63 protein-coding genes, 5 pseudogenes and 1 riboswitch (1 of these 69 only partly in view) are annotated in these 57,331 nt (G+C 41.3%); of the genes and pseudogenes, 30 read left to right on the plus strand and 38 right to left on the minus strand.

The annotated features are described in order from the left end of the window. On the minus strand, positions 1-436 hold the beginning of the coding sequence (locus tag M5V91_RS08900; protein ID WP_251175503.1) for a glycosyl hydrolase family 18 protein. 728 nt of this gene lie to the left of the window's left edge; 436 of the gene's 1,164 nt are visible here — the first part of the coding sequence; the start codon lies at positions 434-436; its stop codon lies beyond the left edge, outside the window. 209 nt (positions 437-645) lie between these two features. Here M5V91_RS08900 and M5V91_RS08905 point away from each other — a divergent pair, with 209 nt between their 5' ends. Beyond that, on the plus strand, positions 646-1,677 hold the full coding sequence (locus M5V91_RS08905) for a DUF438 domain-containing protein (protein WP_009334635.1): 1,032 nt from the start codon (positions 646-648) through the stop codon (positions 1,675-1,677). 27 nt (positions 1,678-1,704) lie between these two features. Here the strand turns inward: M5V91_RS08905 and M5V91_RS08910 are convergent, their stop codons facing one another. After that, a complete protein-coding gene (locus tag M5V91_RS08910; protein WP_019379952.1) occupies positions 1,705-2,502 on the minus strand; it encodes a hypothetical protein in 798 nt (265 codons plus the stop codon). Positions 2,503-2,634: 132 nt separating this feature from the next. Between M5V91_RS08910 and pepF the strand changes: the two genes are divergently transcribed. The 11 genes and pseudogenes from pepF (at position 2,635) to htpG (ending at position 13,165) form a co-directional block, all read left to right on the plus strand. Beyond that, entirely contained in the window at positions 2,635-4,422 is a 1,788-nt protein-coding gene (gene pepF, locus M5V91_RS08915) for an oligoendopeptidase F (protein ID WP_009334637.1), read from the plus strand. 169 nt (positions 4,423-4,591) lie between these two features. Further along, entirely contained in the window at positions 4,592-5,005 is a 414-nt protein-coding gene (locus M5V91_RS08920; protein ID WP_284522016.1) for a hypothetical protein, read from the plus strand. A gap of 77 nt (positions 5,006-5,082) precedes the next feature. Further along, a pseudogene (locus M5V91_RS08925) lies at positions 5,083-5,496 on the plus strand (glycosyltransferase); the annotation flags it as partial. Between the two features lie 126 nt (positions 5,497-5,622). Continuing rightward, positions 5,623-6,672: a selenide, water dikinase SelD gene (gene selD / locus M5V91_RS08930; RefSeq protein ID WP_226280773.1), complete on the plus strand. Its 1,050-nt coding sequence runs from the start codon at positions 5,623-5,625 to the stop codon at positions 6,670-6,672. A gap of 344 nt (positions 6,673-7,016) precedes the next feature. Then, entirely contained in the window at positions 7,017-7,919 is a 903-nt protein-coding gene (gene phnD / locus M5V91_RS08935; RefSeq protein ID WP_009334640.1) for a phosphate/phosphite/phosphonate ABC transporter substrate-binding protein, read from the plus strand. An 11-nt stretch (positions 7,920-7,930) separates the two neighbouring features. Then, the gene (phnE, locus tag M5V91_RS08940) at positions 7,931-8,686 is read left to right on the plus strand and encodes a phosphonate ABC transporter, permease protein PhnE (RefSeq protein WP_019379953.1); all 756 of its coding nucleotides are present in this window, start codon (positions 7,931-7,933) and stop codon (positions 8,684-8,686) included. 12 nt (positions 8,687-8,698) lie between these two features. Beyond that, entirely contained in the window at positions 8,699-9,472 is a 774-nt protein-coding gene (gene phnC, locus M5V91_RS08945; protein WP_009334642.1) for a phosphonate ABC transporter ATP-binding protein, read from the plus strand. Between the two features lie 38 nt (positions 9,473-9,510). Next, complete coding sequence (locus M5V91_RS08950) at positions 9,511-10,122, plus strand: polysaccharide deacetylase family protein (protein WP_019379954.1); 612 nt, start codon at positions 9,511-9,513, stop codon at positions 10,120-10,122. A gap of 112 nt (positions 10,123-10,234) precedes the next feature. Beyond that, positions 10,235-10,861: a hypothetical protein gene (locus tag M5V91_RS08955; protein WP_284522017.1), complete on the plus strand. Its 627-nt coding sequence runs from the start codon at positions 10,235-10,237 to the stop codon at positions 10,859-10,861. Beyond that, positions 10,858-11,169: a hypothetical protein gene (locus M5V91_RS08960; RefSeq protein WP_284522018.1), complete on the plus strand. Its 312-nt coding sequence runs from the start codon at positions 10,858-10,860 to the stop codon at positions 11,167-11,169. Before M5V91_RS08955 ends, M5V91_RS08960 begins: the two co-directional genes overlap by 4 nt. A 118-nt stretch (positions 11,170-11,287) precedes the next feature. Next, positions 11,288-13,165, plus strand: a complete 1,878-nt coding sequence (htpG, locus tag M5V91_RS08965; protein WP_251175505.1) for a molecular chaperone HtpG — start codon at positions 11,288-11,290, stop codon at positions 13,163-13,165. Between the two features lie 49 nt (positions 13,166-13,214). Here htpG and M5V91_RS08970 read toward each other — a convergent pair whose 3' ends face one another. Beyond that, positions 13,215-13,595, minus strand: coding sequence for a hypothetical protein (locus M5V91_RS08970; protein WP_019379956.1), 381 nt, complete (start codon positions 13,593-13,595; stop codon positions 13,215-13,217). Between the two features lie 184 nt (positions 13,596-13,779). Here M5V91_RS08970 and M5V91_RS08975 point away from each other — a divergent pair, with 184 nt between their 5' ends. The 3 genes from M5V91_RS08975 (at position 13,780) to M5V91_RS08985 (ending at position 16,177) form a co-directional block, all read left to right on the plus strand. Then, positions 13,780-14,232, plus strand: a complete 453-nt coding sequence (locus tag M5V91_RS08975) for a YndM family protein (RefSeq protein WP_251175506.1) — start codon at positions 13,780-13,782, stop codon at positions 14,230-14,232. Positions 14,233-14,265: 33 nt separating this feature from the next. Beyond that, the gene (locus M5V91_RS08980; RefSeq protein ID WP_009334648.1) at positions 14,266-14,607 is read left to right on the plus strand and encodes a hypothetical protein; all 342 of its coding nucleotides are present in this window, start codon (positions 14,266-14,268) and stop codon (positions 14,605-14,607) included. Between the two features lie 199 nt (positions 14,608-14,806). Beyond that, positions 14,807-16,177, plus strand: coding sequence for an amino acid permease (locus tag M5V91_RS08985; RefSeq protein WP_284522265.1), 1,371 nt, complete (start codon positions 14,807-14,809; stop codon positions 16,175-16,177). A gap of 133 nt (positions 16,178-16,310) precedes the next feature. Here M5V91_RS08985 and M5V91_RS08990 read toward each other — a convergent pair. The 3 genes and pseudogenes from M5V91_RS08990 to M5V91_RS09000 form a co-directional block, all read right to left on the minus strand. Further along, a pseudogene (locus tag M5V91_RS08990) lies at positions 16,311-17,167 on the minus strand (DUF421 domain-containing protein). Between the two features lie 20 nt (positions 17,168-17,187). Then, complete coding sequence (locus M5V91_RS08995) at positions 17,188-17,394, minus strand: DUF1657 domain-containing protein (RefSeq protein ID WP_009334652.1); 207 nt, start codon at positions 17,392-17,394, stop codon at positions 17,188-17,190. A 68-nt stretch (positions 17,395-17,462) separates the two neighbouring features. Beyond that, entirely contained in the window at positions 17,463-17,666 is a 204-nt protein-coding gene (locus M5V91_RS09000; RefSeq protein WP_009334653.1) for a DUF1657 domain-containing protein, read from the minus strand. A 252-nt stretch (positions 17,667-17,918) separates the two neighbouring features. On the opposite strand from M5V91_RS09000, the gene M5V91_RS09005 reads away from it, so the two are divergent. The 3 genes from M5V91_RS09005 (at position 17,919) to M5V91_RS09015 (ending at position 19,983) form a co-directional block, all read left to right on the plus strand. Then, the gene (locus tag M5V91_RS09005; protein WP_009334654.1) at positions 17,919-18,476 is read left to right on the plus strand and encodes a YkoP family protein; all 558 of its coding nucleotides are present in this window, start codon (positions 17,919-17,921) and stop codon (positions 18,474-18,476) included. Between the two features lie 77 nt (positions 18,477-18,553). Next, positions 18,554-19,375, plus strand: a complete 822-nt coding sequence (locus tag M5V91_RS09010; RefSeq protein ID WP_009334655.1) for a metallophosphoesterase — start codon at positions 18,554-18,556, stop codon at positions 19,373-19,375. Between the two features lie 206 nt (positions 19,376-19,581). Further along, positions 19,582-19,983, plus strand: coding sequence for a hypothetical protein (locus M5V91_RS09015; protein ID WP_009334656.1), 402 nt, complete (start codon positions 19,582-19,584; stop codon positions 19,981-19,983). A gap of 69 nt (positions 19,984-20,052) precedes the next feature. Here M5V91_RS09015 and M5V91_RS09020 read toward each other — a convergent pair whose 3' ends face one another. Together M5V91_RS09020 and M5V91_RS09025 are read right to left on the minus strand one after the other, a co-directional pair. Beyond that, positions 20,053-20,385: a VTT domain-containing protein gene (locus M5V91_RS09020; protein WP_284522019.1), complete on the minus strand. Its 333-nt coding sequence runs from the start codon at positions 20,383-20,385 to the stop codon at positions 20,053-20,055. After that, on the minus strand, positions 20,372-20,683 hold the full coding sequence (locus M5V91_RS09025; RefSeq protein ID WP_284522020.1) for a TVP38/TMEM64 family protein: 312 nt from the start codon (positions 20,681-20,683) through the stop codon (positions 20,372-20,374). Before M5V91_RS09025 ends, M5V91_RS09020 begins: the two co-directional genes overlap by 14 nt. A 160-nt stretch (positions 20,684-20,843) precedes the next feature. Between M5V91_RS09025 and M5V91_RS09030 the strand changes: the two genes are divergently transcribed. Next, positions 20,844-21,071, plus strand: coding sequence for a hypothetical protein (locus M5V91_RS09030; RefSeq protein ID WP_034297074.1), 228 nt, complete (start codon positions 20,844-20,846; stop codon positions 21,069-21,071). A gap of 93 nt (positions 21,072-21,164) precedes the next feature. On the opposite strand, the gene M5V91_RS09035 is transcribed toward M5V91_RS09030, so the two are convergent. The 30 genes and pseudogenes from M5V91_RS09035 to M5V91_RS09180 all read right to left on the minus strand — a co-directional run bounded on the left by M5V91_RS09035 (position 21,165) and on the right by M5V91_RS09180 (position 47,830). Next, positions 21,165-21,671, minus strand: coding sequence for a hypothetical protein (locus M5V91_RS09035; RefSeq protein WP_284522021.1), 507 nt, complete (start codon positions 21,669-21,671; stop codon positions 21,165-21,167). 95 nt (positions 21,672-21,766) lie between these two features. Then, positions 21,767-22,729, minus strand: coding sequence for an alkaline phosphatase family protein (locus M5V91_RS09040; protein WP_284522022.1), 963 nt, complete (start codon positions 22,727-22,729; stop codon positions 21,767-21,769). Between the two features lie 741 nt (positions 22,730-23,470). Next, positions 23,471-23,608: a hypothetical protein gene (locus M5V91_RS09045; RefSeq protein WP_019379966.1), complete on the minus strand. Its 138-nt coding sequence runs from the start codon at positions 23,606-23,608 to the stop codon at positions 23,471-23,473. Between the two features lie 111 nt (positions 23,609-23,719). After that, positions 23,720-24,193: a staygreen family protein gene (locus M5V91_RS09050; RefSeq protein ID WP_019379967.1), complete on the minus strand. Its 474-nt coding sequence runs from the start codon at positions 24,191-24,193 to the stop codon at positions 23,720-23,722. A 78-nt stretch (positions 24,194-24,271) separates the two neighbouring features. Next, the gene (locus tag M5V91_RS09055) at positions 24,272-24,649 is read right to left on the minus strand and encodes a YybI family spore inner coat protein (RefSeq protein ID WP_284522023.1); all 378 of its coding nucleotides are present in this window, start codon (positions 24,647-24,649) and stop codon (positions 24,272-24,274) included. Positions 24,650-24,657: 8 nt separating this feature from the next. Further along, positions 24,658-25,032, minus strand: a complete 375-nt coding sequence (locus M5V91_RS09060) for a hypothetical protein (RefSeq protein WP_284522024.1) — start codon at positions 25,030-25,032, stop codon at positions 24,658-24,660. A 106-nt stretch (positions 25,033-25,138) separates the two neighbouring features. Beyond that, positions 25,139-26,584 carry an alanine/glycine:cation symporter family protein gene (locus tag M5V91_RS09065; protein ID WP_251175509.1) on the minus strand — a complete coding sequence of 482 codons (1,446 nt, stop codon included), beginning with the start codon at positions 26,582-26,584 and terminating at the stop codon, positions 25,139-25,141. Between the two features lie 270 nt (positions 26,585-26,854). After that, positions 26,855-29,305 (minus strand): DNA topoisomerase IV subunit A, encoded by a 2,451-nt coding sequence (parC, locus tag M5V91_RS09070; protein ID WP_284522025.1) that lies wholly within the window; start codon positions 29,303-29,305, stop codon positions 26,855-26,857. Beyond that, positions 29,302-31,284 (minus strand): DNA topoisomerase IV subunit B, encoded by a 1,983-nt coding sequence (gene parE / locus M5V91_RS09075; protein WP_009334671.1) that lies wholly within the window; start codon positions 31,282-31,284, stop codon positions 29,302-29,304. Before parE ends, parC begins: the two co-directional genes overlap by 4 nt. A 314-nt stretch (positions 31,285-31,598) precedes the next feature. Beyond that, a complete protein-coding gene (locus M5V91_RS09080) occupies positions 31,599-32,012 on the minus strand; it encodes a CoA-binding protein (protein ID WP_009334673.1) in 414 nt (137 codons plus the stop codon). 71 nt (positions 32,013-32,083) lie between these two features. Beyond that, positions 32,084-32,944, minus strand: a complete 861-nt coding sequence (locus M5V91_RS09085) for a GNAT family N-acetyltransferase (protein ID WP_009334675.1) — start codon at positions 32,942-32,944, stop codon at positions 32,084-32,086. Between the two features lie 70 nt (positions 32,945-33,014). Beyond that, the gene (locus M5V91_RS09090; RefSeq protein ID WP_009334677.1) at positions 33,015-34,352 is read right to left on the minus strand and encodes a 5'-deoxyadenosine deaminase; all 1,338 of its coding nucleotides are present in this window, start codon (positions 34,350-34,352) and stop codon (positions 33,015-33,017) included. Further along, positions 34,324-35,520, minus strand: coding sequence for a M20 family metallopeptidase (locus M5V91_RS09095; RefSeq protein ID WP_284522026.1), 1,197 nt, complete (start codon positions 35,518-35,520; stop codon positions 34,324-34,326). The genes M5V91_RS09090 and M5V91_RS09095 overlap by 29 nt, the downstream gene beginning before the upstream one ends. Beyond that, positions 35,520-35,708, minus strand: a complete 189-nt coding sequence (locus M5V91_RS09100; RefSeq protein WP_284522027.1) for a hypothetical protein — start codon at positions 35,706-35,708, stop codon at positions 35,520-35,522. Before M5V91_RS09100 ends, M5V91_RS09095 begins: the two co-directional genes overlap by 1 nt. After that, positions 35,705-36,034: an urea carboxylase-associated family protein gene (locus M5V91_RS09105; protein WP_284522028.1), complete on the minus strand. Its 330-nt coding sequence runs from the start codon at positions 36,032-36,034 to the stop codon at positions 35,705-35,707. Before M5V91_RS09105 ends, M5V91_RS09100 begins: the two co-directional genes overlap by 4 nt. Positions 36,035-36,161: 127 nt before the next feature. After that, positions 36,162-36,845 carry a cyclase family protein gene (locus tag M5V91_RS09110; RefSeq protein WP_217024997.1) on the minus strand — a complete coding sequence of 228 codons (684 nt, stop codon included), beginning with the start codon at positions 36,843-36,845 and terminating at the stop codon, positions 36,162-36,164. A gap of 66 nt (positions 36,846-36,911) precedes the next feature. Further along, positions 36,912-37,538, minus strand: coding sequence for an adenine deaminase C-terminal domain-containing protein (locus M5V91_RS09115; RefSeq protein WP_284522029.1), 627 nt, complete (start codon positions 37,536-37,538; stop codon positions 36,912-36,914). Positions 37,539-37,585: 47 nt separating this feature from the next. After that, the gene (locus M5V91_RS09120) at positions 37,586-38,722 is read right to left on the minus strand and encodes an amidohydrolase family protein (RefSeq protein WP_284522030.1); all 1,137 of its coding nucleotides are present in this window, start codon (positions 38,720-38,722) and stop codon (positions 37,586-37,588) included. A 3-nt stretch (positions 38,723-38,725) separates the two neighbouring features. Next, positions 38,726-39,001 (minus strand): EutN/CcmL family microcompartment protein, encoded by a 276-nt coding sequence (locus M5V91_RS09125; RefSeq protein ID WP_019379976.1) that lies wholly within the window; start codon positions 38,999-39,001, stop codon positions 38,726-38,728. Between the two features lie 36 nt (positions 39,002-39,037). After that, positions 39,038-39,721 carry a hypothetical protein gene (locus M5V91_RS09130; RefSeq protein ID WP_284522031.1) on the minus strand — a complete coding sequence of 228 codons (684 nt, stop codon included), beginning with the start codon at positions 39,719-39,721 and terminating at the stop codon, positions 39,038-39,040. A 26-nt stretch (positions 39,722-39,747) separates the two neighbouring features. Beyond that, complete coding sequence (locus M5V91_RS09135; RefSeq protein WP_009334686.1) at positions 39,748-40,032, minus strand: BMC domain-containing protein; 285 nt, start codon at positions 40,030-40,032, stop codon at positions 39,748-39,750. A gap of 23 nt (positions 40,033-40,055) precedes the next feature. Next, positions 40,056-40,469, minus strand: a complete 414-nt coding sequence (locus tag M5V91_RS09140; protein WP_217025002.1) for a BMC domain-containing protein — start codon at positions 40,467-40,469, stop codon at positions 40,056-40,058. Between the two features lie 102 nt (positions 40,470-40,571). Further along, complete coding sequence (locus tag M5V91_RS09145) at positions 40,572-41,531, minus strand: hypothetical protein (RefSeq protein WP_217025004.1); 960 nt, start codon at positions 41,529-41,531, stop codon at positions 40,572-40,574. A gap of 16 nt (positions 41,532-41,547) precedes the next feature. Beyond that, positions 41,548-41,811 carry a BMC domain-containing protein gene (locus tag M5V91_RS09150; RefSeq protein WP_009334689.1) on the minus strand — a complete coding sequence of 88 codons (264 nt, stop codon included), beginning with the start codon at positions 41,809-41,811 and terminating at the stop codon, positions 41,548-41,550. Between the two features lie 25 nt (positions 41,812-41,836). Beyond that, a complete protein-coding gene (locus M5V91_RS09155) occupies positions 41,837-43,174 on the minus strand; it encodes a UbiD family decarboxylase (protein ID WP_192908567.1) in 1,338 nt (445 codons plus the stop codon). After that, positions 43,140-43,715: a UbiX family flavin prenyltransferase gene (locus tag M5V91_RS09160; RefSeq protein ID WP_284522032.1), complete on the minus strand. Its 576-nt coding sequence runs from the start codon at positions 43,713-43,715 to the stop codon at positions 43,140-43,142. The genes M5V91_RS09155 and M5V91_RS09160 overlap by 35 nt, the downstream gene beginning before the upstream one ends. A gap of 34 nt (positions 43,716-43,749) precedes the next feature. Then, the gene (locus M5V91_RS09165) at positions 43,750-44,340 is read right to left on the minus strand and encodes a cysteine hydrolase family protein (RefSeq protein ID WP_019379980.1); all 591 of its coding nucleotides are present in this window, start codon (positions 44,338-44,340) and stop codon (positions 43,750-43,752) included. Between the two features lie 27 nt (positions 44,341-44,367). Continuing rightward, positions 44,368-45,828: a dihydroorotase gene (locus M5V91_RS09170; RefSeq protein WP_071159024.1), complete on the minus strand. Its 1,461-nt coding sequence runs from the start codon at positions 45,826-45,828 to the stop codon at positions 44,368-44,370. 71 nt (positions 45,829-45,899) lie between these two features. Next, positions 45,900-47,169 (minus strand): annotated as a pseudogene (locus M5V91_RS09175) (nucleobase:cation symporter-2 family protein). A 310-nt stretch (positions 47,170-47,479) separates the two neighbouring features. Beyond that, positions 47,480-47,830 carry a Na-translocating system protein MpsC family protein gene (locus M5V91_RS09180; protein ID WP_009334695.1) on the minus strand — a complete coding sequence of 117 codons (351 nt, stop codon included), beginning with the start codon at positions 47,828-47,830 and terminating at the stop codon, positions 47,480-47,482. A gap of 164 nt (positions 47,831-47,994) precedes the next feature. Then, positions 47,995-48,092: riboswitch (purine riboswitch) on the plus strand. Between the two features lie 179 nt (positions 48,093-48,271). On the opposite strand from M5V91_RS09180, the gene M5V91_RS09185 reads away from it, so the two are divergent. The 11 genes and pseudogenes from M5V91_RS09185 to ade all read left to right on the plus strand — a co-directional run bounded on the left by M5V91_RS09185 (position 48,272) and on the right by ade (position 56,890). Next, positions 48,272-48,760 carry a (2Fe-2S)-binding protein gene (locus tag M5V91_RS09185; protein WP_071159021.1) on the plus strand — a complete coding sequence of 163 codons (489 nt, stop codon included), beginning with the start codon at positions 48,272-48,274 and terminating at the stop codon, positions 48,758-48,760. A 3-nt stretch (positions 48,761-48,763) separates the two neighbouring features. Continuing rightward, positions 48,764-49,348, plus strand: a complete 585-nt coding sequence (locus tag M5V91_RS09190) for a nucleotidyltransferase family protein (protein ID WP_009334697.1) — start codon at positions 48,764-48,766, stop codon at positions 49,346-49,348. A 16-nt stretch (positions 49,349-49,364) separates the two neighbouring features. Then, entirely contained in the window at positions 49,365-50,240 is an 876-nt protein-coding gene (locus M5V91_RS09195) for an FAD binding domain-containing protein (protein WP_009334698.1), read from the plus strand. Between the two features lie 95 nt (positions 50,241-50,335). After that, positions 50,336-50,554 (plus strand): annotated as a pseudogene (locus M5V91_RS09200) (hypothetical protein); the annotation flags it as partial. Positions 50,555-50,811: 257 nt separating this feature from the next. Next, positions 50,812-51,639 (plus strand): xanthine dehydrogenase family protein molybdopterin-binding subunit, encoded by an 828-nt coding sequence (locus M5V91_RS09205; RefSeq protein ID WP_369425947.1) that lies wholly within the window; start codon positions 50,812-50,814, stop codon positions 51,637-51,639. Beyond that, positions 51,570-52,070 (plus strand): molybdopterin cofactor-binding domain-containing protein, encoded by a 501-nt coding sequence (locus tag M5V91_RS30390; RefSeq protein ID WP_369425948.1) that lies wholly within the window; start codon positions 51,570-51,572, stop codon positions 52,068-52,070. The genes M5V91_RS09205 and M5V91_RS30390 overlap by 70 nt, the downstream gene beginning before the upstream one ends. Positions 52,071-52,081: 11 nt before the next feature. Continuing rightward, positions 52,082-52,522, plus strand: coding sequence for a molybdopterin cofactor-binding domain-containing protein (locus tag M5V91_RS09210; protein WP_284522266.1), 441 nt, complete (start codon positions 52,082-52,084; stop codon positions 52,520-52,522). A gap of 8 nt (positions 52,523-52,530) precedes the next feature. Then, entirely contained in the window at positions 52,531-53,364 is an 834-nt protein-coding gene (locus M5V91_RS09215) for an XdhC family protein (RefSeq protein ID WP_009334700.1), read from the plus strand. After that, positions 53,343-53,657 carry an XdhC family protein gene (locus M5V91_RS09220; protein ID WP_009334701.1) on the plus strand — a complete coding sequence of 105 codons (315 nt, stop codon included), beginning with the start codon at positions 53,343-53,345 and terminating at the stop codon, positions 53,655-53,657. Before M5V91_RS09215 ends, M5V91_RS09220 begins: the two co-directional genes overlap by 22 nt. 90 nt (positions 53,658-53,747) lie before the next feature. After that, positions 53,748-55,115, plus strand: coding sequence for an NCS2 family permease (locus M5V91_RS09225; RefSeq protein ID WP_192908565.1), 1,368 nt, complete (start codon positions 53,748-53,750; stop codon positions 55,113-55,115). A gap of 39 nt (positions 55,116-55,154) precedes the next feature. Then, positions 55,155-56,890: pseudogene (ade, locus tag M5V91_RS09230) on the plus strand (adenine deaminase). Positions 56,891-57,331 lie beyond the last annotated feature (441 nt).

Genomic DNA, 57,331 nt, shown 5'->3' on the forward strand with positions numbered 1-57,331 from the left:
TGGCTTGTTTAAAATAATCATAAGATTCCCCGCCATTGATATGAAACCATCCCCCTACGGCAAGTATAGCCTTTACATCTTGCCGGTGTGCATTTCTTACCACACTTCTCAGATTTTTCAGGGCTGAATCACCATTTAAAGAAATGCTGCCGTCCTTCTCAGGATGAGCGAAAGAAAATAGGATATGTGTCAGATTTGAATAATCGATCGATTTTGGATCACGGTAATCCTGGATATAACCCATCAGCACTTTTTCGGGAATCTCCGAAAGCTCCGGGATTCCTTTTTTGACCAGAAGTTTGCTGGATTGTGAAACCGGCACAGACTGTTTTAAAGGCTGGCCTTGATCGGTGATGTTTGTATAGTAAATGCCTGCAGCAAAACCGCTGGAAAATATAAAAACAATCAATATCAGCATTTGGTGTATTCTTTTCACAAATAGTAAACCTCCATCATTCAATCCTTTAAAAGTGTATCAAAAAAGAGAACAAGGAGGGGGTGGTAATTTATTGCTTGCATTCCATTCTTAAATAAACCAATAAACTTTCAATAAAATATGATTCTCATCACATCCCAAACTTTTCCCCCATGGTACATTCCTTATAAGCAATTTATACAGCCTGGAAAAAGAGGAGGAAATGTACAGTGAGCGAATTGATTAATAACCGTGAACATCAGGACCATCACAGCAGTCCTGCTCAGGACAATAATGGCGAAACCGCTCTTCCCAAGCCGGAAGAACAGCCCGGACACCCCATACATACATTTATCCGGGAGAATAAGGCAATTGATAAGCATCTGAGGGAAAAGGTAAAAGTCCATCTCGAAGCGTTCATCCAGGAGGATAACGGGGAAAATGCATATAAACTATTGGAAGACTGCATCCTGCTGCTTGATCTTGATAAGCATTACAGCCGGAAGGAAAATCTGCTTTTCCCATACTTGGAGAAGTACGGAATCTATGGACCAACAAATAATATGTGGAGCATCGATGACTATATCAGGGATGGAATCAAGGATGCCAAAAACCTGCTCGAGGATTACGATGGGGACAAGCAAAAGGTCACCAATGCCGTGCGTTTCATTTTCAATGAAATAAGCGCTATGATTTACAGGGAGGAAAATATCCTTTTCCCTATGGCCTTAAAGAATCTTACAGAAGATGAATGGGTTAAGATTGCCCATGAGAGCGATGAGATTGGCTTCTGCCTGACCGGCCCGCAAGGAGAATGGAAGCCCGAACGCAAAGGGATTGCTGGGAAAGCAATATCAGAAGGCTATATCAAAATGGAAACTGGCATTTTATCATTGAAACAGCTGGAGCTATTATTCAATCATTTGCCTGTTGATATCACATTTATTGATCATGAAGACGTAGTCCGCTATTTCTCTCACGGAAAGGAAAGAATCTTTGCCAGAACCAAAGCCGTGATAGGGCGAACCGTGCAGAATTGCCATCCTCCCCGCAGTGTCCATGCTGTGGAAGAATTGCTGAAGGATCTTAAGGCAGGCCGAAAGGACTCTGAAGATTTCTGGATAAAATTTAAAGATAAATATGTTTATATCCGTTATTTTGCTGTAAGGGATGAAAACGGAAGCTATGCAGGAACCCTGGAATTCACACAGAATATCAATCCAATCCAGGAAATCGAGGGAGAAAAAAGAATTCTTTTATAATCATAAAAAAGCTAAGAGCGTCCACTCTTAGCTTTTTTTGATTTTTGAAGGATTATTAATCTTATATGTCACTGCTTCTTCTACAATGAATTCCTCGTCACAGTCTTTCCCTTTAGGCAGTTTCTTTTTAACAATTTTCCCATCAAATTCAAGGCTTTCCCCTGGCTTAAGTTCGAATTTCTTCAGCGTTTTTGAGTGGGAGCACCAGCCAAGTCCCACTTCAATCGGTTCATTCTCTTCAATGACAACATCTTCTAAGACGATGACTTCATCATTTTCTTCATTGAAATGGTTCCAGCTCAAGGCAAATTGTTTTACTTTAGCAGTAAAGTGGGCCTTTTCTGCTGGCAGTTCCAATGCAGGCTGTTTTTCCTTCTTGGCTTTTTTTGCTGAAGGCTTTGTCTTATTGCTGTTTTCAGACGGATTCTTAGTAACGTCTTCAGACTTCTCACTGTCTTTTTTAGGTGCTTCCTTTTCAGAAGGAGCAGAGAAACCAGCAGTCAATGCTTTTCCAAAGCTTGGCGACTGCATCTCTTTAAGATAAGCCGGGTGTATGCAGCTCAGATTTCCGTCCTGAAATTCGATTATGATTGTATAATAATCATCAGACTCACCGTATGCCTGATAACCTTTCACAGTTACAAGCCGCTGCTGTGATTTTTCTTTATACCAGAATTCCTTCTTAACTTCCCTTGTAGTTGATAAGCCCCATTCCCTGACTTTCTCTTCATAATGAGCATCATCCTGAAACGTTTCAAATTTCCCCACTGGAGGAAAATATACCGTATTGTTTGAGTCTTCAATATGAGGCAGAGTTATTGCCAATCCGTCCACATCCTTTCAAGATTATTTTAATGGCCGTTCATGATAAAATCAAAAATGAGGAAGGGTTTTTCCGATAACTTTTGAATATAGTTAATAAATGAATGACAGTTTTGCTGTAAAGGAGGCTATAAGATGAAGACATACAAAAACAGAAATGATGTTCCGCTAAATGAAAAATGGAATCTGGAAGACATTTATTCCAGTTTGGAAAAATGGGAGGAAGATTACCAGAGGATTGAACAATTAGCTGATAAGCTGAAGACCTTTGATGGGCAGATTCAAGATGGTTATTCCCTGTATCAATATCTTGAGCAAAAAGAAAAACTTTCTTACATATTTAATAAGCTATATGCATATGCGATGCTAAAAACAGATGAAGACACACGGGTGTCTGATTCACAGGCTTTTGTGGACAGGGCAAAGCAATTAGGCGTTAAAATCAGTTCTTCCACTTCTTTTTTTATGCCTTTTCTTTTAAGTCTGGATGAAGAAACCCTAAAAAGCTATATTGCTGAGGAAAAGGGCTTGAAATACTTTGAGGAAGATCTGCTCGAATCTTTCCGCTATAAGCCTCATGTCCTTAATAAGGACCAGGAAGAAATTCTGTCCCGCCTTGGCGAAGCACTTTCGGTTCCAAGTCATACATTTGGAATGATGAATAATGCTGATATAAAGTTTGGCGATGTAACAAAAGACGATGGCGAAAAGGTTGAACTGACACGCGGCATGTATGCAAAAATTATGGAAGAGGAAGACCGGGAAAAGAGAAAAGAAGCGTATAGGGCCTATTACCAGCCTTATGTGCAGCTAAAGAATTCCATTGCTTCCACCCTTTCTGCTGCGATAAAAAACAATGTGAGCATGGCCAAAATCCGGAATTATCCTTCAGCCCTTGAAAAAGGATTATTTGGAGATAAGGTGCCCAAGGAAGTATATGTAAATCTTATTGAGACCACTAAAAAAAATATCGGGGCAATGCATCAGTATACCAGGATCCGCAAGAAACAGTTAGGCCTTGACGAGCTGAGGCAATATGATTTGAGTGTTCCATTAGCAGAGGGTGTAAAACCTGATATATCATATGAAGAAGCTTATGAAACGATGTGTAAAGCATTGGAGCCTCTTGGAGAGGATTATATTAATATTCTCAAGGAGTTTAAGTCAGGGCGCTATATTGATGTGCGGGAAACTCCAGGGAAGCGGTCAGGGGCGTATAACCTGGGCATCTACGGCGTTCATCCCTATATCCTCCTGAATCACCGGGATGATCTGGACAGCCTTTTCACACTTGCACATGAATGCGGACATGGTGTCCACAGTAAGCTGAGCTCTCAGCACCAGCCGCAGATTACCGCCCGATATAGCATCTTTGTAGCGGAAGTGGCTTCAACAGTAAACGAAGTGCTGCTGATTAATTATTTGCTGAACAGGGAAAAGGATAAACAAGTCCGCAGGCATCTCCTTAATCATTTTATTGATCAGTTTAAAGGAACCTTCTTCACTCAAGTCATGTTTGCTGAATTTGAGATGAAAACGCACGAATTAGCTGAAAAGGGAGAACCGCTTAACGCTGAAGTTTTCAGCGGAATCTATGAACGCTTATTCCGCGAATATAATGGGGATGAAATAGTCTTTGATGAAGAGGTAAAATTCGGCTGGGCTAGGATCCCTCATTTTTACCGTCCATTTTATGTTTATAAGTACGCTACCGGATTTGCGTCTGCCATTCATTTGGCAGCGAAAATTCTTGAAGGGGACAAAGAAACGCTGCAAAGCTATCTTGAGTTCTTAAAAAGCGGAAGTTCCGATTATCCGCTTGAGCTGTTAAAGAAAACCGGAGTGGATCTGACTTCCCCATATCCAATTGAAAACTCACTTCGGAAATTCAGAGAACTTGTAGAAGAATTCGGAAACCAATAGAAGAATCCGGCCTGTTTCTTGCCTTAGAAACAGGCTTTTTTACTGTCATAATTAAAAGAACAGCTAGCTGAAATACAATTAATGGACAGGATGAAATATTCCTGCAATAATTGATGCAAACTTTAATTAAAACGAAGATAGTGCAAATATAATTGTGAAGGATGAAAGGATGAAAGTAATACTGGCAAGCCCAAATTTTCACCAGGCAAGAGGAAATACGGTTACCGTTCAGCGTATTTCTGATGGACTTAATAAGCTTGGCATCGAGACTAAAATCATTAATATCACAAACGATTACGAATTCACTTACCTGCCAAAAGCTGATATTGTGCATGGCTTTAACGCTTACAGGTTTGGCCAATTTATTAAAAGGCTTGCTAAAAGGCCTGAAAGATATGTCGTAACCATGACAGGGACGGACTTAAATATCGATCTTTATGATCCGGAAAAAAAGCCGTTGTTTCGGAAACCATCCTCCATGCCGAAGCTATACACGTATTTGATGATGAAGCCAAGCTGGTACTCTCAAAAGAACTTCCCGAAGCAAGAGATAAAATCAGCGTTATCCATCAGGGCACTGTAATATTTCCTGAACCTGGAGGTGATTATAAGAAAGAACCTGGCACTTTTTTATTTTTGCTGCCGGCAGGGATCCGCAAGGTGAAAAATATTCCTTTTGCCATAGAAAAGCTTAAAATCATTTACGAAAAAAATCCTGAGATACGACTTTGGCTGGCGGGCCCTATTATTGAAGAAGAAGAGGGGTATATTGTAAAGTCCCTTGCAGAAGAGAATAAAGAGTGGATTCAATATCTTGGTCAAATCCCCCATCATCATATGGGGGAACTATACAGGCAAGCTGATGCCGTATTGAATACATCCCATTCTGAAGGCCAGCCTGCTGCTATTTTAGAAGCAATGGGATATTGCCTTCCAGTACTTGCAGCCAATAACCTGGGAAATCGAAATATCATTGACCATCAGGAAACCGGTTTAATCTATACAAATCCGGTCGAATTTCTTGATTATGCAGACAAACTAGTGAATAATTACGAGTTGAGGATAAAATTGGGGCGTGCTGCCAAATTCTATGTTGAATGCAGCCATTCTTCAGAATATGAAGCTAAAACACTTCAAAAAATGTACAAAACCATTTTAGAAAAGTCCCAAGTAAATAATCATAGGCAAGGAGAGAGAAATATGTCGAGAGAAGAAATCATAAAACTAACTTCTTTATCTACAAAAGGCGGCTGAGGATGCAAAATTGGTCCTGAAGACCTGGCGCAGGTTCTGCGTCATTTGCCAAAGTCTGTACCTGACCCCAACCTTTTAGTAGGACTGGATACTTCTGATGATGCAGGTGTATATAAAATAAATGATGAAACTGCCCTGGTGCAGACACTTGATTTCTTTACTCCTATCGTGGATGACCCGTATATGTTCGGGCAGATTGCCGCAGCCAATTCACTTAGCGATATTTACGCTATGGGCGGAAAGCCGATAACCGTTATGAATATTGTAGGTTTTCCAATCAGCAAATTGGATAAAAACATCCTTGCAGACATTCTGGCTGGCGCATCCGATAAAGTTAGAGAATCCGGTGCTGTTTTAGTTGGAGGGCACTCCATTGATGACCAGGAGCCAAAATTCGGTTTATCTGTGACTGGAACAGTACATCCTGAACGAGTTAGAACAAATGCAGGAGCCAAACCTGGTGACAAACTGATTTTAACCAAGCCGATTGGCGTGGGCATTCTTACTCAAGCGATTAAAAGGGATATGCTGGATCAGGAAGGAATTGACCGTGTAATGGAAGTCATGGCTGCCTTAAATAAAGACGCAGCTGAAGCTATGGATAACTACCAGGTCAATGCCTGTACAGACATTACCGGTTTTGGCCTTCTAGGCCACGCAATGGAGATTGCGGAAGGAAGCGGCACAGGCATTACCATTGAAAGCAAAGCCGTTCCAATCCTTCCAAAAACAAGAGAGCTTGCTGAACAGAATATTATTCCTGGAGGCTCCAAAAAGAATCATAAATGGCTGTCCGGCCGGATTCAATATGAAAATATTGATGATGTGGACCAGGTGATCCTTTGTGATGCCATCACTTCAGGGGGACTTTTAATAACCGTTCCTGAAACAGAAGCTGAATTGCTCCTTAAAGATCTTAAGGTAAAAGGAGTAGAATGGGCTTCCATCATTGGGACTGTCACAGATCAGAATCCTGGAAAGATTACTGTTATCTGAAAAAAGGACTCGAAAAGAGTCCTTTTTTACCTTTACAAAATTAAGGCTGTTTTCGTTAGAGTTTTTACTTGCAACTAAATCTAACAATAGAGTTGATTGTAGCGGAGGGCATTTGATCCTCGAAAATGCATCCGCATTTCTTCGTGCGGTGTTGATTCAGGGAAGTTTATTCAATGTCCTGCGGGAAGCCAGGGAAGTGAGAGGTGCAGGCGTAGCCGAAGAGGATCTCATCTCTCCCCGCGGGTTCGCTGCGTGCATGCAGCCAAAGATCAACGAACAATATTCACAAGCTAACCGACATTTTATAGCAATAGAGCCAAAATCAAAAACAAGGAAGTGCAAACATGAAAAAATTCTTAATGCTCATAACTATCTTTTCACTGATGCTTTTGTCAGCATGCGGCGGAAATGAAACAGATAACACAGACGGAAACGGAAAAGAACAATCGAAAGAAACGTTCACCATTGGGGTCATTCCAGTTCAAACAGAGGGATCCATGGAAGCTGCCATGGAGAAACTTCAGTCCACTTTATCTGAAAAACTCGATAGGGATGTAGCTGTCGAAGTATATCCGGATTATAACGGGGTAGTGGAAGCCATGAACTACGATAAAATTGATATGGCTTATTTCGGCCCGTTAACATATGTTGTTGCACATGAGAAGAGCGGCGCAAAAGCCATCATTACACAGCTGATTGATGGAGAGCCATTCTATTATTCATATATCATCACACATAAAGACAATCCATGGAATTCACTTGAAGATTTACTGAAAAACAGCAGTGAATCTGACTTTGCTTTCGGTGATATCAATTCAACTTCAGGATCTCTAATCCCATCCATTGAATTGAAGGACCGCGAAGTTTACAAATCAGAGGACGACCACAGCTTTAAGTCCGTCAGATTTACAGGCTCGCATGATGCTACTGCATTGGCAGTTCAAAATAAGCAGGTTGATGCAGGTGCGATCGACAGCGCCATTTACAATCAATTAGTGGATTCAGGAAAAGTAGATGGAGATCAGATTAAAACGATCTGGAAATCAGAAAAGCTTTTTCAGTACCCATGGGCTGTACATGAGAACACCGATGAAGAAACGATTAAAGCATTAAAAGAAGCATTTCTGGCGATTGAAGACCCGGAAATTCTGGATGCTTTCGGGGCAAGCGGATTTACAGAGGCAAGCAATGAAGATTATGAAAGCATCCGCCAGGCTGCCCTAAAAGAGGGACTTATTAAAGAATAGGGCTGATAAGATTGTGGTTTAAAAAACGCAGCATATTAACATATTTCGTGTTGGCTTTATTCGTTTATCTTAGCATGAGGCTAACGGAATTCGATTTATCGAAATTCAAAGACTTCCGCAATATGATTGACTTTCTGTCCCATTGGTTCCCGATGGATTTTTCTCTTCTTCCAAAGATACTTGAAGACAGTCTGGAAACATTGGCCATGGCTTTTTTGGGAAGCTTTTTCGGGCTTATCATCGGACTCCCCTTAAGCTTTATGGCAGCCAAAAACACGTCCGGCTCTAAACTTATTTACCATTTAACCAGAGTCGGCCTCAGCTTTGTCCGTTCCATCCCTGAAATTGTTTTCGGTCTGATTCTTCTTACGGCTCTTGGACTTGGTCCTTTTCCTGCTGTCCTGGCCATTATGTTTCATAATATTGGGGTTCTGGGAAAACTGATCTCAGAACTCATTGAAGCATCCGATCCCGGCCCGCAGGAGGCCATGAAAGCAGTTGGTGCTAAAAGCTGGTTTGCTTCCCTGTTCAGCATCCTGCCTCAAATATGGCCAAATGTATTGTCGAATTACTTCTACCGGTTTGAGGTTGCCATTCGAACTTCTCTTATATTGGGGTTTATTGGCGGTGGAGGTATTGGCCAGAGACTTTTTAATGATTTTAAAACATTCCAGTACAGTTCAGTTTCGCTCGATGTACTGGTTATAATGATCATCGTTGTTCTTGTGGATCTTTTCGGAAGCTATGTTAGGAACCGAGTGATATAAAGGAGGCCTGAAATGCTTGAGATTCGAAATATAACAGTCCGTTATCCCGGCATGAAGCATAATGCCCTGAATTCTATAAACCTGACCATTCATCCTGGTGATTTTGTTTGTGTGTTAGGTAAAAGCGGTGCTGGAAAATCCACTTTGATCCGCTGTTTAAACGGCTTGCAGACACCATCATCCGGGGAAATCATCTGGGATGGCCAATCCTTTTCTGCACTGAGTGATGAACAGCTTCGAAAAATCCGCAGGGAGATGGGAATGATCTTTCAGCATTTTAATCTAATTCCCCGATTGACTGTACTGCAAAATGTTCTGACAGGCATGTTCGGCTTCAGGAGCAGCTTCAAGAATCTTATTGGATGGTTCACAGATGAAGAAAAGGCACAGGCTAAACAAGTCATTGCAGAGGTGGGCTTAGCCGATTTTGCCGATCGCAGGGTCGAGCATCTTAGCGGAGGGCAAAAACAGAGAGTTGGCATTGCAAGGGCTCTCCTTCAAAATCCAAGTTTCCTTCTAGGCGACGAGCCTGTTGCAAGCCTGGATCCTGGAACTTCAGACCGGATATTCAGCTTGCTTCAGGAGATGCATGAGCGGCATAAGCTTCAAACCATTATTAATGTCCATGATGTTCAGTTAGCTAAACGATATGCAACCCGCATTATCGCTTTAAAAGATGGGGAAGTCGTTTTTGATGATAAACCAGAGCAGTTTACAGACGATATGTATGTATTTACATATGATGCAGAAAGTTATGGCGAGAAATCATATATCCGTTCTACTTAAAAAAGGAGGCAGAGGAAATGGCCAATTGTCCATGAGTTGTGGATAGCTCGAACGTCGTGTACGTTTCGAATGACCCTGATATCAAACTATTTAATGAGGGCCATGCATCCAAGAAAACAGTGGTGTTGACCTTTGATGATGGACCCGGTAGAGTTCTTCCGGAAATATTGGATATCTTGAAGAAAGAGAATGTTCCAGCTGTATTCTTCTGGCAATCCAGGCTTTTATACCCTCAGCGTCCGTGGAAAAGAGTCATAGAAGAAGGTCATCAGATAGGTACCCACTCTTCAAAGCATTCCAATTATGTTAATTTGAGTCCACATGAACAAGTCCAGGATCTCAGCAGCAGCAAAACTAAGATTGAGTCGATCATCGGCCAGGAAGTGAAGCTATTTCGGCCCCCATTTGGGCAGTACAATGAACACACTATAGCCGCAGCCAAACAGCTTGGGCTATCAACCATCATGTGGAGAATCTCGGCAATGGACTGGGAGCTAAAAGAACAGCCTGAACAAATTATCGCAAACGTCATAGAGAACCTGGAAGAGGGAGCGATCATTCTTTTGCATGAATTAACCCAGACTGTTGAAGCTCTCCCTGCTTTAATTGCTGAGATCCGAAATAAAGGCTATGAATTCAGTTTGCTCTAAAAAGTATCCTTGCGCAGGATACTTTTTTTGTGCAGTGAAAAAAGCAGTATTTTTTTAAAGCAGATTGATATATATTGTGGAGATAGGATGCCTATTAAGGGGGAGCTCCAGCTTGTTTACTAATATTGTGACTGAAAACGGGACTCTAAATGACCGTTACATTTTAAGAAGAGAGAACTTATATCAGGGAGCGAACGGCCGGTTTGTCGAGCGTTTTTTTATTGATGCGTCAAAAAGCTTTATTTTCAAACCTCTGACAAACAATACTCAGCTGGGAAAAGAAGTGTGGATTTTTGAAAATGTACTGTCAGAACTCCCGCTAAAGTTTCCAAAAATCCTGTCGTACTCCGTCCAAAACAAACTAAGCGATAATTGGATTATTTTAGAAGACCTTGGCACCATTACACATACATTTGATTCAAATATTGCACTGGAACTAACTGCATTAATGGCCAAATGGCACTCTCTGCCCGCTGAGCGGTTTTCCCATGCACAGCTGAAAGGTCCTAAACCGCCTATTGAGGAGATGGCAGACCAAATCCTGCAGAACAAAGAGAAAGTGTTTTCTATTTTCAAGTTACATAATATTTCAGATCGTTTAGGCAATAAAATTTTCAGCGCATTTACCAGTAAACCCTTTTCCACTGTGAGAGTTCTTTGCCATGGGGATTTGCACCAGGGGAATTATGGGTATGCGGGGATAAGACGGTGGTTCTGGACTGGGAACATTGCCACATGAACACACCTTTTTGGGATTTGTTTCATTTAATCGATATTTCACATCCGGATTTCCCTAAGCCTAATAACCATACTATGCGAAATATGATTCTGGACTGTTATTGTAAAGAAATTCAAATTTCTGCTCCAGACAGGGAGAAGTTCAAACAGGAATATTATGTGTTTTCAGCTGTTTTTTCGGTTTGGATGATGATGCTAATACAATCAGATCTGGACAATCAGAGAGCGAAATGGACTCCAGAACAGCTGTCGAGGCAATTAAAAGAGACAATACACAATCTTGTTGAATGTGCAGAAGAAATCATTTAGAACGAAAGTCAGTTCATGCTGATTGACACAAATTGACTAATATGATATTTAAATATTGTTTAGCACTCTTAAGGTTTAAGTGCTAATGTAATGAAAATTTGAAAGGGGAGAGACTAACATGGAAACGAAACAGTTTAAGGCAGAATCCAAGAGATTATTGGAAATGATGATCAACTCCATTTACTCTCAAAGAGAGGTGTTCCTGAGGGAGCTTATTTCCAACAGCAGCGATGCGATCGATAAGATCTACTATAAAGCACTTACAGACGATTCCTTAACGTTTGACAAAGAGAGTTACTACATAAAGGTCGTTCCTGATAAGGAAAACAGAACATTAACAATCAAAGATACTGGCATTGGAATGACAAAGGAAGAGCTGGAAAATAACCTTGGCATCATTGCTAAAAGCGGTTCTCTCGCTTTTAAGAAAGAACAGGAGATTAAAGATGGCCATGATATTATTGGCCAATTCGGAGTAGGATTTTATGCGGCATTCATGGTCGCTGATGTTGTAACTGTGATCAGCAAAGCCCTTGGCAGTGAACAGGCCTACAAATGGGAATCACATGGGGCGGAAGGATATACGATTACGCCATGTGAAAAAGAGGCAGTCGGTACTGATATTATCCTTAAAATAAAAGAAAATACGGAAGATGAAAGCTTTGATGAATACCTCGAAGAGTACCGCTTAAAATCGATCATAAAGAAATACTCAGACTTCATCCGCTATCCAATTAAGATGGATGCAGAAATCAAAGAACCAATAGAAGGTGCTGAGAATGAATATAAAGAAAGCACCGAAGAGCAGACCATCAATAGCATGGTTCCGATTTGGCGGAAAAATAAAAGTGAACTGACAGACGAAGATTATGAAAAATTTTATCAGGAGAAGCATTATGGCTTTGACAAGCCGGTAAAGCATATCCATATTCATGTGGATGGCACAATCCGCTATAATGCAATTTTATATATTCCTGAGAATATTCCATTTGATTATTATTCAAAGGAATATGAAAAAGGCCTGGAGCTTTATTCAAATGGCGTATTAATTATGAATAAGTGCGGAGACCTTCTTCCAGATTATTTCAGTTTTGTAAAGGGGATGGTGGACTCTGAAGATTTATCACTTAACATTTCAAGAGAAATGCTCCAGCATGATCGGCAGCTGAAGCTCATTGCTAAAAACATCAGCAAAAAGATAAGAAACGAACTTCACAGCCTGATGAAAAATGAGCGGGAAAAATATGAACAATTTTATAAGTCGTTTGGAAGACAATTAAAATATGGTGTATACAGCGATTTCGGAACCCATAAAGAAATGCTCCAGGATTTATTGATGTTCTATTCTTCAAAAGAAAAGAAACTGGCATCACTTGATGAATATATATCAAGGATGAAGGATGACCAGAAATATATTTATTACGCAGCAGGAGAGTCACATGAAAGAATAGAAAAACTACCGCAAACTGAACTTTTGGCTGACAAGGGTTATGAAATACTATATTTTACAGAAGATATTGATGAGTTTGCCATTAAGATGCTTATGACCTATAAAGACAAGGAATTCAAGTCTGTATCAAGCGGCGATCTCGGCATAGAGAATGAGGATGAAAAGGTATCCGAATCAGAAGAAAAAGAACATAAGGAATTGTTCAGCAGCATGAAAGAAATTTTGTCAGGAAAAGTGACGGATGTACGAATTTCCAAAAGGCTTAAAAGCCACCCGGTTTGCTTGACAGCTGATGGAGAAGTTACCATTGAAATGGAAAAAGTCCTTAGCAGCATGCCGGATAATCAAGACGTAAAAGCAAATAAGGTTTTGGAAATCAATTCAAACCATGAAGTCTTCCAAGCCTTAAAAAATGCTTTAGAAAACGATAAAGAAAAATTAAATCTGTATACAAACCTCCTATATAACCAGGCTTTGCTGATAGAAGGCCTTCCGATCAGTGATCCTGTTGAGTTTACGAATGATATTTGCAAAGTAATGGTTTAACATACCGTTTTAACAGCCCGAATCAATCGGGCTGTTTTTTTGTACTCAATTATTTCTGGCGGAAAGTTCCTGCATAATTGAATTGAGAACCAGTCTGAAATTGGCTCTGGCTATTAAAAGGCTGCTGCATTGCTGAAAGACTTCCTCCAGCCATTTCTTGCCCAGTAAGCTGTCCCTGCATTTGATTGCAAATGTGTACGACTTCCTGGCATCGCTGAATGGCTAAGTCATGGCTTTGCAGGCTTTGTTCAATTAATTGGGCAGCCTGCTTTTCACGCTGAAGAATCTGCTCAAGCATCTGAATGTTCTGCTGTTCCTGCAGCATCATCATACGATATTGCTGGCTTCCTTGCTGTGTCTGCTGAATCAGCTGCTGAGCTAGCTGCCTGGCTTGATTTGCCTGCTGTACTCCATGTTGAGTTGTATGCATATTAACAGCCTCCTAATAATTATTCAGGGACATTTGCCCCTTTGATCTATTTCTCTTTGCCCATCACCTTCACACTAGAAAATTAAATCAATAAAAGGAATCTTTTTCTTAAATTGATGTACAGCTATATATGGGAATAATTTTTGTGCTAATAAACAAACTAACAATGTAAAGGAGGGAGATTATGCAGCATTTCAAGGCATTGGCTCTAAAATTTCTCGCAAGTGTTGTTCTCTTATATATCATTCTCGGAATATTCTTTGGAATGAGCTTTGTAAATGTATTTATAATAACAGCCATTCTGGGCATTACAGCTTATATCCTTGGTGACATGGTGATACTCCCAAGGAGCAGCAATATGATCGCAACGGCAGCCGACTTTGGATTGGCTTTTTTGCTCATTTGGTTTTTGAGTTCAATTCTAACCAATGGTGATAATCTTATTGCAATGTCAATAGCCGCAGCTCTTGGAGTCGCATTATTTGAATATCTATTCCACTTATATTTGCTTAGAAATATGACAGAAGCAAGTAATGAAAAAGGCACTATTAACCAAGGAAACCTTCGCTATAATACTGAAGTTTCCGAGGATTTAACACCTGTAAGACCGGATGTAAGAAGCGAAGAGGATAAATAACACATTCTGAAAACTCTTGGGAAGGGGATTATTATGTCAGTTTTCGTTTACCAGACATTTGAAGTGAAGCAGGACAATTTTGTTGAAGCGTTAAAAAACGTGAGAATGATCCAAAGCTACCGAAACGAGAATTATCAGCATGAGGTTGAGCTATTATCGCCCATTTCAGGACAAGACCATACCTATGCTTTTCTTTCCAAATATGAAGGTCTTGCTGAAATGGAGCTTCAAAACAGGAAGATGTTTGAAGATGAAGAATATAAAAAGCTAATCGAACAATTCTTCCTTGAGGATATTGTCCAGGGCAGCATGAACACACAGCTATTCAGATCTGTTACAGGATTAAAAAGCGACAGTTCAGAACAAAAGAAATAAATGCTTTGGCACCATCCTTTGCAGATTTGAACGGAAGCCGATCACCAAAAGGAATCGGCTTATTTATTTGAATGAAAGCAATAGCACGTTTAACAGCTATAGGAGATAAACAGGAGGTACACCATGGACTTTTTCTTCCCAGCGGAAATTCCTCAAAAAAAGTGAATCCGGTGACCTAAAATGGTGGCAATTATCATTAATTGGTGTTGGCTGTACCATTGGGACCGGTTTCTTTCTCGGTTCAGCCATTGGCATTAAGATCACCGGACCTTCCATCGTTTTTTCATTTATGTTAGCGGCACTTGGAACCTATATCGTCTATAACCTTTTGGCTAAAATGACAGCTGAAGACCCTCAGGAAGGATCTTTTTGCTATTACGCCAATAAAGCCTATGGAAAGTGGGCAGGTTTTAGCTGCGGCTGGAATTACTGGTGCTCAAATATACTTATCATGGGAAGCCAATTAACCGCGCTCTCCATTTTGACAAGATTTTGGTTTCCTCATGTGCCCCTTTGGGTTTTTGCAGCGGGTTATGCCATACTCTCCATTATAGTGGTATTAACAGGAAACAAAGGCTTTGATAAGGTGGAAAACCTGTTTGCAGTTATTAAAACAGCAGCCATTATTATGTTTATCATCCTCGCAGCAGCTGCTTTGTCCGGAGTGATTAATGGAGATGCCAGGCATCCCGGATTCCCCGGTTCTTCTGGGGAATGGTTTCCTGAAGCCTTTAGGGGCTTTTGGTCATCGTTGATTTATGCTTTCTATGCATACGGAGGAATTGAAGTGATTGGGCTAATGGCAACAAGATTAAAAAAGAAGGAGGATGCACCTAAGGCGGGCATCATCATGCTTATCGTCCTTGTCATCATCTATGTCATTTCCCTTGGCTTAGCCGTTTATATGGCTTCACATGGTGCTTTTAATGAAAAAGAGAGCCCATTTGTAACTGCAATGGATAAGTATAATCTGGCCTTCTTCCCGCACGTTTTTAATGCAGCAATCATTATTGCCGGCTTCTCTACGATGACAGCTTCACTGTTTGGAGTAACTGCATTACTGGTTACGTTGGCTGATGACGGCGATGCTCCAGCGGTATTTTCAAAAAAGATAAAGAAGTGGAAGGACCTTCCTTTACCTTCGCTGGGACTGGCTACAGCGGGTTTAATTGCATCCATCGTAACCGCCTTATTGCTGCCTGGCAAAATATATGAGTATATCACTACTGCTGCTGGTATATTAATTTTATTCAATTGGTCATTCATCATCATTTCAGCTCTTCGGATTTTGGAAAATAAAGTGTTCGGAAAGATAATGGCTGCGGTGGGATTGCTTCTGATCCTGGCTGCGGTAAGCGGCACATTAATTGAAAAGTCCATAAGGTTTGGATTTTTTGTCAGTTTAATATTTGTGGCATTAATAGCGATTGTAGCCTTAATCATGCAAAAAAAGTATGGAAAAAAGAAGGCGGGAGCAGCTGTTAACAATAAAAAACAAACACCAGTCTTCATTCTGGTGTTTGTTCAGTTTTTAGACGCTGTAATTAAGTTTTTTCTTATTCCTTTTTAAGGAGCCCTATAAATAGGCGGTCGGTTTATTTAAAATCAGCAAGGACCAAAAGGGTGATTAAAGGAATTCACTGCAGAATTCTAATATAGGGAGAGTGCGGACTATGTTTTTGAAGTCCTGCTGATGGACAAGCTTACTTTAAATATGGGGATAATTTCTGTATGATTTGATTCAGCTTTTGAGTATTTTTTTCATACATTTCCTGTGCCTTTTTGGAATCAGTCTGCAGGGAAAACACTTCAAGGTCAGCAGCACACTTTTTTATCATTGCCATAAGCAGAGGACGCTGCTGTGGTGCAGGAACCTTAAGTGAATCATCAAATATATCTACAGTCAGTTCTCCATAAGAATCAATTTGACCCAAAAAAATGTTATCAATGGTCAAACCCAGTTTTTCTATCTCCATGTCAAGCCATTTTCTCGATTTCCCTGACTCAGCAAGGGGATCGTTTAGAATTTTCCCATCCATAATAACCGTTTGCGGCTCTTTTTCCTGAGGTAAATTCAATTGAAGATCCTTTGGGGTAAGCGGCTGGTTTTCTTTCTTCAGCATGATGCTAAGATCTCCGCGCGGCTCTAAAACAGCAAACTCCACATCTGCTGTTTTAAAGACATTTTTTTGGCGAAGCAGGGAGGATAAATCATCAATCGAGTATCTTTCTTTTTTAAATTATCTTCTAATATTTTCCCATCTTTAATAAAGATTGTTCCTTTTCCTTCAAAGAAATCACGGAAGCTTTTACTCTTAAGCGAAAGAATATCAGCAAATAATGTAACAAGACCAAAAATCAAAATAGAAAGGATTCCGCTGGCCCAGTGGTTATCAAGCCCCATAATTATTTCACCGGCTATACTTCCGATTGTAATTCCTGATACATATTCAAAAAATGAAAGCTCTGATATTTGTTTTTTTCCTATCAGTTTGGTTATAGCGAATAAAACACCTGCGAATAAAATAGAACGTGCACCAATAAGAAGCCATTCAGGCATATTTTCATCTCCATGTTCAGTTAATTTGGTTTATATTGGGGTTCCTCAAACTCTATAACCTTTTTTCGGTGTTCAAGATCAGTTTTTATCTCGCTAATTTCCAGCATTGATTCATGGAATAGGCGCTTTGCTTCTTCATCCATTGAGGTTAAAGCCAGGTTTGATAACTGTGCTTCTATAGAACGAATTGCTGCAAGACATTGATTTACATTCGAAGCAATTGTCATTGAGATCACACCATTTCAAGATTTAAATTTATAATTGTAATAGGGCTGGCATATGCCAGCCTGAATGTCTATTGATTATATTGAGGTTCCTCTTGCTGAATCTCTTGAAGCCTTGGTTCAAGGCTGTCAATGATCGATTGTGTTTGCTGTGCGGCATTCTGGTACAGCTGTTTAGCATTTTGGTTTTCCGTAGCAAGTGCAAACGTTTCAAAGCTGGCCTGAGCGCTCTTCAAGCCAACAATTGCTTGCTTTACTTGAGTTCCAACTGTCATATTTAATTCCTTCTTTCAAATGAAAAATAAACTACACAATGTATTATTACTTTTTATTGAATGCTTATGTAATAAACTTCATACCAAATTCAGTAACTTATCATATAAGGTGATCTGGATCTCGCTTTGTATGACCCGGCTGCGAGCTGCCATATTTAAAAAGGCACTATATCCGTTCATTTCCATAATTAAAATTTCCATTAGATTAACATCCTATTTACTATAGCGCAGGAAGGAGGAGACCTAAAAAACATGTTCCGCAATATTTTATTATCAATATGGGTATTCCTGGATCCTCTTTATTATCCTTTTACCCGGCTACAGCATCTTACAGCAGATCCGGAAAAGGGAGGAGTTTTTCGTGTAAGGCTGACAAAATATAAAGGAAATGACATTCAATTATCTGACGGAGTTATCATAAGAAAAAATGATCTTTTACTTAAAATCCATCTGCATAATGTCAGGCTGTTAAAAGATTTTAACTATATGAAAAATGAGTTATTAAAAGGGAGAGCCATCTATAAACGTGTTAAGGAATCTATGCCGCTTTTGACTGCATTTATCCTCAGCCATCCGGAAGAAACGAAAATAAAAGGGGTTATTGGCATCACCCTTATAAACAAGGGATTCAGCACGCTTGGATTTGAATGTATATCTCCAAAAAATAAATTATACTGCTGGTTTAAAAAAACATTTCAATTGCCTATATATTTTTTATCGTGTTCAAAAATTTCTGCTGCAAATTTAAAAAAGCATCGCACTGTTTACTTATTGATGTCTAAAGAAAACCTGATTAATAAATATAAATAAATGATGCAGACTGTTTCCTCTAACTCCCACTAGGACTGTCCCCTCAATCCCCTTATACTTTGAAGGAGGGAGGGGATATGAATATGGCATTATTTTTCACCTTAATCTTGTTCACCGTTTTCTGTTATCTTATTTACAAAGCCAATAAAAACACTAAGAATGTAACTATAAATTCAATTTCTGTTTCCCGTCCTAATATCTCAGTTTCGGGAGATAACATAAAAATTCTTCATATATCTGATATGCACCTCGAAAATATTTCTGTCAGTCCGGATGAATTATTTGAGATGATCTCAAAGCAACCAGTGGACCTAATTGCCCTTACAGGCGATTTTCTTGACCGCAAACGAAGTATTCCTAAGCTTGCGGGCTATCTCCATGCACTGAACAAGACAAATCCAAAGCATGGCATCTATGCAGTCTTTGGCAATCATGATTATGTCTTAAAAGGTCATAACTTTGAAACATTGAAAAACACTCTAGAAGAAAATGGCTGTAAAACACTTCAAAATGAGCATGTGTCGATACAGGTTAATGGGGAAAAATTAAACATCATTGGAATTGATAATTACAGCACCAGACACAGTGATGTAAAAAAGGCCTATGAAGGAGTAATTGAAGGCTGTAATCTAGTTTTGACCCATGATCCCAATGTTGTATTAGAGATGGAAAATGTTCCTTTTGATTATTTATTATCAGGGCATTTTCACGGCGGACAGATTCATTGGCCAAAGCCATATCATTTGATAAAAATGGGCAGGCTTGTCCGGATGAAAATGGTGAAAGGCCTTCATTATCATAGCGGAAAACCTTTTTATATAAGTGAGGGACTAGGCCAGACAGGGGTCAATATCCGTATCGGCAGCCGGCCTGAAATCACTTATCATGAAATATCATAATACATTCTAAAACCCTTGCCATTGCAATAGGCAAGGGTTTTAGGCGTATAATAACCATGTACAATCAGTACTATATAGGTATACACAAATATTATTTACAAACCCAATAAAATTTTTGCCAGCATATTCGAATCCCTAAAAGTAAAAATTATATAAGGGAGGAGACATATGATTCCTTCTTATTACTTAAAGGGGAGTGCTTAAACTTGAATAACTGGATAAATGCGATTTTTAATACGGGCAAAATGCAGCCGTTTTTAAATATGTTTGGCAAAAAGAGAAGAAGAAACAGAGGAATGCTGTGGGGATCTTTAATTAGCCTGGGTTTAAGTGCAGCTGCATATGGCTTTACTAGAAATCGCGGCAGAAATATGGCTCGCCCGTTTCAAAATTTAATGAATAATACAGCCCAAATGACAAATTTCCAGAAGCCAAATATGGCGGGGTTAACTGAGTTTGCAGAGGAATTAACATCAAATAAGAACCCGATAAACAACAAATTCAATAATACAGCCCAAACGAAAAACTTCCAGAAGCCAAATATGGCGGGGGTAACTGAGTTTGCGGAGAAATTAACATCGAATAAGAACCCGATAAACAACAAATAACGCATAGTAGCCCACGTATTTTGTGGGCTTTTTTTATTTTCATAATTTTTATTTCAGCATTCGATCAGATCATCTTTTTGATTGATCCAGCTTGTTATGGAACCATAATTTATAACAAAGGAACAAGCAGAGGAGAAATAGAAGGTACCAAATTACTCCCAGCAAAAAATTATGAAGTGATAAAAACAATTGCTCGCCGCTATATGCAAGCATAAACATAGGAGGCAGCATTCCAATTGCAGTAGCTATAAAAAAATGCCTAAATGGAATATCTGCTATTCCACAATAGATATTAAACACCTGAGGAGGGATGATAACAATCATTCGGCCAAACAAAATTGCCATAAATGCATTATTTTCGAACAGGTACTGAAATTTATTAATGGCTTTATACTTTCCCAAGTAGGCGGTGAAATAATTCCTGAAATAGTATCTTGATAAAAAAGTAAATTAACGAAGTCAAAAGAATGCCAAACCAATTGATCAGCAGACCAACCATCGCACCAAATTTGACTCCCATTATTCCTGCAAAAAGAGTAAATGGCAAGAAAGGAATAGACGCAATCAGTACAGAAAGTAAAAACATTGCAGGAAGCCAAGATGGATCACTTGTTCGCAGCCATTCTAATAAGTAATCTTTATTGGTCATTCCAACGATCAATAAAATGACATATGCTAATCCAATCCACCATCTGCGCATAAAATTGCTCCTTGCCTATATCCCTAATCATTCGCGGCTGCCTTAATTTCAGTATGCTTATATTTTTGAAAAGAAATGTATTCACCTGGACAAAAATCATTTCTGAAGAATCCAACATAAAATAACATCAAGGTAAAAAATGGGGGAGGCAGCTGTAAAAATGCACTATATGAATTATGGTTACTATATTCCATACAGAGATATAAAAAACGAAACCTTAATGATGGTAAAGCCATTTGTGAATTATGGCTTAACAGAAGCAAAATTCACTTCAGTTTCCCATGCAATGACTGAGGTTGCAGCCATTGCGTACTTGCTGGGAAAAGGCTATAATCCGCAAACAGCATATAAACTGGTGGAATCCTGGGAGGTTAATGAATCATTTTAAATTTAGCATACTGAACTGATTCAAAATAACTGGTGATTTAAACTAAACATAAACCTTCGCTCAGGTATTTGCTGAGAGCAGGTTTATGTTTTTTCAATTCCAAAAATCCATAATCCATTGTTTCAAATCTACAATCCGCAGGTGCTCGATACTTTTATTGGTTCCTGTAACAATGATGGGGATTAGTGAATCATCTTTATGCATGGAGCCATGGGCACCGCCACCGGAATGTTCAGGTGAACTTTCACCAATGAATTCATACCCGGGTTTTGCGTCAACGACAAGAAATTCACCTTCCTGAGAATACATAGCTCCATATAGCCTTGCTAATCCATCAGGATAATCCCCATAATGAATATTCTTGTTCTTTAAGGTTAAATCGAGAATGGAGGTATTTCCTTTTATAGACCATGCTTGATTATAAACATCACGATAGGTTCCACCTGAATTAAAATCGAAGGAACCCTCATGATCCCCAGATATCACATGTATTAATTCTTTTTCCTTCCATGCAATCCAGGCAATCCTCTGATCTTTTTTTAACCTTTCGGCAATGTTTTTTACTGAAATACTTCCATTAATTTCATAGACATAAGCCATTCGTTCATTTGCTGTAATGACAATTTCATCTTCTTTTCTAGCAGGCTTGCCGAGCTTTAAAATCCTATATTCAGAAAGGATTTCTTTTAAATCGATTAAAGCTTCTTTTTCGATTCAATGACAGGTGATTGTTTACTGTCTCCAACAATAACCCAATTATAATTTTTAAGGGCATCCTCCCATTTCGGAAAACTATTCAAGACCTCCTGAAGATACTTATCAAGTTTTTCAATTCCTTTTATTGTTTTTGGCCCTTTCCTATGTACAGTAAAGTCATTTCCTGAAATATACAGGATTGTAAATTCAGGGATAATATTTTTTCCCAAAAGGTATTTTAATTCTTGAACCGCGAAGGCATCATTAAGTCCTAAACGATTCACAATGTGATTATTCTTTTTGTCCTGTTGAATAAATGTACCTAAAGACAGCATTTTCGGCCCAGCAGTTTCGTATTCCCCAGGTAAATTACTCACTTTTGTTATCAACTTGGGTACTTTAAGGGTATGATGATAATTTCCCCGATAAATAAATGCGTTAATGGATGCTGATTCCTTTTTAATTCTGTCCAGATCCTCATGGATGGTGCTTACATTTGGACTGAGGTCAACATTATTATATTGATGCATGATACTTTCAGCAAATTGGGAAACCCCAATTTTCATTATTTCAAAAAGCCCATTTCCATAAGTGATGATTTGCTTCTTATCATTATTAAACCAAACGAGTCCAGGAATCTTAGTCTCATCCGGGTAAGCACCAGTTATTAAAGAACTGTCGATTGTAACCGACATGGTTGGATAGGAACTTACTACATTTTTACTATATTGTCCGTGTTTTAAAAAGAAGGCCAGAGCAGGAGCTTTTTTCTCTTGTATTGCTTTTTTTAAAGGCTCATCCATCAACGAATCGATAACAAGAAGTATAACTTTAGGTGAAGACTGACTTTCTGTTTGAATAGCAGCTGCTTTCTTATCCTGTTCATTTGAATTTTGACCACTGCTGGCGCAGCCGAATAGGAGAATAGAAATAGCTATTATACAAGGAAGCAAACGAATCAACAATTTTCACCTGCGCTTTGAAATATAGTCTATATTAACTTTATGCAATAAATAAATTGAGGCGGGAGCATTTGATTCTCAATTGCTATTCAAAGAAATAATAATGAGACAAAAAGGAAATAACAGAGGAGAGGGCGGCAAGGTATAGAAATCACTAACCAGCATCGAATCATTTTTCATTCCCATTATTTATCAAAACATAAACACAAATTTTTGGTTATAATACCAACAGAAACTTTACTATCAGTATGCTTACTTTTTTGTAATTAATGTATTCTTTTTAAAATCCATCATTATTAAAGGGTTAAAACATTGGGATTGATCCAAGAATTTATTGTCAGCATGGAGGAGAGTAATGCCCAATAAAGATTATTAAGAGAGATTTATGTGGGACAATAATTTTTTCTAGTTTACATAATATATATTATAGGAAGTATTGGGTTTAAATGAAATTGTTGTCTCATTATCTAAGTATACTTAAGATAGTGAGACAACATGAAAATTTTCAGTCAAATATTACTTAAATGGTTTAATCTGCGAAAATTGAATTGAATCATTTTCAAATTTATTTTTAAAGAACTAATTCATGTTTTTCTTGCTGAAGCTATGGATAAATATTTGTTCAATCAATTCTTAAAAAACGATATTTCAAAGATATTCAATGATCCCTCTTAACTGATACTTTTTTCATCTAGTTTACATAACATTTTTATACAAACCATATGTCTAAATCCATTTAATTTATTCACTATCCTGTGTAATATTAAAAAACATATCATCTTGTTCTTTATTATCCTTAATATTGCTTTTGTTTTTTTCCCCCATCTCTCCATCCGATTCATAACTCAATCCAAATGTTTTCTCCTGTTCTTTCTTCATTCTAATCGCTCCTTTGCTTTTATGATAAAATACAGCTTCTTTTACATTTGTTGCTGCGTTTAGAGCCATTTTTCACAAAACGGAACACACGTTCCATCACGCGCATTTTTTTCATACTGGCTGCAATGCAGCACTTAAATATTTTCTGGGAGTTCCGTAATAAAGCAGCTTGCTGAACTCCGGGTAAACGGATTCAAAATATATAAAGATTGGCGAATCGAGCAGCCAGGGATAATTGGTAAAAAAGCATCTATCTCCATAAACCATCGCTGTCAGCGCCAGATCCAATTCTTTTTGGAAGATAAGAAACCTTATTTTTGCGTATTGCTGATCGAATTCTCCGCCGCTGATATACACCCTTCCGCTCAGAACATACTGCCCCATTTGGGGAATCCATTCAGCAAATGCTTCATCGCGGAACTTACGATTGACTGCATTAAAATCATAGCATTCACCTATCGCCAAAAATAATTCTCCTGTTGCATCTGAGTGTGTAAGTGTATATTTCCTGCTGTCTACGGGCCTGAATTCCGTCGCAGGAGGCAAATATTTAACCGACAGCTTAGATGGATTAAAATTACTCATAATAAGCGCCCCCATATACAAATTTCCATATGCCCAGTATATGGGGTGCTGAAAGAAACGTGACAAATGCCCATATCGTTAACGCTTGCGGGAATTCATTTTCATCACTTTGGTGTCTTTTAACATCCATTTCCCTTCTTCATACAGCCAGAAAGATTCTACAAATGCGATTGTATCTGCATTATAAGCACCGCTAATTCTCTGAACTCCCAATAATCCGTTTTGTCCTTCAACAGGGATGATCTTCAGCGTGCTATAAGGGTTTACCATTAGTTCAGTAGGTTCACTTAGTTTTCCGTTTAAATACAGACCAAGCCGTTCATATTCCTCGCTCCGGTCCCTTAAATCAAACGTATATGATTGTTTGGTGTCTTGAATGCTAATATTGGCTTTGTAGCCATTTTCGAATTGGCTATTGATCACTAAAGGGTCTGGAACTGCCAGTTCTGTTAACATGAAGTCCTTTAACGTATATAAATAAAAATTCGACAGACCGCCGCTTCCCCTGTTGGAATACTTATAAACATATCTTTAATGGAATCATGATTTAAATCCTCAAACTGTATTTGAGGTTCATAGCCTCCTGCAAGCTCTGCTTTATATATTTTACCGTCTGAAGCCTTTATTTCGAGTGATATTTCCTTTAAAAAGGACGCGCCTTCCTCATAATAAACACCCTTAATATAGACGGTATCCGCCTTATTATCACCTGTTACATCCACTTTATCTTTTGACACCGTTACAGCTCTTTGTTCTTCCTCACCAGCATATACACCTGTTATGGCGGATAGAGACATAAAAAAGAAAGCCGCAAACGCAAAAAGCAATTCTTTTTTCATTTACTAATCCTCCCTAATTTTTTATTATCTTGCCCATTTATGGAAATAACATGTAAAATCACAAAAAACCTCCTATCCTAAGGATAAGAGGTTTTGCAGAAATAAATTATTTAGCTGCCTTCTTCTTTAATGCATTTTCCTTGGTTTCCCATGATTCAATCCCTTTTAGACCCGGAATAGAGTCAGCATAGAACACAGGATCTTTTCCTTCTTTTCTCTGTGCCTTATAGTCCTTGAGTGCAGCGAATGCAATTTTCCCGAGCATGGTAATAGCAACCAGATTTATTAAAGCCATAATGCCCATAAATAAATCTGCAAGGCCCCAAACTGTTGCCAGGTCGACTAAAGCCCCAAAGATGACCATGCCGATAACGCTAATACGATAAATGAAAATTGCCAATGGGCTTTCCTTAATGAACTCAATGTTCGTTTCCCCATAATAGTAATTGCCGATAACAGAACTAAATGCGAAAAGAAAGATTGACACAGCCACAAAAATAGGAGCCCATGTGCCAATATGAGATGACAATGCTGTTTGAGTTAATTGTATACCTGAAAGATCTGGTGATGTATAAGCTCCTGAAAGGATAATCATAAAGGCAGTCGCAGAACAAATTAAAATCGTATCTACAAATACACCTAAAGTTTGTATTAACCCCTGTTTAACAGGGTGAGAAACAGCAGCCGTTGCAGCAGCGTTGGGTGCACTTCCCATTCCGGCTTCATTGGAGAATAAGCCCCTTTTAATACCCATCATGACAGCAGCGCCCATTGCCCCGCCAAAGGCCTGATCCATACCAAATGCGCCTTTAACAATCGTTGCAATAAGATTTGGTACTTCAGTTATATTCATAATTACTATTACAATGGCAACAATTAAGTAAATGACCGCCATAATCGGAACAATAACTTGTGATACATAGGCTATTCTCTTAATTCCTCCAAAAATGATAATAGCCGTTAAGGCAGCAAGAATCAATCCAATTGTCATGCGGCTTGTGCCAAATGCTTCATTGAAAGCTAATGAAATGGTGTTGGACTGGACTGAGTTGAATACAAGTCCAAAACAGAAAGTGATGATAACAGCAAACAAAATGCCCATCCAGCGTTTATTAAGTCCTTTTTCCATATAATAAGCAGGACCGCCGCGAAAACCGTCTTTATCTTTGACCTTATAGATTTGTGCTAAAGTACTCTCCACAAAACTTGAGGCGGCGCCTAAAAAGGCAATGACCCACATCCAAAATACGGCACCTGGTCCGCCGGCCGCTATTGCTGTAGCAACGCCAGCCATGTTGCCGGTCCCTATCCTGGAAGCAGCACTGATTGTAAATGCCTGGAAAGATGAAATCCCTCTTTTTCCTTCTGCAGAAACCATGGTTTTATCGCCAAGTATCCGAATCATTTCTCCAAAATAACGGAATTGTACAAATTTGCTTTTTAGACTGAAATAGAGGCCTAAAATGATAAGTACTGCAATTAAAATATAAGTCCAGACAATATCATTTAGAAAGCCGACAGCCGAATTTAAACCTTCTAAAAATAAATTCATTCATTTCCCCCTGTTTCTTAATTTACGGCATTTATTATCTCACAAAAATAACACCTCTTCTAATCTATCAAAAGAATTTTTAATAGACAAGACGTATATTCATTCCAATGCCTTAAAAAACACAATAAAATCTTGTTTTAAAAGAAAAATGCCAAAATTTATATTCCCTTGTAATCGGTTCTTTAAACGTTTTCAAATAATATTTTATTCGTTATTTATGCAAAAATATAAAATGAATCCCCCTGTCATTATCAGGGGGATTCAAAAGGATTATTCGGCAGGGGCATCTGAATCATTTTTAGGTTCTTCAGCCCTCCAGATGCATTTTGCTTTACCGCTTTCGGATTCGTCAATGATGAACGATCCATTGGAATATCTGTCATTAAAGCGGATAGATGAAACATTAACTGCTTCAATATGGCCTTTTTCCGTTTCAATGTATAATTCATGTTTGCTTCTGACAATCACACACCCAACAATACGGTGAGGGTTAGATTTCAATTCACGAAGCATCACTACACCGCGCTTGGCACGGGAAGTCCGTTCAAATTCGCTCAGCTTCATTTTTTTAATAGATCCTCGCTGTGTAACAATCACGACAGACTGCTCTTTCTGATCCTCAATTAGCTGAGCACCTGCGACAAAATCGCCGTCTTTAAGGTTAATTCCTTTAACGCCTGCTGCCCGGGCACCAACGATACTTACTTCCTCTTCATGGAACCAGAGGCCGAATCCCTGGTGAGTGGCAAGGAATATTTCCTTCGTGCCATCTGTTAAATAAACGTCAAGAACTTCATCAGTGCCTTTTACATTAACTGCCACAAGCGGCTTGGAATATCTTTGAGCTTTATAAGCTTTTAGCTCGGTTTTCTTTACCATTCCATTTTTCGTCATAAAGAGCAGGTATTCTTCCGTTTCAAAATCTTTAACTGGAATAGCCCGGACAATCGATTCATTCCGGTCGATCGGTATGATATTGGCAATATGCTGTCCAAGGTCCTTCCAGCGGATATCCGGCAGCTGATGTACTGGACAGTATAAATAGTTTCCTTTATTCGTAAACACAAGGAGAACATCGGTCGTATTCATATCAAGCTTTGCAATCAGCCTGTCTGAATCCTTCATGCCAAAATCCTGTCCGTTTGAGGCGGCAAACGACCTCTGGCTTGTGCGCTTGACATAGCCTTCCTTTGTTACCGTTACAATCACATCTTCACTGGCTACCAGAACTTCAAGATTGATCTTGATTTCTTCGATCTCCGCTTCAATTCTCGTACGGCGTTCATCGGCAAAACGCTTTTTGACATCTCTTAGCTCTTTTTTTATAACAGAGAATAGCTTCTTCTCACTTTCCAAAATGGATTTCAGTTCGCCGATTAGCTTAGCAAGATCCTCAGCTTCTGCTCTTAAGGCAGTAATGTCTGTATTGGTTAAGCGATAAAGCTGGAGGGAAACAATTGCTTCAGCCTGAGGTTCAGTGAACTCAAACTTTGCAATCAGATTATCTTTTGCATCCCGCTTATCTTTAGATGCCCGGATTGTAGTAATCACTTCATCCAGGATGGAAAGAGCCTTCATCAGGCCTTCAACGATATGCTGACGCGCCTCAGCCTTTTGCAGTTCAAACTGAGATCTGCGTGTAACAACTTCTTTACGATGGCCGATATAGGCATCCAGAAGCTCTCTTAAACCCATTAATTTCGGGTGACGATTGTGGATAGCAACCATATTGAAGTTATAAGGGATCTGCAAATCACTGTTTTTGTACAGATAATGAAGGACGCCTTCAGGATCTGCATCCTTTTTTAACTCAATCACAATCCGAAGGCCTGTCCGGTCCGTTTCATCACGGACTTCGGCGATGCCTTCGACTTTCCGGTCCAGTCGGAATTCATCAATCTTCTTTACCAGATTGGCTTTATTCACTTCATAAGGAATTTCAGTTATGACAATTTGCTTTTTGCCTCCGCGCAAATCTTCGAATTCGGCCTTTCCGCGGACAATAATTTTTCCTCTTCCTGTTTCATAAGCTTTTTTAATTCCATCGACTCCCTGGATGATGCCTCCAGTAGGGAAATCAGGTCCTTTAATATGCTCCATCAGATCATCGATAGAACAATCCGGCTTATCCATCCGTAAAATAACCCCATCAATAATTTCATTTAAATGATGAGGCGGAATATCCGTTGCATATCCAGCAGAAATACCTGTTGAGCCATTGACTAGCAAATTCGGATAGACAGCGGGCAAAACGGTTGGCTCACTGGAAGTATCATCAAAGTTCGGGATAAATTCAACGGTTCTTTTCTCAATATCTCTCAGCAATTCGGAAGAAAGGGCCGATAATCGTGCCTCTGTATAACGCATGGCTGCCGGAGGATCTCCATCGATGCTCCCATTATTGCCGTGCATTTCAACAAGAAGGTTTCGAACCTTCCAATCCTGGCTCATCCGCACCATGGCGTCATATACAGAAGTATCGCCATGCGGATGATAATTGCCGATTACATTTCCGACTGTTTTAGCAGACTTTCTAAAGCCCTTTTCGTGTGTATTGCCTTCTACATGCATGGCATAAAGGATCCGTCTTTGAACAGGCTTTAATCCATCACGAGCATCGGGAAGGGCACGATCCTGAATAATATATTTACTATAACGCCCAAAGCGGTCGCCTAATACATCTTCAAGAGGAAGGTCCCGGAATTTTTCAGCAGAACTCATGATTCATCACCCTCCTCCTCTAGCACTGAAATATTCTCATTTTCAAGTATGCTTCCATCTTCTTCAAGGCCGAATGCCACATTGGACTCGATCCATTTGCGGCGCGGTTCAACCTTATCACCCATCAATGTGGTCACACGGCGTTCAGCTCTTGCTGCATCATCAATCTTAACGCGGATCAGTGTGCGCGACTCTGGATCCATAGTCGTCTCCCATAGCTGATCGGCGTTCATTTCGCCAAGACCTTTATAGCGCTGAAGCATATATCCCTTACCCACTTTTTTAATGGTATCCTGAAGATCATCATCACTCCATGCATACTCAATCACTTCTTTTTTGCCTGAACCTTTGCTGACTTTGTATAAAGGAGGCAGCGCAATGAATACCTTGCCCGCTTCAAGCAGCGGTTTCATATACCTGTAAAAGAAAGTAAGCAAAAGCACCTGGATATGTGCTCCATCGGTATCGGCATCTGTCATGATGATTACTTTATCATAGTTGACATCTTCCAGATTAAAATCTGAGCCAACGCCTGCTCCGACTGCATGGATAATGGTATTGATTTCTTCATTTTTAAAGATATCCTGGAGCTTTGCTTTTTCCGTGTTGATTACTTTACCTCTAAGCGGGAGAACAGCCTGGAAGCGCCTGTCCCTGCCCTGTTTAGCAGATCCCCCGGCAGAATCGCCCTCAACCAGGTACAATTCGTTTCTTTGCGGGTTGCGCGACTGTGCTGGTGTAAGTTTTCCTGAAAGCATGGCTTCAGATTTTTTCCGCTTCTTCCCGCTTCTTGCTTCCTCACGTGCTTTGCGGGCTGCTTCTCTCGCCTGGAAAGCTTTTATCGCTTTTTTAATTAATAGAGAGCTTGTCTCAGGGTTTTCTTCAAGGAAATAAGACAAATGCTCGGAAACAACTGAATCAACAGCCGACCGTGCTTCACTGGTCCCCAGTTTGCCTTTCGTCTGGCCCTCAAACTGCAAAAGCTCCTCCGGAACACGAACAGAGACGATAGCCGTGAATCCTTCCCGCAGATCCGCTCCATCCAGGTTTTTATCTTTTTCCTTCAGAAGATTCACTTTGCGGGCATATTCATTAAAAGCCCTTGTCATCGCTGTTTTGGACCCAGCCTCATGCGTACCGCCGTCTTTTGTGCGGACGTTGTTAACAAACGAAAGGACATTTTCCGAATATCCATCATTGAATTGAAAAGCAAAATCCACTTCAATTCCATTGCTCTCGCCTTCAAAGCTTACTACAGGGTGAAGAATATCCTTTTCTTCATTTAAATATTCAACAAATGCTTCTATGCCATTTTCATAGTGAAAAACGTCATGAAAGTCATTACGTTCATCTATGATTTCTATTTTCATTCCTTTTAGAAGGAATGCAGACTCACGAAGCCGCTCGCAGAGTGTTTCGTAATTATACGTGGTAGTCGAAAAAATCGACGGATCTGGCTTAAAGTGGATGGTAGTTCCTGATTGATTTGTCTTGCCCACTTTTTCGAGCGTTGTAACCGGCTTTCCGCCCAGCTCGAAACGCTGTTCATACACAAAGCCATCACGTTTAATTTTAACAACAAGCCACTCTGAGAGGGCGTTGACTACGGATGCACCAACACCATGCAGCCCGCCGCTTGTCTTATAGCCTCCCTGGCCAAACTTTCCCCCTGCATGAAGGACAGTTAATATGACTTCTGGAGTCGGCTTGCCCATTCTGTGCATACCTGTAGGCATACCGCGTCCTTTATCTTGAACACTAATTGAATTATCTTTATGTATTTTGACAATGATATGATCCCCGTAACCTGCCAGCGCTTCATCGACAGCGTTATCGACAATCTCATATACAAGATGGTGCAAACCCCTTGCATCCGTACTTCCAATGTACATCCCAGGGCGTTTTCTAACAGCTTCAAGCCCTTCGAGTACCTGTATGGCATCATCATTGTAGTCAAAAGCTTCCTGATTTCTTGCCACGAACATACCCCTTTCATTTCCTGCAAAAACACATGCCGTCAAAATCTCGGCACTAAGAACACCCGTATGAGAATTCGGCTTTTAAGTCCATTTCCTTTGATATCCCAAGGCTAGAACAGATGTTCTGTATTCATATTTTACCATATAATTTAGGATGGTCTATGCTTTATTTTATCTATTTATTTGGTTTTGGCAAATAAGATCTTGGGATTTAAAAGATTTATCCTGATTATTTCCGTTACACAAACCCTTTATTTACAGGGATTCTATAAAAAATAAAAAACATGAGATCTTAAGCAGACCTCATGCTGAGTTTACTTCGTTAGTGCGTGTTCAACTTTAATGCAGCGGTCCATGATGACAGTGCAGCCTTTTTCTTTTAGAAAATCATATGCTTCCTGGTTTGCCACTCCAAGCTGAGCCCAGAAGATATCAGCATCTATTTCGGCAAACTCCCGAGCAATTTCCGGAAGAAACTCTGAACGCCTGAATACATTGACGATATCTACATGCCCCTCGATCTCTTTAAGACTTGCTACAGCCTTTACACCAAGTACCTCATCAACAGCGGGATTAACCGGGATAATTTCATAGCCGGCTTTTTGCATCGCCTCTGACACCATATAGGATGTGCGTTCAGGATTTCCGCTTAACCCCACAACAGCAATCCGCTTTGCCTTTTTTAATAGAACACCGATTTGGTCCCTGCTTGGATTTTCAATAGCCATTTTGTTCCCTCCAATTTTTCTGGTTAATTATATTTTACCTAAAATCTTAAAAGCGCACTAACTTATTGCTCTTATTCCCAAATATACAGCTTATAAAAACTCAATGACCTTTCAACTTTAAATCCTGCTTTTTTATAAAGAGACAGGGCTTTCTGGTTGGTTGTTCCCACACAAAGCTTAATGCTTGCGGCTCCAGCATTCACAAAAAGGTCATGAACCGCCATATCAAGCAATTTTCGTCCAATGCCCTTCTTGCGTTTACAGAATTTCACACCAATGAATTCAATGCTTCCTTCTTTTTCATCACGATTGTATTCTGCATATAAATAGCCATTTAATCCATCCGCATCACCAGATGTATAAACTTTGTGTTCGTCACTCAATCTTCCGATAATCTCTTTTCCTGAATAATATGTATGGGGAAACAATGTATCATGCAAATGGATAAACTCGCTATGGCTGTGAGGCGGCAATAAACTGATATCTCTTAATTCATTACTGGGATTTCCTTTCAGTTCCATGTATGTCTGAGCAGATTGCGGCTTGAATCCGTTACTTAAAGCAAATTCGGCAGCAGTATGGTTGGCTGTATCCGCAAACAGAAAGTAAGAATGCAGGTTTCCTTCAAAATAATGAAGTGCTTTTTCCCATAAAAGTCTCATAAATTCAAATTCCTGAACAAAAGGACCCCATAATTCTGCTGTCCCTTTATTAAGATCAGCATCTACTCCCAGAAAACCTGCAATTGCGCCATCCTTCCAGACAATAAATGCAGCTGATTCGGCATCACTATTCATTTCTTCCAGACTATGAAGAATATCGTTTTGGCTGGTACCCAAATACCCTATATGACACTGGCGCAGAGAGTTCATTCCTGCAATAAACTCGGATGCCTGCACTAGATTTGCATGATCCAAAATGCCGGCTTTCACATCATCACTCCTCTTTACTATATTTTACCATAAAAAAAACGGCTGATTTGCTTTCAGCCGAATTAGAAGATTAATAAACGGCTGTCTCTAATCTTTTAAGCAGCCTCTTTATGCTGATGTTCGCTTCTCTTAACACCATTTCTTTATCAACCGTTTTTAGCTTCCTATTTTCCATGACGATTTTCCCGTTTACAATGGTTATTTCTACATCTGCTCGAGTGGCTGAATAGACAATCCTCGAGATGGTGTCGATATCAAATGACGGATACACATGAAAATCATTCAGATTAAGAATAGCAAGGTCTGCTTTCTTTCCGGGCTCAAGGCTTCCGATTTCCTTTTCCATTCCAACTGCTTTAGCTCCGCCGATCGTAGCCATTCTGAAGACTGTTCTGGCATTCATTGCTGTTGGTCCATGTACAGGCTTCTGAATGATTGCAGCCAATCTCATTTCATTGAACATATCCAGATTGTTATTGCAGGGAGCACCATCAGCACCCAGGCTGACAAAAGCCTGCTGATCCAATAAAGAAGGAATTTCTGCTACACCTGATGCCAGCTTTAAATTGGATCCCGGACAATGGCTGACCTTTACACCACGCTCTTTGATGATCCTTTTTTCTTCTTCATCAAGCCAAACACAATGCGCAAGAATCAGCCTTTCATTGGCAAGCCCAATGCTGTCCAAGTAAACTACATTCCGCATGCCTAATTCTCTTTCAACAAGCAGAATTTCATTGGCATTTTCCGATGCGTGCGTATGGACTCTTACATTGTACTGTGCAGAAAGATCCCTGACACTTTTCAGCAATTCCTCTGTGCAGGAAACTACAAAACGGGGACAGAAGGCATATTGTATTCGTCCATTATCGCTGTTATGCCATTTCTCAAGCAGATCTGCGCTTTGCTGGATGGACTTTAAGGTATTTTCCCTTAACGGAACTGGAACTTCATCCCCCTTATCCATCATGACCTTTCCGGCAAGTGCCCGTATGCCGCTCTCGGCAATTGCCTGAAATGCATATTCGGTATGATTGACCGTTTCCATGTCCACCACAGTTGTTGTTCCGCTTTGAAGCAATTCACCAATCCCCAGCATGGCAGAATAATAGATGGATTCTTCATCATGCGAAGCCTCCAGCGGCCAGATTTTCTGTTTCAGCCAATCAAGCAGTTCAAGATCATCAGCCTGTCCTCGGAATAATGTCTGGCATAGATGTATATGTGTCTGGATAAATCCCGGTATGATTGTTTTTCCTGAAGCATCCATTACTTTATCAGCTTTATGTGTTAAATTCTGGCCAATTTCCACGATGCGGTCATCCACAATATAAAGGTCGCCGAAAACGATTTCTTCAGCTGCGTTCATCGTGATGATTTCAGCATTTTTTATCAGTATACTGCTCAACTTCTTCCTCCCCTTGTACAGGACTTGCTTCTCCTGGCTCCAGTTTTCCATATGTCATGATAAGCTGCTTGTAAAATTGAATGGAGCGCTGATAAGCCGCCAGACTCACCCACTCATTTGGCTGATGGGCAAGCTTTTCGTCTCCCGGGCCGTAAATCAGGGTAGGAATCTCACTCCTTGGATTAAGAACGGCACCATCTGTATAGTAGGACACCCCGTAATGGTTTGCTGGCGATTCGCCTTTGATCATTTGCGCTATTTGAATAATGTCCACAGCAGGATCTGTTAAAATAGATGGACGGTCCAGGATGGTTTCAACACTGTATTTATAAATCTCTTCCTGATCCATCAGCAGATCAAGTTTGGATTTCAGCATGTTTATAAAACTGGAATGGGATTGAGGAGGGACGGTTCTTATATCTGCTCTGATGCTGCATTTATCTGGAATGACATTGGTCTGCACTCCGCCTTCAATCATGGTAACAGCCAGGCTGCTTTGTCCGAGTGGCTTCCTATCTGTCATCCATTCAATTTTCATTTCATCCAATAGCCGGACTATTTTAAGCATATGATCTACTGCATTTATTCCCTGTTCCGGCATCGAACCGTGAGAGGTTTTTCCATACGCTGTTATTTCAAGCCAAAGAGCTCCCTTATGGCCAATCACAATTTTTTCATTTGTCGGTTCGGCAATGATTAGTGCATCGATTTTTCTGCAGTCATTCTCCTTTATAAAAGCCCTTGCCCCGCAGCTGTCGACTTCCTCCCCGGCTGTTGCCAAAAAAGTAACGCCAGCAGGGGGTACAGTACTCGTGAGATACAGCTCTTCCAATGCCAGGAACATCGCTGCAAGACCGCTTTTCATATCAGATGCTCCTCTGCCATATATGCGTCCATCTGCGATTTCTCCTGAAAATGGAGAGTAAATCCATTCTCCCGTTCCAGAAGAAACGGTATCCATATGGCCGCATAAGACTAGCTGTTTACCGCTTTTTCCCGGAAGCGTAACTTCAAAATTGCTTCGAGTCTCATCAAGCATTGTCACTTTAAACGGCAGACCATTTTGTTTGCATCTGTTAATAAAAGCTTCAGTCACTAAATGTTCGTTTCCTGGCGGATTAGAGCTGTCGATTTGAAGCAGCTGCTGAAGAAACTGAATGTCATTCATTAATCCGCCTCCACTATTTGCATTTTAATAGGGGTCACTTTAAACCCATTAACCGGTGCCATGTCCTGGGAACAGGTTGTACAGGCAATGACAACATCGCACAATGCTTTCAGCCTTATGTAATCACCAGGCTTGGAAAGAGGCTCGGTAATGACATAATCACCAGCATCATCAAGGACATTATTCATAAATATATTGATGGGATCCGGAATGACAGGGGGTGAATATCATACTTTTTCAAAGCAGCCGCAATATTATCATGGCAATTTGGGTGATCCTCCTTGCCAAAATCAACTTTATAGCGGTAATAATCACAAGCAGGAAAGAAGAAATCATGTTTTCCAACAGTGTCTTCCACTAGCTGCATCAGCGGGCGGCGGCGGTTGCTGTAAAGCCAATCTCCCGTTTTAAGCCGAATGCTGCTTAATGAGGCACGCATATGAACAGGTGAAACATGTTCCTCAGGATCTTTATAGTTAAAACAGACAAAATCCCCCACTTGTTTTCCTTCCATATCAATAATAATGAGCTCTTCTCCTTTGTGAATCAGGGCGCTTCTTCCTTCATAAGGGGGATAATCATTTCGTCTCTGATCTTCCCCCTGTTAAAAACCTCTTTCATTTGATCACCAACCTTTGTTGTTATTCAATGAAAACGGCAACAGCACGAACTGGAGATCCCGTTCCTTTTCGAATCCTGAGCGGCAGTCCGAAATATAGAAATCGCATTCCTGCAATCTGATCGAGATTACAGAGATTTTCCGTATTGGTTATCCCATATTCCCGGCAAATGAGGTGCCCGGAATACTTCGGATCATCCGGATGGTCAATGGCCGGGGCATCGATGCCTATATTGACCGCACCTTTTTCAGCCAGCCATTTTGCTGCTTGATAATTCAGGCCCGTGTAGGTTGTGAGCCATTTGTCTGTACCATAAGAGCGATTATAGTGGCCGGTATAGAGGAGAACGATATCTCCTTTTTCAATAAATTGCTGTGATTTCCGCAATGCCGCCTCGAGATCACGGTCTGTAATATATCGATCAGGCTGGATGTGGGACACATCCAGGCAAACTGCGGGCCCGTAAAAATATTCAAGCGGCATTTCATCGATGTATTTGCCGTTTGGATCATATTCATAGGTTGCATCGCTATGGGTAGGGCCATGTTCATTGATTAATAGATTATTGGTTGCAAACATAAATCCCACTTGCTTTTCACTTTCTTCGTGAGAGATATTTGGGAAGATCATTGTTTTTTGATGAAGGGGAAAAACAGGCATTCCCTGATAAATTTCCTGCGTTAAATCGACTAATTTAACTCCCATGCTATTCCTCCTTGCCTGCTAATTTTTTTACTATATGAAAAGCGGCAGAGAACGCCGCTTTTAAGTTCAATTAATAATGGTCGGAATGACCTCAAATTTATCTACATCGATCAGTCCCATATCTGTAATTTTCCACTTAGGGCTTGTTACCAGTGACCAGAATGATAAATGCATAAACGGAACCTCCATGCCACAGCCAAGAACATCTTTTGCAAGCTGCGACAATTCGTCTACCTTTTCACTCATTTCTTTTCCAGTTAATTCGTCTGTCATTAAACCGCCAATCCTCAATGGCAGGTCACCGACTACTTTGCTATCCTTTATCATCGCTATTCCGCCATCCATTGCAATTACACGGTTCACCGCAGTTACCATATCTTCGTAGTTTGTCCCTGTTACGATGATATTGTGTGTATCATGGGCGACGCTTTCTGCAATGGCACCGCTTTTCAAATCGAAGCCATGCAGGAAAGTCTTACCGATTTTTCCTGTTCTGCCGTGGCGTTCTACAACCAGAAGCGGCAGCACATCCTGCTTTAGGCAAGGCAGCACAATGCCGTCTTTGACATTCAGAGTGAACTCGCTTCCGCCAGTTAAGTTCTGAAAAGGTATAGCTTCAATTGCCCTTACTTTTGCTCGGCTGCCTGAAGCCTCAATAGCCAGCTCCTTGAGTGTTACAGGTTTTCTCCTCACTGACTTTTTCACACTTTCCGGATATATGTAAGGAGCAATATCTATGGTTAATTCGCCTTTTTCAGCTGCTTTTTTCCTGCAAGATATACCTGGTCAACGGTCATATTGTTCAGGTCGCTGATCACGACAACGTCTGCCCGTTTGCCTGGTGCAATTACCCCAACATCTTTAAAGCCAAAATGGGAAGCCGGATTTATGGTCGCCATTTGGATGGCCTCCACAGGATCAATGCCTACAGCAATAGTTCTGCGGACAATATCATTCATATGTCCGTAATTTAACAGATCAGCAGGCACCATATCGTCTGATACAAGGATTGCACGGCGGGAATCGAGCCCATCCTCTGTTATGGCACGGATACAGTCTGCCATATTTCTTTGGGAAGAGCCTTCACGCATGAACACACTTACACCATTGCGCAGCTTTTCGACAGTTTCTTCTTTTGTCGTAGTCTCATGGCAGGACACATGGTTCCCGCCACTGATAATATGAGCGGCAAGCTCTTTGCTAAACAATCCTGGTGCATTCCCTTCAACCGTTTTTCCTATGCTGTTTGCATACGAAACTGCGGCAACAAGGTCGTCTATTAATTCCGGGGCATGCTCATATACCGGCCTGATATTGCTGAAGCTCTGTATCTCTCCAATTCCCTGTACATTTGGGTCAGCCAATAGCTCTTTCATATCCTTGGAAGTCACATCAAATCCGGAGGTTTCAAGTCCGGGAGCATCAGGCACCGCGCAGGGAACCGTGAAAAGGATCCGGTTTGGAAGTGTCTTTGCTTCTTCAATCATCGCCTGCATCCCGTGAACCCCCAGGACATTTCCAATTTCATGCGGATCTCCAATCAGCGTGGTGGTCCCAGTCGGAATGGAAAGCTTGGAGAATTCCGTGCAAGTCAGCATTGCACTTTCAAAATGCATATGAGAATCAATAAACCCGGGACATACGAATTTCCCCTGAATGTTTTCCACTTTCGTTTTTGGCCCGATTAAGTCTTTTGCATCTCCCGCCATTAAAATATATTCACCTTTCATCGCAACGTCTGCTTCATAGATCTCCCGGGTGATGACATTGATGAAGTATCCTCCTTTCAGGACTACATCAGCAAACTGGCTGGAATCAAGCAGCACGTCAATAAGCTTGCGGTATTGCACTGCCTTTTTTATGTCTATTGCATCCATTTATTAACCCCCTGTCTCCCCTTCTACACTGTCAATAATTCCGATAATGGCCGCATCTATAGGAGCATCTTTATTTTGGACGGCTCTTGATGCCATGCTTCCAGTCACATATATGACCTTCTCTCCTATTCCGGCACCAACAGTATCAACGGTTATAATGGGGTTCGGTAACAGCGTGCCGTCCAATCCTACAGGCTGGGTAATTAATAATTTTGTGCCCACAAGATTATCATCTTTTCTTGTGGCAGTTACACGACCAACCACTATTCCCATTTGCATAAAGACCTTCTCCTTAATGTAGAATGATTTCGATCTTCAGTTCCTTTGCTGTATCTCTTGCAAGGGGGTAATGATAGCCCCTTTTGGAACAGCTATTTGATCAAGCTTACTAAAGCGGGCAAACCGGACTGATTCATCGGTAATAACCGTTTTCTTCACATGCTGAACATCAAATTCTGCTTGTTGATGGAAATCTATTAATCTGATTCCAAGCATCTTCAGTTCTGTCATCTGCTCATTGAGCTTCCTTTTTAACAGGTCGGGGCCTTTATCCATTCCTTTCAGTTTCCAATATTGGCTGAAGGGATCACCTCCAGCCTTTAAAGCCGTGATCCGTTTTCCCTTCAATAAGCCCTTTAGGATGATCTGCACAATTGGTCTCTTTTCGTTAAGGGACAGTATGTCTGTTATTAAAGAAAAGGATAGAATAGGCAAAAAGATCTCATCGAATTGATCAATTGACTGGGCATGAAACGCTGTCGGAGAGATCCAATCGTCATTTCCAGTCAGGTTAACTAACTCCTGAAGCGGAAATTGTTTTAGCATTTCCTCCTCAGCAGCCATTCTGAGTGTAATATCTTTCTTTGTTAACTTTTTCAAGTAAGAAAATCCTGGTTCCATCCCTATCATATGAGAGGTTAATAGAGCCAGGATGTGAGGTTTTCTGTCTCTGCAGCTGTCATTTCGCAGGTAAAGCTCCTGCAGAGTGTTTTTTGCCATAACACTCTGCTTTTTGCTGCTCATGCTTATTCACCGATATTTTTTGATAAAAGAGCTCTTTCAACTTCGCTGTGCGGCCTTGGGATGACATGTACCGAAATGAGTTCTCCAACTCTGCTGGCCGCTTCCGCACCTGCATCGGTGGCTGCTTTAACTGCTCCAACATCTCCTCTGACCATAACCGTTACAAGACCAAATCCCACTTTTTCATATCCGCAGATCTCCACATTAGCTGCTTTAACCATTGCATCCGCTGCCTCTACTGCGCCTACAAGACCTTTTGTCTCGATTAATCCCAATGCTTCACCCATTGTGTGTTTCCTCCTTAAATTTATTAACCTGATGATTTGTCTGTATCGTTTATATTAACGTTGCTGCTCTCTTTCGCTTGCTTTTTTCTATTCGGGTTAACCTCTAGTCTGTTACCCCCTTGAGCATCATTTCCAGGATGCATATCTTCCAGCTTAAAATTCGGAAGCAGCTTCCCTGCTACTTCACTGTGGGCACGCGGAATGACATGAGCAGAAATTACTTTTCCAATTCTTTCTGCAGCACTAACACCAGCATCGACAGCAGACTTCACTGCCGCTACATCCCCGTTAAAATGGATTGTAACCCCCAAATAGCTCTCCACTCCTATTACTTTTTCAATTCCTACAATTTCTACATCTGCTGCTTTTACGGCTGCATCTGCTGCAGAAACTGCTGTTGAATAACCAACGGTTTCAATCAGTCCCAATGCTTGCAACTGGTAAATCCTCCTATGAAATAGACAAATCATCTCTCCATGCCTATAAGATGCTTCCGGGATGAATAGTTTCTGATCTGTGACAGAGATGCTGGCTTACAACTAATTAATTCTGTCGAATTCCTTATGAAGCTGATCAGAGATGCGTGAAACATCATCATAGTGTCCATGAAGCAGCAAGTATTTCTTCTCTATTAAAAAATTGAAATGTTCAGAAGTGCTTTTTTTCATGTAACGGTCAAGGATCAAAATACCCGAATAATAGTCGATCCCTTCAATGACAGCCACACCGCCGATTGAAGAGTTCAGCCCCAATTGTTTTGTAAGCCATGGACTGGGGGATTTTTCTCTATAGATTTGAGTAGTTTTAAAGGATCTTTGGGAAAGTTTTTTAAAGAAGCTCTTTAAGGCGTTTAATAGTGTCCCATGATTCTCTTCATATAGCTCCAGCGAAAAAGATTTCCCGCTGTTTTTGTCCCATGTCAGGCAATATCTTAAAGAAGGAAACTCTCTTAAAAGGTCATTCAGCATAAATAACTGCCCGGGCGTGCATTTTTCTGAAATGACTACACCGATTGAGGCTGTTTTTAATTCCCGCTGAAAAGAGCTTTCAAGAGCTGGATGAAGCTCTGAGAACAGCCAGACTTTTACACCCTCCGGCGTTTGTCCGATAAGCTGGCTTTCTCTTGCATTACGGTCAGGTTTTATATCAGCAAAGCCAGCATTGGAAGAAACCGGATGTTTCCCCTGTACCAGGGATAGGGTTTGAAGCTGTGCAATTTTTTCCTTAGCTGAAGACTTGGGTGCAGAATGAGAAACTGGTTGCCTTTTAAGGTTTTGATGTGGCTCTGCAGTCTTGACCGGTACTGAATGATGAACTGATATTCTTTTATTCATTTTTTCCTTCTGGTAATTAGGCCGGCTAATGCCCGGTATATTCTTCTTCGTTCCCTGCTGCCTGCTTGGAGGGGACTGGTTGGAAACCCCATTAATAGGATTTACTTTTGACTTGCCGTAAGGCTTCATCACTTCTTCTACAACACTTTTAATAAAGTCAGACACACATTATGCACCTCCTTTAAAGAATTTTGCGAAGTTCTGAATGAGGGCGGGGAATAACATTAGCCGAAACCAGTTCTCCTCCTGTCATGGTGTGTGCAGTCTTCCCAACCTCAACAGCTGCAGACACTGCTGCGACATCGCCCTCAATAATGACGGTGACAAGGCCGGATCCGACTCTCTTTAAATCAACTAAACTGACATTTGCCGCTTTTGCCATTGAGTCCAGCGCTTCAATAGCCGCTGTCAAACCCCTAGTTTCAATCAAGCCTATTGCCTTCATTTTTGACCTCCTCTACTGCAGAAGCTTAAAGATAGTCTTCGAGATTCACTTCAATGGGGATTGAAGTCCTTTTAAATAACTCCTCTTTTCCAAGAGGATAGGTTGCGTCGATGCCCATCTTATCACTGACTCCTTTTAGATGATGGGAAGACTCGAGCGGCGATCCCTTTGCACCCTGAACGATAAATATGTCATCACCAGCCTGGACTCTTGTCGCAATGGCCCATTCAACATCATCTGAATCAAAAATATCGACATCATCATTCACGACAACCACATGCTTTAAATCCTTATCGCTTGCAAAAGCTGCAAGTGCTGCCTGCTTGCCGTCACCATCATGCTTCTTCTCAATTTGAATGACTGCATGATAGCGAGCCACCCCGCCCATCGGGATATGTACAGCTTTTATATTTGGAACCACTTGCCGGACGGTGCTTAAAAGCGTAGCTTCCCTTACAAGCGCCATCGGCAGCCTTTCTTCATAGCTTGATGGAAAAATAGTCTGTGAGATAGCATTATCACGATAAGTAACGGCTGAAAACTCTACAACCGGCTGAGGCGTTCTGGTGCCATAATAACCTGCCAGTTCGCCAAACGGTCCTTCCAGTTCTCTTTCATATGGCAGCATTCTGCCTTCCAAAACGATTTCCGCCTCAGCCAATACTTCCAGATCGACCGTTTTGCATTGAACAACATCAAGGGATTGGCCGAGCAGTGCACCGGCAACATCCAATTTGTCGGTATGATACAAATGTGTACTAATCTGAGAACTTAATACAACTGCTGGAACCACTCCAAACATAACAGCCACTTCCATCGGTTCGCCAATGCTTTCATAATGGGCATATTGCTCCATCAGCTCTGGGGAGGTTATGAGAATATTTGTTCGATTCCCGCCAAGATATTGCATTCTGCGAATGGAGGTATACCTTTTTCTCCCCGATAAATCTTTAACCACCAATATTCCTGAAACATAATAGGCACCTGAGTCTTCCGCGTGATAGGTTGGGATAGGAAACAAGTCTGCAAGATCGAATTCCCCGCTCACCAGATTCTCCTGAACAGGGCCAGTTTGCCTTAACGTGGTTGGAATAGGGTTAACAATTGAGTCGATGATTTTAGGAATAAGTTCGGCAGACTGGATTCCCATGCTGTCAGCCATCAGCTCTCTGTCACCTCCCAAACCGGCTGCCATGGAAGATTGATAGCCTTTAATTTTTTCAAATAAAAAAGGCTCTTTTCCTTTTTTGGCATTAATCACTGCCCCCAGCTCGTGCATCGGATCCACTTCTTTTTTCACCCGATGAAGAAGTCCCATGCTTTCCCATCTATCCAGCAATGCCCTCATTGTTACAGGGTTCATGCCTTTTCCCCCATCTCTCCAGCAGCTCATGGTCAATATCCAGCATGTCCAAGATCCTTGCCACCATAAAGTTGGCCAGCTCCCATATTTCCGTCGGCTTATGATAGAAGCCTGGTGATGCAGGCATTATACATGCTCCACTCTCAGCAAGAAGAGTCATATTGCGCAAATGAATCAAATTAAAAGGTGCTTCCCGAGGAACAATAATGAACTTTCGATTCTCCTTCAAGACAACACTGGCAGCCCTGCTTAGTAGCGTATCACCGACCCCATTCGCAATAGCTCCCAATGTATTCATCGAACATGGCACGATAACCATTCCGTCTGTCTTAAAGGATCCGCTGGCAACCGCAGCGAAAAGATTTTGGTTGCTGTGGATAGTGGCATACTCCTTCAGCTCGTCCATCTTGACCCCGCATTCAAATTGCATTACTTTTTCTCCCATCTCCGTAGCAATTAAATGCGTTTCGATCTCTAATTGATGAAGAGCGCGGATCAATGTATAAGCATACAATGATCCGCTTGCTCCGGTAATGCCCACTAAAATCCGCTTTTTCCTAGTCCCCAGCGAGGAGTTAGACAACAGATTCGTCTTGGGAGAATTTCTTTTTAGCAAGCATTTTGTAATTTTCTGTTGATAATATATCTCCGAAGATATCAATGTCTCTTAAACCTGATACATGCATATCGTCATCCTGAGAAGCGGTGGCATCTGAAATGCAAATGACATTGTAGCCGTGATACAAAGCATCAGAAGCAGTACTGCGAACACATACATTGGTCCAGACTCCAGTCAGCACGACGGTATCAATTTCTTCTTCTCTCAAGAAGAGATCAAAATCGGTGTAGCTAAACGCACTATGCCGCCTCTTTTGGACCACATAATCCCCTTTGCTCTCATCAGGCTGAAGCTCTGGAATGAATTCCGAACCCCAGGTTCCCTTAACTGCATGGACAGGCCTCACGCGAAAATCCCGGTCATTTTTTCTGTGTGCTTCCTGAACATGCACAACCTGGATATTGTGCTCATGAGCGAATTGAATAAGCTCTTGAATTTTGGGAACTATTTTTTCGCCATTTTCACACCTTAATGCTGCTTTTTCGCCGATAAAGTCGTTTAACATATCAATAATGACCACACAGTGCTTTTTTCCCCTAAGTTCCAATCCGGTCAGCCTCCCTCTATTAACTATTTATTGCTGTGCTACTGGGTCTTTTGTTTTTGCTTTTACCGCTTCGTATTTTTCATACTTGAATGTTCTCTCAAGCCTCTGAATGCTTTGGCGCGGAACATACTCACCATAGCCAGCTTCTCCTACGATGCCTTTATCTTCATCGAAAATCACGGTTCCGCGAATGATCGTTTGGACTGGCTTCCCTTTAAGCTTCATGCCATGCAGCGGGTTATATTTAGCCATTGATTCTGTTTTCTGCTCGTCTATTACATATTCTTTCTCAAGATCAATAACAGTGAAATCAGCATCACTGCCAATTTCCATTGATCCCTTTTTAGGGTAAATGCCATAGTGAATGGCGGCATTGCGGCTCGTTACCTCGACAAATCTTGATAGGGATAAACGGCCTTTATTTAAACCTTCACTGACAAGGATCGGCACCATCGTTTCTACCCCGGGTATGCCAGGGAAAGTGTTCCAGATCGTTGCCCCAGGATAATCCTTTTCTGTGGCAATTTCATATGGAGCATGATCTGTACCGACAAAATCGATGGTTCCGTCAGCCAGAGCCTGCCAGTGAGATTCGTTATCCTCTTTTCCTCGTAAAGGAGGAGCAATCTTTGCATAGGAACCGCGCTCTGACATGGAGTCCTTTGCATTAAGAACAAGATAGTGAGGACAGGTTTCTGCTGTAACCTTAACACCACGCTTCTTGGCTGCTTTTACCAGCTCGACGCCTTCTTTTGTACTCATATGTACCACATGTACACGTGCGTCTGTAGCTTCTGCAAAGCTGAGAATCAATTCAATGGCCACCTTCTCAGCGAGGCTTGAACGCGCTTCCGCCCATGCTGGTCCGTCAAGGCGCCCTTCCTTTTCAAGTTTTTTGGAATAGAATGTGCAGATATCATAGTTTTCAGCATGTACACCAATTGGGAGTCCGGTTTTTGCAACGTTCCTGAAAATTTCCAGCATCTCTGCGTCCGATACTTTAGGGAAGGTAGGTACAGAAGGAGTCATGTAAACTTTAAAGGCAACAACTCCCTGGTCAATCTGCGGATAAATATTATCAATCCAGCCTTCACGAGCATCTTCTCCAGTCATGCCTCCCCAGAAACAGTAATCAATATAGGCCTGATCCCTGATTGGTCCGATTTTTTTATTGAAACTCTCCCCATCACGAACGGATGGCTTGCTGCAGCAAGGCATATCTATAATGGTTGTTAAGCCTCCGGCTGCTGCAGAACGGCTGCCAGTAGCAAAGGTTTCTCTATGAGTGAAGCCTGGATCCATAAAATGAGTATGCGGATCAATACAGCCTGGAACGACTAATTTTCTTTTAATATCAATTACCCTGGCTGCATTTAGAAAAGAAATGTCATTAGTGTAGCCAACAATTTTTCCCTCGTTTACCAGAATATTTGTTAAAACCTGACGATCTCCCTGGGGAATGCTTGCATTTTTCAAAATTAAATCCATTTCTCCTGCTCCTATCTATTATTTGGATTTCTGCCTCCCGAAGAAAAGGCAGATCGTTTCAGCAATTGCATTTAAATCGCTTCAGCTGAATGATCTCCTTTCAGCTGTTCGATTCTTTCACTTTCACTTATATTTAAATCTTTATAATTAAATACCAAATTTAATAAAATTGCTGTGATGCTTCCCAGCACGATCCCATTTTCAACCAGCAAGCGTGCGCTTGTTGGAAGACTTTCAAAAATTTGCGGGACAACTGCCGAACCAAGTCCGATTCCTATGGAACAGGCAACGATAAGCAAGTTTTCATTTTTGCTGAAATCAACAACAGAAAGCATTCTGATTCCGGATGAGATAACCATTCCAAACATTGGAATCATTGCTCCGCCAAGAACAGCCATAGGGATAATCGTGGTCAGAGCTGCCACTTTAGGCAAAAGCCCCAAAATCATTAATATAACGCCAGCTGCGATAACTACATTTCTCGTTTTTACTTTAGTTAGCGCTACAAGTCCCACATTCTGTGAAAAGGACGTATAAGGAAATGCATTAAAGATTCCTCCTATTACCACAGCCAGCCCCTCTGCACGCAGCCCTTTTTTATGTCTTTGGAGTCCAGCTTTCTCTCGCAGACATCTCCGAGGGCCAGAAATACCCCAGTAGATTCAATCATGCTCACAATAGCTACTAAAGTCATTGTAAGTATGGCCGAGGCATTGAATGTCGGGAATCCGAAATAAAATGGCTGAACGACATGAAACCAGGAAGCCTGGCTGACTTCGGCAAAGCTGACGAGCCCCATAAAATAAGCAGTGATCGTTCCGGCCACCAATGAAAGCAGCACAGATATAGCTCTCATATAGCCTTTAAAGAACCTGTTCATTAAAATAATGAGAACGAGTGTAAATGCAGCCAGGAATAAATTCTGGGCACTCCCATATTCTGGGGAACCAAGTCCTCCTGCAGCATTATTCATTGCAACAGGGATCAAGGAAACCCCGATAATAGCTACCACTGAACCGGTTACGACCGGCGGGAAAAATCTCATTATTTTACTCATAAATTGAGATAAGATCATTACGATGATTCCCGAAGCAATAATGGCCCCGTAGATGGCTGTAATGCCCTGCAAATTCCCGATGGCAATCATGGGTCCGACTGCTGTAAAAGTACATCCAAGAATCACCGGCAGCCTTATGCCAAAATGCCTCCCCCTATTACTTGAAGCAATGTAGCAATCCCGCAAGTAAATAAATCAATTGAAATTAAGTAAGCAAGCTGCTGGGCCGTGAGCCCTATTGCCGGTCCAACAATCAGTGGAACAATAACAGCACCTGCATACATGGCCAGCACATGCTGAAATCCCAAAGTCCCTACTTTCCAAGGATTTAGCTTTTCCAAAGACTTCCCCTCCAGGTTTAATTCTTTGTTATGCCTCAGCCTGACTCCAGCGGATAAAAACAGGCATCACCTCCCAAAAGAAAAATGAGTATAAAAAAACCGCAGCAATAGATAACATCAAAGTACACATAGATGCTCTATTACTGCGGTTTCATTCAGCTTCCGTTAAACAAAAGGCAAAGGAACCGCTCCGATATTCAGGTTTAAGAAAAACTGCGGCATGCACAGCTTCCCCAAACATATTGTAAAACTGCTATTCTTCAAAATAAATAACTGTGCATGCTTCTTCGGTATCAGGATCGTAATCTTTTAAAATCGTTTTGACTTTCAAATGGAGAGAATTTTCAATCAGACCCTTTAAAAGCGATTTAAATTCAACAATTAATGCTGAATCAACCGATATGGTCAGGTGATGAAAATTCTGGCTTAGCATATGCAGTGCCTGTACACGCTTATGCTGAGCAAATATGATGACTCTATCATCAAAAGTTTCAAGACGCTGTTTCTTTACGCCTGTACCGTAGATCTCCTGATTGACACGATTATAAAGAAAAGCGAGATCTTTTTTTAATGATTGATGGAATTTTGAGGTTATTACAGTCATGTAGTCCTCCTGTTATTCACTATATTAAACAAGGCAGTTTTATAAGTCAATACCATTTATCAGAAAATTCTTACTTGACAAAATATTAGCTTAACTATTACACTACAAATCAACTCCCCCTCTATTTCTATAATTGTCTTGATAATACCTCCCTCCAGCACACTGAAAAATCAAATAGAATTTTTCGTATAACCTCAATAATCGGCTTGAGGGTTTCTACTGGGAACCGGAATTCCTATCTACGAAAGGCATTTTCCTGTGGACAGCAGCCAGGAACCTTTTGTGCAGGAATTTTTTTGTGCTTATTAGTCTATTTAGTAGAATATGCATAATATCATAATTTAAATACCTCTGCTTGCTCGCCAGACTATTATCCCTTAATACTCACACAATTTCTCATTGTCATTTTTAAGTTTCAAAGTTCTATGAGGAGGCGAAGATTTGAAAAGTATTAATTTTATTGTTAATGGAAAGGAACGTACGGTCGTTTGCCCGCCTGCTAAAACACTCCTGGATGTCTTAAGGGAAGATTTAGGATTGACTGCCAGCAAGGAATGCTGCGGCAAGGGAGAATGCGGATCATGCTCTGTACTAATCAATAAAGAGGTTGTATGCTCCTGTCTAGTCCTCGCTGGCCAGGCGGAAAACCAGGTGATCACAACTTGTGAAGGAGTCGGCCTATCACCAAATCTCGATGTAATTCAGGAATCATTTATTGCTGAAGGGGCAACACAGTGCGGTTACTGTACTCCGGGTATCATCGTATCAGCTAAAGCATTTTTAGATAAAGTTGACACGATCCCATCTGCAGAGGAAATTAAAACAGCATTAGGCGGCAATCTATGCCGCTGTACAGGCTATACAAAAATTATTAAGGCAGTGCAGACAGCTGCTTCAAAAAAAATATCCGAACCGGAAGCAGCCAAATAGTCCATGACACATACAGCTATTGTTCTTGCTGCAGGCCGATCCAGTAGAATGGGCACTTTAAAAGGACTGCTGCCGTGGCAAGGAACGACATTATTCGAGCATCAGCTGCAAAACCTCAAGGAATCCGTGTTTTCTGACATTGTTGTCGTTTTGGGTTACAAAGCCGAAGAATTTATTCCTATCGCAAAGAAATACCCTATCAAAATCATAATGAATGAACAATTCCATGAAGGAAAATGCTCATCAATCATTTCCGGAGTTAAAACCGCAGTCAAGTCAGCAGAAACGATTCTTATTACATCTGTTGACCAGCCGCTTCAGTCTTTCACCGTTAACAGGCTTGCAGAATCTCTTGCAAAAAGCGGCGGCCTGATTGCAGTTCCCAGCCATCAAGGCAAAAGAGGTCACCCTATCCTCTTTTCCGCCCAATTGAGAAGCGATCTTTTATCTATCAAGGAAGAAAGAATGGGCCTGAGATTTGTAATTCAAAAGCATGAAAAAGCTCTTCTTGAGGTGCCCGTTGAAAATGATGAGATTCATCTCAACCTGAATAAAGAGGCAGATTATATAAATGCCCTAAAAAAATGACCTGGGAGGTAAGTCAATGCTCGTTTCAGAAATTGATATGATTACCCCTTCCTCACTATCCGAATGTCTGACCCAGCTATCAAAGGAAGACAGGAAACATAGATTGATAGCCGGCGGGACAGATGCAGCAGTCCGGATGAAGGAAGGCAAATGGCGGCCTGATACATGGATAAATATTAAAAACTTAAAAGAGCTGCGCTATATCAAAGAAAGTGAAGATTTTATCCATATTGGCCCCTTGACCACACATACCGATATGATTCAATCACCGCTTCTGCAGAGAAAAGCAGATGTTCTCGTGGAAGCAGCCCGTGAAGTCGGAGCCACCCAAATGCAGAATATGGGAACAATCGGGGGAAATATTGCTACTGCTTCCCCTGCAGGCGATACCCTTCCGGCTTTGTATGTTCTTGGTGCCATGCTCGAACTCACCTCGCTGACGAATAAACGGACCATTCCAATCGAAGAGTTTATCACTGGTCCCGGCAGGACAGTTTTAAAAGAAAATGAAATGATTACAAATATCCTAATAAAGCCGCAAAAACCAAATGGTATAGGCATTTTCCAAAAGCTCGGCCCCCGAAAAGCACAATCCATTTCCATTGTGAATGTAGCCATTTTACTCACAATGGACAATGACCGCAATTGCACGGAAGGAAAAATTGCCTTCGGTTCTGTGGCGCCGACTATTATCCGTGCACGTAAGTGTGAATCAATGCTTACCCTGGGGCAGCTTAACGAGGAATTAATCCAGAATATCGCCAAAATTGCCTGGAAAGAGGTCATGCCCATTTCAGATGGAAGAGCAACTGCTACATATAGAAGAGATATGGCAAGCGCTTTACTGGAAAGAGGGTTATATCGTCTAATCAGGAGGTGGGAAAACCAATGAACACCAAATGGGTTGGAAAAAGAGTCCAAAGAATTGATGGCCCGGAAAAAGTAACAGGAGAATTAAAATATATGACCGATTACCAATTTGACAATATGGTTTGGGGCAAAGTCCTGCGGTCTGAATATCCGCATGCCAAAATAAAATCCATTGACACTGAAGCAGCTAAAAACCTCCCAGGTGTTATTTGTGTACTTACCCATAAAGATATTCCCGGCTTTAATGGATTTGGGATTGTTGTTCCCGATCAGCCTGTTCTGTGCTCAGATGTCGTACGGTGCACAGGGGATGCTGTAGCACTGGCTGCAGCAGAAACTCTGGAAATCGCCGAACAGGCACTGACGTTAATCAAAGTGGATTATGAGCCTTTGGAAGTTGTTGCTGATGCTGAATATGCCTTAACCGATTCTGCTCCAAAGCTTCATCCTGATGGCAATTTGCACAGCCATGTGAAAATAAAAAACGGAAACATTGAGGAAGCCTTCGAAGAAGCTGACATCATTGTTGAGAATACCTTCTACTCCCCCGCCAAATGCATGCATTTATTGAAACAGAAGGCGGCTGGGGAGTTATGGATGAAGAAGGATTCCTCACGATTCGCTGCCCTGGCCAATACGCGTACCGTGATCGAATGCAGATTGCAAGGTCCCTGGCTTATAACCCTGAAAGAATCAGAGTCATTTCAAGTCCTATTGGAGGAGCATTCGGCGGGAAGGATGAGATTACGGTTCAAATTTATCTGGCTCTCCTTGCCATGCATACAAACGGGCGGCCGGTAAAAATTCATTTAAGCCGTGAAGAGTCTGTCATTGCCGGCATAAAAAGGCATCCATTTAAAGTCAAAATGAAAACAGCTGCCAAAAAAGACGGCACATTGATCGCTAACCAGGTAACTGCCATAGGAGATACCGGGGCCTATGCTTCCCTGGGTGGGGCAGTCATCGCTCTGGCAATCGAGCATTCTTGCGGCCCTTATAAAATTCCAAATGTGGATCTCGAAGGCTTCTGTGTTTATACCAATAATGGCATTGCCGGTGCCTTCAGAGGCTTTGGCGTCAACCAGGTATGTATGGGAATTGAAACCCATATGGATATGATTGCAGAAAAACTGGGAATGAATCCAATTGAACTTCGCAAAAAAAATGTCTATCATCAGGGCGAAGTTTCAAGTGTCGGCCACATTGTCAAATCCAGTGTGGGCACCTATAAAACACTTGAAACCGCAGAAAATTGCGATCTGTGGAAGAACCGTGAAAAATATAAATCCGAAGTGAGTGAGCCATGGAAAAAACGGGGGTGTCCCTCGCAACTTCCTTTCATGGCATTGGAATGGGTATTGGCCTGCCTGATTATGGAGCCGCCTCTATCGAACTTCAGTCAGACGGTAAATTTCTTGTAGGTGTCGGATGCGAGGAAATCGGCGGAGGCAATAGCACTGTGTACGCCCAGATAGCGGCTGAGATGCTGAACTGTGATATCAGCAATATTATGGTCGTTCAAGGAGATACACAGAAGACACTTGATGGCGGTACTGTAACTGCCTCCCGCTCCACCTACACCGGCGGAAGAGCTGTTGCGGCAGCAGCACCTAAGATGACTGAGCTTCTTATCCAAACAGCTGCTGAAATGCTGAATTTACAAGCATCAAGAATTGACTTAAGACCAAACCATATTTCAGCCGATGGACAAATCATACCCTATAAGTCTATATATAAGTACCTTTATGATCAACATCAGTCTGCCAGAGTAGAAGGACACTTCTACCTTCCAAAAGAAAAGGAAGAAATCAAAGGCTCAGGCGGCGCCCCCATCATTTATACGGATATTTAACCCATGTCGTGATGGTTGAAGTAGATACTTTAACTGGTGAAACGGATGTTTTGCGGGTTGTTTCCATCCCTGATGCAGGAAAAGTCATTAATCCGCAGGGGTTAGAGGGCCAGGCTGAAGGCGGAGCAGTAATGGGAATCGGCTATACCCTTTTTGAGGATGTGCTGATAGAGAATGGTTATCATAAGACACGGAATTTCACTGATTATATCATCCCCACTATTCGCGAGACGCCTTTAATTGAGACCTTCCCTGTTGAAGAGCCCGAACAATCAGGGCCTTTTGGGGCAAAAGGAATTGGTGAAGTAGTGATGATTCCGATTATCGCTGCTATCATGTCGGCCATATATGATGCAACAGGAGCTAGAATCTTTCAACTGCCTGCTACTCCTGAAAGAGTTTTTAATGCATTGAAAGATCTAAAAAAACAAAAAGTCCAATCTGCAAGGTGATGCAATTGATGAGCCGCAATTTATTTGCCAAATTAGAAGAGTCCATCAATAACCGAAAAGACACATATCTCCTTACCATTACAGACTATCCTGATAACAAAATCCTCGGAGCAAAAGCGTTATTATGGCCAGATGGAGGCCTCTGTACTGAAAACTCACTGCTGCCGCAGGATGTGAAGGATCTATTAATAGCACAATGCAGTATACTTGTCGCCAAAAAGCGGTCCGGCGCAGTGAAATTTGTGTGGAAGGACAGCATAATTGAATGTTTTGCAGAATACTTCCCTGCTCCGCTCCATTTAATAGTCGCCGGGGCGGGCCATGTGTGTGAACCCGTGGCAGAAATGGGGCGTATGCTGGGATTTTTCGTCACAGTAATAGACGATCGGGAAGAGTTCGCAAACAGGGAACGCTTTCCATTTGCCAATGAAGTGGTTTGCCAATCCTATCTGCATTATTTCAGGGATGTGGATATTTCGGAAAAAACCTATATTCTCCTTCTTACCAGGGGACATAAATATGACGTGCTCAGTTTGAATGAACTTTTAAAAAGAAACAGTCAGGCAGGATATATAGGCATGATTGGCAGCAGAAGGCGCATTTCAGGTGTTTTTAAAGAACTTCAGCAGGATTTTCCGGATGAAAGCTTTGACAATTTATACACCCCTGTAGGACTAGATATCGGAGCAGAAACACCTGCAGAGATAGCAGTCAGTATTATGGCAGAAATTCTGAAAGTAAAAAATCAAAAATCTGGAAATTCTTTAAGTACACAGATTAAAAAGTATGCGAAGATGGGTTTCCATGAGGGGGCCGGCAAATGGACCAAATGCAGCTCATAAAGCGAGCCATGGAAGTCAGGAAGGGAGGTGAGAAAGCAGCGCTTGCCACAATTATTCGCACCAAAGGGTCCACTCCGAGAAAAACTGGAAGCAGAATGATTGTGTTTCCGTGCGGAAGAATTGAAGGTACAATTGGCGGGGGCTGCGGTGAAGCAGAAGTGATTGAGAAGGCCTTCGAAATCATCCAATCGAATACTCCAAGTCAACAGCGCGTCGATTTAACGAAAGGGCTACTTTTTGAAGATGGAGGAATCTGCGGCGGAATTATGGATGTCTTTATTGAACCAATTTAACCAAAATAATGTATAACTCCCGCCTATTCCATGGTCAAGTCAGTTTGTATGGCAGAATGGACATTTACCATGAAGAAGGAGTGACTTTTCATGTCGATAATCGAAAAGGATCTTGGTTCAGGCCTCCCGCCTGCCTCTGGTGCGAACCTCTTAGAACGGCTCTTTAAGCTATCCGCACGAAACACCAATGTAAAGACAGAACTTCTTGCGGGCGTTACTTCGTTTATGACAATGAGTTATATTATCTTTGTCAACCCGATTATCTTAGCGGACGCAGGAATACCAAAAGAAGCCGCACTGGCTGCAACCATATACGCAAGTGTCTTCTGTACTCTTCTAATGGCACTGTGGGCAAATTTCCCTGTTGCGGTTGCCCCTGGCATGGGGCTGAATGCTTTTTTTGCTTATACAGTAGTCCTTGGTCAGGGACTTTCCTGGCAAACAGCCCTTGGAGCTGTATTTATATCGGGAATTGTGTTTTTAATTTTAACAGTTACAGGAGTCCGCCAAAAGATCGTAGATGGTGTCCCGGATGTTTTAAAGTCAGCTATAGGTGTTGGGATTGGATTATTCATTGCTTTTATTGGCTTAAAAAATGCAGAACTTGTGGTCGCAAATGAATCTACATTTGTCGGCTTAGGAAGCATAACAAGCCAAGGCCCGCTTCTTGCCCTTTTTGGATTAATTATTGCCGCCCTCCTCATGGCGAAAAAAGTAAAAGGCGCGCTGCTGATTAGCATATTGGGTACAAGTGCGCTGGCCATGATTGTTGGCTTTATTGCCTATCCAAAGGCCGTAAGTGATATCGTATCCCTAAGTCTTCCAAGCATGTCTGACACGTTTTTAGCTATGGATATTATGGGAGCAGTAAAATATGGCATCATCTCAGTCATTTTCTCCTTTACTATTGTAGAATTATTTGACAATTTAGCTACCCTCATCGGATTATCAAGAAAAGCTGGCCTCACTGATGAAAATGGAAAAATTGAAAATCTGGATCGTGCACTTCAGGCAGATGCAGTTGGCACGATGGCAAGTGCAGCCTTTGGAAGCACTGCCTTAAACGCATATGTGGAAAACGCAACCGGGATCTCGGAAGGCGGTCGAACTGGCTTAACTGCTTTAACTGTAGCTGTTTTATTTTTTCTGTCGCTCATTTTTGCTCCGCTCATTTATTTCATACCGTCTGTAGCCACAGCACCTATCCTTATCCTCGTTGGTGCCTTAATGCTCAGTGAAATAAAACATATAAGCTTCGATGACTTCACTGATGTCATACCTGTTTTTTTAACAATCGTTCTTATGCCTTTAACTTTCAGTATCGCCCAGGGGCTGGCATTCGGCTTTATCTCTTACACACTGCTTAAGCTTCTTACAGGCAAGCATCATCAAATTCACTGGATCATGTATTTTGTCAGTACAGCCTTTATCATTAATTTCATTATGGGCGGACATTAAAAAGATGTTTGTCATTTTCAAAAAAAGCGAGGAGTTTACATGAAGCTAACCATTGAAAATTTACGAAAAAGAATAGACGTGGCAGCCAAAAGGACTCCTGCCGATCTGGTTATTAAAAACGGGAAGGTAATAAATGTATTTACACACGAAATCATTGAGGAAGACATAGCCATTGCCGATGGAATCGTAGCTGGCTTAGGAAGCTATGAAGGGAAGGAAATCATTGATGCTGGGGGCACCTATATAGCCCCCGGGTTCATTGATGGGCATGTCCATATTGAGTCAGCGATGGTTACCCCTGCTGAATTCAGCAATGTTGTTCTCCCGCACGGAGTAACGACTGTCATTGCAGACCCTCACGAAATAGCCAATGTCAGCGGAACAATAGGCATTGATTTCATGCTGGAATCTTCAGAAGAGATCCCGCTTGATGTATTTTTTATGCTTCCATCCTGTGTGCCTGCAACTCCATTTGAAAATGCCGGCGCTTCTCTCAGTTACAAGGATCTTGAAAAATATTACGGTCACCCGAGAGTGCTCGGTCTTGGTGAAGTAATGGATTACCCTGCTGTTATGAACAATGATGCAGAAATGCTAAAAAAACTGGAAGACGCTCATAGCAAAGGAAAATGTATCGATGGGCATGCAGCAGGACTTAATGCAGATGAAATTAATATATACATGGCCGCCGGGATTAGAACGGACCATGAATGCATAAACCCTGAAGAAGCGCTGGACCGAATGCGCAAAGGAATGTATGTTATGCTGAGGGAAGGATCGGCGGCCAGGGACTTATTAGCACTTCTCAAATCTGTCAGCGAACATAACGCACGGCGCTGTTTATTTGTAACGGATGACAAGCATCTGGATGACCTGATCAATGAAGGCAGCATTGACCATAATGTCAGAATGGCCATTAAGGAAGGGATGGATCCTATTCTTGCCGTCCAAATCGCTACGCTTAATGCAGCAGAATGCTTCGGCCTGAAAAATAAAGGGGCTATTGCTCCCGGTTATGAAGCCGACCTGATATTTCTTAGTGATCTTAGGAATGTAAAGGTTGAGAAAGTAATGAAAAGCGGAATACTTGCTGCAGAAAACGGGGTCATTAAGGATCCAGTTCCTGAGAGCCTCGAACCTGTAACTGCCATTTTGGACAGTGTCAAAATCGGCAGCCTAAACGGTGAGGATTTAAGCATAAGAATGGGAACTGGGAATGCCAATATTATTGGCATTATACCAAACAGCATTGTGACCAGGCACCTGGTGGAAAAGGCCGATTCACTTAATGGCTATTTCCAGCCTAATTCTGATAAAGATTATTTAAAATTGGCTGTGGTGGAGCGGCATCACCTCACTGGAAGCATCGGGCTTGGCATAATTAAGGGGCTGGGGATTACAAGAGGAGGGATTGCCTCAACGGTTGCCCACGATTCCCATAATATTGTGGCAGCAGGAACCTCTGATGAAGATTTACTGGCGGCAATTAAGCATACGGCAGCAATGAAAGGCGGCCTGGCTGTTGTCCAGGATGGAAAAATCCTTGCGGAACTCCCCTGCCTATTGCAGGGCTCATGAGTGATCGGGATTCTTCATTTATTTACGGACGTTTGTCTGAGTTGAATCATGCACTTAGAACAGTCGGATGCAGCATGGAATTCAACCCGTTTTTGACGCTTTCATTTTTAGCGCTTCCAGTAATACCTGAGCTCAAGTTAACTGATAGAGGATTATTTTCCGTCAGCTCCTTTAGCCACATTAATGCAGAATCATAGAAAAGCGGAAGCCGCCCGCCTATAAAGGAACCCAGACTTAAAGCGCTACGTCCTCCCAAAAGCTACCGCTTTCGGTCGTGCGATGTATCGCTGCCGTAGCTTTCCTTGTCCTGTGGCAGCGTCTGCATGACCCGCATCCTCCCAAAAGCTGCCGCTTTTGGTCGTGCGAAGATTACGCTGACGAAGCCTTCCTTGTCCTGCGGGCCTCAAGCATAAGACGAGCCGGCTAAATGGCTGTACTTAAACCATTTGGACGGATTGATAGAAATGTTGAGGCGACTGTCCAGGGACGACAAGCATAAGGCGGTTTTTCCTTCTGGAAGGGAACGGCTTATGACCTAGACTCCCTAGGAGTCGAAACTAGACACGCTTAGACCCGAGACCCGCTGGCGCATGGAGCTAGTCAATTATCTAACTTCAGAATTTATACATTCTTATATT

Origin of the sequence: Cytobacillus pseudoceanisediminis (assembly GCF_023516215.1) — a bacterium.
GTDB lineage: Bacteria > Bacillota > Bacilli > Bacillales > Cytobacillaceae > Cytobacillus > Cytobacillus pseudoceanisediminis.

What these genes read in the sequence shown, in the direction of transcription:
- M5V91_RS30390 (WP_369425948.1), top strand. Translation starts at nt 51,570, where the DNA reads ATGGGTATTGGCCTGCCTGATTATGGAGCCGCCTCTATCGAACTTCAG.
- M5V91_RS08960 (WP_284522018.1), top strand. Translation starts at nt 10,858, where the DNA reads ATGAACACACCTTTTTGGGATTTGTTTCATTTAATCGATATTTCACAT.
- M5V91_RS09080 (WP_009334673.1), bottom strand. Translation starts at nt 32,012, where the DNA reads ATGGCTATTGAAAATCCAAGCAGGGACCAAATCGGTGTTCTATTAAAA.
- M5V91_RS09225 (WP_192908565.1), top strand. Translation starts at nt 53,748, where the DNA reads ATGTCGATAATCGAAAAGGATCTTGGTTCAGGCCTCCCGCCTGCCTCT.
- M5V91_RS09005 (WP_009334654.1), top strand. Translation starts at nt 17,919, where the DNA reads ATGTTCCGCAATATTTTATTATCAATATGGGTATTCCTGGATCCTCTT.
- M5V91_RS09095 (WP_284522026.1), bottom strand. Translation starts at nt 35,520, where the DNA reads ATGAATGACATTCAGTTTCTTCAGCAGCTGCTTCAAATCGACAGCTCT.
- M5V91_RS09215 (WP_009334700.1), top strand. Translation starts at nt 52,531, where the DNA reads ATGAGCCGCAATTTATTTGCCAAATTAGAAGAGTCCATCAATAACCGA.
- M5V91_RS09050 (WP_019379967.1), bottom strand. Translation starts at nt 24,193, where the DNA reads ATGAGTAATTTTAATCCATCTAAGCTGTCGGTTAAATATTTGCCTCCT.
- M5V91_RS08975 (WP_251175506.1), top strand. Translation starts at nt 13,780, where the DNA reads ATGCAGCATTTCAAGGCATTGGCTCTAAAATTTCTCGCAAGTGTTGTT.
- parC (WP_284522025.1), bottom strand. Translation starts at nt 29,305, where the DNA reads ATGAGTTCTGCTGAAAAATTCCGGGACCTTCCTCTTGAAGATGTATTA.
- M5V91_RS09150 (WP_009334689.1), bottom strand. Translation starts at nt 41,811, where the DNA reads ATGAAGGCAATAGGCTTGATTGAAACTAGGGGTTTGACAGCGGCTATT.
- M5V91_RS09065 (WP_251175509.1), bottom strand. Translation starts at nt 26,584, where the DNA reads ATGAATTTATTTTTAGAAGGTTTAAATTCGGCTGTCGGCTTTCTAAAT.
- M5V91_RS09055 (WP_284522023.1), bottom strand. Translation starts at nt 24,649, where the DNA reads ATGTTAACAGAACTGGCAGTTCCAGACCCTTTAGTGATCAATAGCCAA.
- M5V91_RS09125 (WP_019379976.1), bottom strand. Translation starts at nt 39,001, where the DNA reads ATGCAAATGGGAATAGTGGTTGGTCGTGTAACTGCCACAAGAAAAGAT.
- phnC (WP_009334642.1), top strand. Translation starts at nt 8,699, where the DNA reads ATGCTTGAGATTCGAAATATAACAGTCCGTTATCCCGGCATGAAGCAT.
- M5V91_RS09195 (WP_009334698.1), top strand. Translation starts at nt 49,365, where the DNA reads ATGCTCGTTTCAGAAATTGATATGATTACCCCTTCCTCACTATCCGAA.
- M5V91_RS09100 (WP_284522027.1), bottom strand. Translation starts at nt 35,708, where the DNA reads ATGAATAATGTCCTTGATGATGCTGGTGATTATGTCATTACCGAGCCT.
- M5V91_RS09210 (WP_284522266.1), top strand. Translation starts at nt 52,082, where the DNA reads ATGGTTGAAGTAGATACTTTAACTGGTGAAACGGATGTTTTGCGGGTT.
- M5V91_RS09030 (WP_034297074.1), top strand. Translation starts at nt 20,844, where the DNA reads ATGCACTATATGAATTATGGTTACTATATTCCATACAGAGATATAAAA.
- M5V91_RS09190 (WP_009334697.1), top strand. Translation starts at nt 48,764, where the DNA reads ATGACACATACAGCTATTGTTCTTGCTGCAGGCCGATCCAGTAGAATG.
- M5V91_RS09025 (WP_284522020.1), bottom strand. Translation starts at nt 20,683, where the DNA reads ATGCGCAGATGGTGGATTGGATTAGCATATGTCATTTTATTGATCGTT.
- M5V91_RS09110 (WP_217024997.1), bottom strand. Translation starts at nt 36,845, where the DNA reads ATGGGAGTTAAATTAGTCGATTTAACGCAGGAAATTTATCAGGGAATG.
- M5V91_RS09000 (WP_009334653.1), bottom strand. Translation starts at nt 17,666, where the DNA reads ATGACAGTTGGAACTCAAGTAAAGCAAGCAATTGTTGGCTTGAAGAGC.
- htpG (WP_251175505.1), top strand. Translation starts at nt 11,288, where the DNA reads ATGGAAACGAAACAGTTTAAGGCAGAATCCAAGAGATTATTGGAAATG.
- M5V91_RS09035 (WP_284522021.1), bottom strand. Translation starts at nt 21,671, where the DNA reads ATGGCTTATGTCTATGAAATTAATGGAAGTATTTCAGTAAAAAACATT.
- M5V91_RS09045 (WP_019379966.1), bottom strand. Translation starts at nt 23,608, where the DNA reads ATGAAGAAAGAACAGGAGAAAACATTTGGATTGAGTTATGAATCGGAT.
- M5V91_RS09105 (WP_284522028.1), bottom strand. Translation starts at nt 36,034, where the DNA reads ATGGAAGGAAAACAAGTGGGGGATTTTGTCTGTTTTAACTATAAAGAT.
- phnD (WP_009334640.1), top strand. Translation starts at nt 7,017, where the DNA reads ATGAAAAAATTCTTAATGCTCATAACTATCTTTTCACTGATGCTTTTG.
- M5V91_RS08995 (WP_009334652.1), bottom strand. Translation starts at nt 17,394, where the DNA reads ATGACAATTGCTTCGAATGTAAATCAATGTCTTGCAGCAATTCGTTCT.
- M5V91_RS08980 (WP_009334648.1), top strand. Translation starts at nt 14,266, where the DNA reads ATGTCAGTTTTCGTTTACCAGACATTTGAAGTGAAGCAGGACAATTTT.
- M5V91_RS09010 (WP_009334655.1), top strand. Translation starts at nt 18,554, where the DNA reads ATGAATATGGCATTATTTTTCACCTTAATCTTGTTCACCGTTTTCTGT.
- M5V91_RS09220 (WP_009334701.1), top strand. Translation starts at nt 53,343, where the DNA reads ATGGACCAAATGCAGCTCATAAAGCGAGCCATGGAAGTCAGGAAGGGA.
- M5V91_RS08920 (WP_284522016.1), top strand. Translation starts at nt 4,592, where the DNA reads ATGAAAGTAATACTGGCAAGCCCAAATTTTCACCAGGCAAGAGGAAAT.
- M5V91_RS09130 (WP_284522031.1), bottom strand. Translation starts at nt 39,721, where the DNA reads ATGGCAAAAAACACTCTGCAGGAGCTTTACCTGCGAAATGACAGCTGC.
- pepF (WP_009334637.1), top strand. Translation starts at nt 2,635, where the DNA reads ATGAAGACATACAAAAACAGAAATGATGTTCCGCTAAATGAAAAATGG.
- M5V91_RS09180 (WP_009334695.1), bottom strand. Translation starts at nt 47,830, where the DNA reads ATGACTGTAATAACCTCAAAATTCCATCAATCATTAAAAAAAGATCTC.
- M5V91_RS09205 (WP_369425947.1), top strand. Translation starts at nt 50,812, where the DNA reads ATGGATGAAGAAGGATTCCTCACGATTCGCTGCCCTGGCCAATACGCG.
- M5V91_RS09135 (WP_009334686.1), bottom strand. Translation starts at nt 40,032, where the DNA reads ATGGGTGAAGCATTGGGATTAATCGAGACAAAAGGTCTTGTAGGCGCA.
- M5V91_RS09155 (WP_192908567.1), bottom strand. Translation starts at nt 43,174, where the DNA reads ATGAACCCTGTAACAATGAGGGCATTGCTGGATAGATGGGAAAGCATG.
- M5V91_RS09060 (WP_284522024.1), bottom strand. Translation starts at nt 25,032, where the DNA reads ATGAAAAAAGAATTGCTTTTTGCGTTTGCGGCTTTCTTTTTTATGTCT.
- M5V91_RS09120 (WP_284522030.1), bottom strand. Translation starts at nt 38,722, where the DNA reads ATGGATGCAATAGACATAAAAAAGGCAGTGCAATACCGCAAGCTTATT.
- M5V91_RS08970 (WP_019379956.1), bottom strand. Translation starts at nt 13,595, where the DNA reads ATGCATACAACTCAACATGGAGTACAGCAGGCAAATCAAGCCAGGCAG.
- M5V91_RS09170 (WP_071159024.1), bottom strand. Translation starts at nt 45,828, where the DNA reads ATGGATTTAATTTTGAAAAATGCAAGCATTCCCCAGGGAGATCGTCAG.